Origin of the sequence: Spirosoma sp. 209, assembly GCF_002006735.1 — a bacterium.
In the GTDB taxonomy this organism is placed as follows: Bacteria; Bacteroidota; Bacteroidia; order Cytophagales; family Spirosomataceae; genus Spirosoma; species Spirosoma sordidisoli.
Map to the genome: position 1 here is coordinate 172505 of NZ_MVEC01000011.1, position 57195 is coordinate 229699.

56 protein-coding genes (2 of these 56 only partly in view) are annotated in these 57195 nt (G+C 55.5%); 31 read left to right on the forward strand and 25 right to left on the reverse strand.

What is annotated here, in order from left to right:
* From B1C80_RS18955 to bioB, 7 genes are all read left to right on the forward strand, one after another.
* A protein-coding gene (locus B1C80_RS18955; RefSeq protein ID WP_077922779.1) for a tRNA1(Val) (adenine(37)-N6)-methyltransferase crosses the window boundary here: on the forward strand, nt 1-433 show its 3' portion. The gene continues 272 nt to the left of window position 1, outside the view; 433 of the gene's 705 nt are visible here — the last part of the coding sequence; its start codon lies off the left edge, out of view; it ends in the stop codon at nt 431-433.
* Nucleotides 434-485: 52 nt separating this feature from the next.
* Nucleotides 486-1466, forward strand: a complete 981-nt coding sequence (locus B1C80_RS18960; RefSeq protein WP_077922780.1) for a glycosyltransferase family 2 protein — start codon at nt 486-488, stop codon at nt 1464-1466.
* Between the two features lie 258 nt (nt 1467-1724).
* Complete coding sequence (locus B1C80_RS18965; RefSeq protein ID WP_077922781.1) at nt 1725-2336, forward strand: inorganic pyrophosphatase; 612 nt, start codon at nt 1725-1727, stop codon at nt 2334-2336.
* Nucleotides 2337-2530: 194 nt separating this feature from the next.
* Nucleotides 2531-4297 (forward strand): signal peptide peptidase SppA, encoded by a 1767-nt coding sequence (sppA, locus tag B1C80_RS18970; RefSeq protein ID WP_077922782.1) that lies wholly within the window; start codon nt 2531-2533, stop codon nt 4295-4297.
* A 90-nt stretch (nt 4298-4387) separates the two neighbouring features.
* Nucleotides 4388-5566 (forward strand): helix-turn-helix transcriptional regulator, encoded by a 1179-nt coding sequence (locus B1C80_RS18975; RefSeq protein WP_077922783.1) that lies wholly within the window; start codon nt 4388-4390, stop codon nt 5564-5566.
* 109 nt (nt 5567-5675) lie between these two features.
* Nucleotides 5676-6869: an acyltransferase gene (locus tag B1C80_RS18980; RefSeq protein WP_077922784.1), complete on the forward strand. Its 1194-nt coding sequence runs from the start codon at nt 5676-5678 to the stop codon at nt 6867-6869.
* Nucleotides 6870-6927: 58 nt separating this feature from the next.
* Entirely contained in the window at nt 6928-7929 is a 1002-nt protein-coding gene (gene bioB, locus B1C80_RS18985) for a biotin synthase BioB (RefSeq protein ID WP_077922785.1), read from the forward strand.
* Between the two features lie 71 nt (nt 7930-8000).
* Here the strand turns inward: bioB and B1C80_RS18990 are convergent, their stop codons facing one another.
* Nucleotides 8001-8801 (reverse strand): hypothetical protein, encoded by an 801-nt coding sequence (locus B1C80_RS18990; RefSeq protein WP_077922786.1) that lies wholly within the window; start codon nt 8799-8801, stop codon nt 8001-8003.
* Between the two features lie 154 nt (nt 8802-8955).
* Between B1C80_RS18990 and B1C80_RS18995 the strand changes: the two genes are divergently transcribed.
* The gene (locus B1C80_RS18995) at nt 8956-9732 is read left to right on the forward strand and encodes a UDP-2,3-diacylglucosamine diphosphatase (RefSeq protein ID WP_077922787.1); all 777 of its coding nucleotides are present in this window, start codon (nt 8956-8958) and stop codon (nt 9730-9732) included.
* 10 nt (nt 9733-9742) lie between these two features.
* On the opposite strand, the gene B1C80_RS19000 is transcribed toward B1C80_RS18995, so the two are convergent.
* The 4 genes from B1C80_RS19000 to B1C80_RS19015 all read right to left on the reverse strand — a co-directional run bounded on the left by B1C80_RS19000 (nt 9743) and on the right by B1C80_RS19015 (nt 12577).
* Nucleotides 9743-10465, reverse strand: a complete 723-nt coding sequence (locus B1C80_RS19000; RefSeq protein ID WP_077922872.1) for a carboxypeptidase-like regulatory domain-containing protein — start codon at nt 10463-10465, stop codon at nt 9743-9745.
* Between the two features lie 85 nt (nt 10466-10550).
* Nucleotides 10551-11384: a phosphatidate cytidylyltransferase gene (locus tag B1C80_RS19005; RefSeq protein ID WP_077922788.1), complete on the reverse strand. Its 834-nt coding sequence runs from the start codon at nt 11382-11384 to the stop codon at nt 10551-10553.
* Nucleotides 11365-11583: a putative signal transducing protein gene (locus tag B1C80_RS19010; RefSeq protein WP_077922789.1), complete on the reverse strand. Its 219-nt coding sequence runs from the start codon at nt 11581-11583 to the stop codon at nt 11365-11367. Before B1C80_RS19010 ends, B1C80_RS19005 begins: the two co-directional genes overlap by 20 nt.
* A 37-nt stretch (nt 11584-11620) precedes the next feature.
* A complete protein-coding gene (locus tag B1C80_RS19015) occupies nt 11621-12577 on the reverse strand; it encodes a lysostaphin resistance A-like protein (RefSeq protein WP_369822713.1) in 957 nt (318 codons plus the stop codon).
* Between the two features lie 139 nt (nt 12578-12716).
* Here B1C80_RS19015 and dusB point away from each other — a divergent pair, with 139 nt between their 5' ends.
* The 5 genes from dusB to frr all read left to right on the forward strand — a co-directional run bounded on the left by dusB (nt 12717) and on the right by frr (nt 16776).
* Nucleotides 12717-13706: a tRNA dihydrouridine synthase DusB gene (gene dusB / locus B1C80_RS19020; protein ID WP_077922791.1), complete on the forward strand. Its 990-nt coding sequence runs from the start codon at nt 12717-12719 to the stop codon at nt 13704-13706.
* A gap of 73 nt (nt 13707-13779) precedes the next feature.
* Entirely contained in the window at nt 13780-14688 is a 909-nt protein-coding gene (locus tag B1C80_RS19025) for a DMT family transporter (protein ID WP_077922792.1), read from the forward strand.
* Between the two features lie 57 nt (nt 14689-14745).
* The gene (locus B1C80_RS19030) at nt 14746-15243 is read left to right on the forward strand and encodes an acetyl-CoA carboxylase biotin carboxyl carrier protein subunit (protein ID WP_077922793.1); all 498 of its coding nucleotides are present in this window, start codon (nt 14746-14748) and stop codon (nt 15241-15243) included.
* Nucleotides 15244-15368: 125 nt separating this feature from the next.
* On the forward strand, nt 15369-16091 hold the full coding sequence (gene pyrH / locus B1C80_RS19035; protein WP_077922794.1) for a UMP kinase: 723 nt from the start codon (nt 15369-15371) through the stop codon (nt 16089-16091).
* A gap of 124 nt (nt 16092-16215) precedes the next feature.
* Nucleotides 16216-16776, forward strand: a complete 561-nt coding sequence (gene frr, locus B1C80_RS19040; RefSeq protein WP_077922795.1) for a ribosome recycling factor — start codon at nt 16216-16218, stop codon at nt 16774-16776.
* Nucleotides 16777-16887: 111 nt separating this feature from the next.
* On the opposite strand, the gene B1C80_RS19045 is transcribed toward frr, so the two are convergent.
* A complete protein-coding gene (locus B1C80_RS19045) occupies nt 16888-17142 on the reverse strand; it encodes a hypothetical protein (RefSeq protein WP_077922796.1) in 255 nt (84 codons plus the stop codon).
* A 163-nt stretch (nt 17143-17305) separates the two neighbouring features.
* On the opposite strand from B1C80_RS19045, the gene B1C80_RS19050 reads away from it, so the two are divergent.
* Nucleotides 17306-19867, forward strand: coding sequence for a hypothetical protein (locus B1C80_RS19050; RefSeq protein WP_369822714.1), 2562 nt, complete (start codon nt 17306-17308; stop codon nt 19865-19867).
* Nucleotides 19868-19960: 93 nt separating this feature from the next.
* On the opposite strand, the gene B1C80_RS19055 is transcribed toward B1C80_RS19050, so the two are convergent.
* Nucleotides 19961-20083 carry a 30S ribosomal protein THX gene (locus tag B1C80_RS19055; protein ID WP_077922798.1) on the reverse strand — a complete coding sequence of 41 codons (123 nt, stop codon included), beginning with the start codon at nt 20081-20083 and terminating at the stop codon, nt 19961-19963.
* 114 nt (nt 20084-20197) lie between these two features.
* Here B1C80_RS19055 and B1C80_RS19060 point away from each other — a divergent pair, with 114 nt between their 5' ends.
* Entirely contained in the window at nt 20198-21571 is a 1374-nt protein-coding gene (locus tag B1C80_RS19060) for an ethanolamine ammonia-lyase subunit EutB (protein ID WP_077922799.1), read from the forward strand.
* A gap of 7 nt (nt 21572-21578) precedes the next feature.
* Here B1C80_RS19060 and B1C80_RS19065 read toward each other — a convergent pair whose 3' ends face one another.
* Nucleotides 21579-22553 (reverse strand): glycoside hydrolase family 43 protein, encoded by a 975-nt coding sequence (locus tag B1C80_RS19065; RefSeq protein WP_077922800.1) that lies wholly within the window; start codon nt 22551-22553, stop codon nt 21579-21581.
* A 271-nt stretch (nt 22554-22824) separates the two neighbouring features.
* Here B1C80_RS19065 and eutC point away from each other — a divergent pair, with 271 nt between their 5' ends.
* Complete coding sequence (gene eutC / locus B1C80_RS19070) at nt 22825-23631, forward strand: ethanolamine ammonia-lyase subunit EutC (protein ID WP_077922801.1); 807 nt, start codon at nt 22825-22827, stop codon at nt 23629-23631.
* Here eutC and dprA read toward each other — a convergent pair.
* On the reverse strand, nt 23564-24676 hold the full coding sequence (gene dprA / locus B1C80_RS19075; RefSeq protein WP_077922802.1) for a DNA-processing protein DprA: 1113 nt from the start codon (nt 24674-24676) through the stop codon (nt 23564-23566). The genes eutC and dprA overlap by 68 nt on opposite strands.
* Nucleotides 24677-24941: 265 nt before the next feature.
* Between dprA and B1C80_RS19080 the strand changes: the two genes are divergently transcribed.
* Together B1C80_RS19080 and B1C80_RS19085 are read left to right on the forward strand one after the other, a co-directional pair.
* Nucleotides 24942-26369: a hypothetical protein gene (locus B1C80_RS19080; protein ID WP_236648836.1), complete on the forward strand. Its 1428-nt coding sequence runs from the start codon at nt 24942-24944 to the stop codon at nt 26367-26369.
* A gap of 87 nt (nt 26370-26456) precedes the next feature.
* Complete coding sequence (locus B1C80_RS19085; RefSeq protein ID WP_077922804.1) at nt 26457-28295, forward strand: cytochrome c peroxidase; 1839 nt, start codon at nt 26457-26459, stop codon at nt 28293-28295.
* Between the two features lie 242 nt (nt 28296-28537).
* Here the strand turns inward: B1C80_RS19085 and B1C80_RS19090 are convergent, their stop codons facing one another.
* Nucleotides 28538-28900 carry a MerR family transcriptional regulator gene (locus tag B1C80_RS19090; RefSeq protein WP_077922805.1) on the reverse strand — a complete coding sequence of 121 codons (363 nt, stop codon included), beginning with the start codon at nt 28898-28900 and terminating at the stop codon, nt 28538-28540.
* 135 nt (nt 28901-29035) lie between these two features.
* On the opposite strand from B1C80_RS19090, the gene alaS reads away from it, so the two are divergent.
* The 4 genes from alaS to B1C80_RS19115 all read left to right on the forward strand — a co-directional run bounded on the left by alaS (nt 29036) and on the right by B1C80_RS19115 (nt 34794).
* Nucleotides 29036-31870, forward strand: coding sequence for an alanine--tRNA ligase (gene alaS / locus B1C80_RS28740; protein ID WP_236648837.1), 2835 nt, complete (start codon nt 29036-29038; stop codon nt 31868-31870).
* 120 nt (nt 31871-31990) lie between these two features.
* Nucleotides 31991-32389: a Dabb family protein gene (locus B1C80_RS19105; protein WP_077922806.1), complete on the forward strand. Its 399-nt coding sequence runs from the start codon at nt 31991-31993 to the stop codon at nt 32387-32389.
* Nucleotides 32390-32403: 14 nt separating this feature from the next.
* Nucleotides 32404-33222, forward strand: a complete 819-nt coding sequence (gene murI, locus B1C80_RS19110) for a glutamate racemase (RefSeq protein WP_077922807.1) — start codon at nt 32404-32406, stop codon at nt 33220-33222.
* 39 nt (nt 33223-33261) lie between these two features.
* Nucleotides 33262-34794, forward strand: a complete 1533-nt coding sequence (locus B1C80_RS19115) for a S10 family peptidase (RefSeq protein WP_077922808.1) — start codon at nt 33262-33264, stop codon at nt 34792-34794.
* 10 nt (nt 34795-34804) lie between these two features.
* Here the strand turns inward: B1C80_RS19115 and B1C80_RS19120 are convergent, their stop codons facing one another.
* A complete protein-coding gene (locus B1C80_RS19120; RefSeq protein ID WP_077922809.1) occupies nt 34805-35470 on the reverse strand; it encodes a DUF2461 domain-containing protein in 666 nt (221 codons plus the stop codon).
* Between the two features lie 204 nt (nt 35471-35674).
* On the opposite strand from B1C80_RS19120, the gene B1C80_RS19125 reads away from it, so the two are divergent.
* Both B1C80_RS19125 and B1C80_RS19130 read left to right on the forward strand, forming a co-directional pair.
* Nucleotides 35675-37306, forward strand: a complete 1632-nt coding sequence (locus B1C80_RS19125) for an ABC-F family ATP-binding cassette domain-containing protein (RefSeq protein WP_077922810.1) — start codon at nt 35675-35677, stop codon at nt 37304-37306.
* 458 nt (nt 37307-37764) lie between these two features.
* Nucleotides 37765-38253, forward strand: a complete 489-nt coding sequence (locus tag B1C80_RS19130; protein ID WP_077922811.1) for a response regulator — start codon at nt 37765-37767, stop codon at nt 38251-38253.
* Between the two features lie 31 nt (nt 38254-38284).
* Here the strand turns inward: B1C80_RS19130 and B1C80_RS19135 are convergent, their stop codons facing one another.
* The 4 genes from B1C80_RS19135 to pyrE all read right to left on the reverse strand — a co-directional run bounded on the left by B1C80_RS19135 (nt 38285) and on the right by pyrE (nt 40743).
* Nucleotides 38285-39094 (reverse strand): response regulator transcription factor, encoded by an 810-nt coding sequence (locus tag B1C80_RS19135; protein ID WP_077922812.1) that lies wholly within the window; start codon nt 39092-39094, stop codon nt 38285-38287.
* Between the two features lie 94 nt (nt 39095-39188).
* Nucleotides 39189-39623 carry a (4Fe-4S)-binding protein gene (locus B1C80_RS19140; RefSeq protein WP_077922813.1) on the reverse strand — a complete coding sequence of 145 codons (435 nt, stop codon included), beginning with the start codon at nt 39621-39623 and terminating at the stop codon, nt 39189-39191.
* Between the two features lie 79 nt (nt 39624-39702).
* Nucleotides 39703-40101: an OsmC family protein gene (locus B1C80_RS19145; protein WP_077922814.1), complete on the reverse strand. Its 399-nt coding sequence runs from the start codon at nt 40099-40101 to the stop codon at nt 39703-39705.
* A 3-nt stretch (nt 40102-40104) separates the two neighbouring features.
* Nucleotides 40105-40743, reverse strand: coding sequence for an orotate phosphoribosyltransferase (pyrE, locus tag B1C80_RS19150; protein WP_077922873.1), 639 nt, complete (start codon nt 40741-40743; stop codon nt 40105-40107).
* Between the two features lie 187 nt (nt 40744-40930).
* On the opposite strand from pyrE, the gene B1C80_RS19155 reads away from it, so the two are divergent.
* On the forward strand, nt 40931-42865 hold the full coding sequence (locus B1C80_RS19155) for an ATP-binding protein (protein ID WP_077922815.1): 1935 nt from the start codon (nt 40931-40933) through the stop codon (nt 42863-42865).
* A 5-nt stretch (nt 42866-42870) separates the two neighbouring features.
* On the opposite strand, the gene B1C80_RS19160 is transcribed toward B1C80_RS19155, so the two are convergent.
* From B1C80_RS19160 to B1C80_RS19190, 7 genes are all read right to left on the reverse strand, one after another.
* Complete coding sequence (locus B1C80_RS19160; protein ID WP_077922816.1) at nt 42871-44148, reverse strand: hemolysin family protein; 1278 nt, start codon at nt 44146-44148, stop codon at nt 42871-42873.
* A 65-nt stretch (nt 44149-44213) separates the two neighbouring features.
* On the reverse strand, nt 44214-44447 hold the full coding sequence (locus B1C80_RS19165) for a hypothetical protein (RefSeq protein WP_077922817.1): 234 nt from the start codon (nt 44445-44447) through the stop codon (nt 44214-44216).
* A gap of 1 nt (nt 44448) precedes the next feature.
* Nucleotides 44449-47112, reverse strand: a complete 2664-nt coding sequence (ccsA, locus tag B1C80_RS19170; RefSeq protein WP_077922818.1) for a cytochrome c biogenesis protein CcsA — start codon at nt 47110-47112, stop codon at nt 44449-44451.
* A gap of 65 nt (nt 47113-47177) precedes the next feature.
* Nucleotides 47178-47615: a cytochrome c maturation protein CcmE gene (locus B1C80_RS19175; protein ID WP_077922819.1), complete on the reverse strand. Its 438-nt coding sequence runs from the start codon at nt 47613-47615 to the stop codon at nt 47178-47180.
* A gap of 53 nt (nt 47616-47668) precedes the next feature.
* Nucleotides 47669-47935 (reverse strand): CcmD family protein, encoded by a 267-nt coding sequence (locus B1C80_RS19180; protein ID WP_077922820.1) that lies wholly within the window; start codon nt 47933-47935, stop codon nt 47669-47671.
* A gap of 68 nt (nt 47936-48003) precedes the next feature.
* Nucleotides 48004-48663: a cytochrome c biogenesis protein CcsA gene (gene ccsA, locus B1C80_RS19185; RefSeq protein ID WP_077922821.1), complete on the reverse strand. Its 660-nt coding sequence runs from the start codon at nt 48661-48663 to the stop codon at nt 48004-48006.
* A gap of 86 nt (nt 48664-48749) precedes the next feature.
* A complete protein-coding gene (locus B1C80_RS19190) occupies nt 48750-49424 on the reverse strand; it encodes a heme exporter protein CcmB (RefSeq protein WP_077922822.1) in 675 nt (224 codons plus the stop codon).
* 121 nt (nt 49425-49545) lie between these two features.
* Between B1C80_RS19190 and B1C80_RS19195 the strand changes: the two genes are divergently transcribed.
* The 3 genes from B1C80_RS19195 to feoB all read left to right on the forward strand — a co-directional run bounded on the left by B1C80_RS19195 (nt 49546) and on the right by feoB (nt 52820).
* Nucleotides 49546-50319 carry a TSUP family transporter gene (locus B1C80_RS19195; RefSeq protein ID WP_236648839.1) on the forward strand — a complete coding sequence of 258 codons (774 nt, stop codon included), beginning with the start codon at nt 49546-49548 and terminating at the stop codon, nt 50317-50319.
* Nucleotides 50320-50397: 78 nt separating this feature from the next.
* A complete protein-coding gene (locus tag B1C80_RS19200) occupies nt 50398-50625 on the forward strand; it encodes a FeoA family protein (protein ID WP_077922823.1) in 228 nt (75 codons plus the stop codon).
* 77 nt (nt 50626-50702) lie between these two features.
* Nucleotides 50703-52820 carry a ferrous iron transport protein B gene (gene feoB, locus B1C80_RS19205; protein WP_077922824.1) on the forward strand — a complete coding sequence of 706 codons (2118 nt, stop codon included), beginning with the start codon at nt 50703-50705 and terminating at the stop codon, nt 52818-52820.
* Nucleotides 52821-52891: 71 nt separating this feature from the next.
* Here the strand turns inward: feoB and B1C80_RS28535 are convergent, their stop codons facing one another.
* Together B1C80_RS28535 and B1C80_RS19210 are read right to left on the reverse strand one after the other, a co-directional pair.
* Complete coding sequence (locus tag B1C80_RS28535; protein ID WP_165358875.1) at nt 52892-53056, reverse strand: hypothetical protein; 165 nt, start codon at nt 53054-53056, stop codon at nt 52892-52894.
* Between the two features lie 239 nt (nt 53057-53295).
* Entirely contained in the window at nt 53296-54798 is a 1503-nt protein-coding gene (locus B1C80_RS19210; RefSeq protein ID WP_077922825.1) for an NAD(P)H-hydrate dehydratase, read from the reverse strand.
* Nucleotides 54799-54914: 116 nt separating this feature from the next.
* Here B1C80_RS19210 and rplS point away from each other — a divergent pair, with 116 nt between their 5' ends.
* A complete protein-coding gene (gene rplS, locus B1C80_RS19215) occupies nt 54915-55289 on the forward strand; it encodes a 50S ribosomal protein L19 (RefSeq protein WP_077922826.1) in 375 nt (124 codons plus the stop codon).
* Nucleotides 55290-55358: 69 nt separating this feature from the next.
* Nucleotides 55359-56132, forward strand: a complete 774-nt coding sequence (gene dapF / locus B1C80_RS19220; RefSeq protein ID WP_077922827.1) for a diaminopimelate epimerase — start codon at nt 55359-55361, stop codon at nt 56130-56132.
* 4 nt (nt 56133-56136) lie between these two features.
* Here the strand turns inward: dapF and B1C80_RS19225 are convergent, their stop codons facing one another.
* Nucleotides 56137-56445 (reverse strand): rhodanese-like domain-containing protein, encoded by a 309-nt coding sequence (locus tag B1C80_RS19225; RefSeq protein ID WP_077922828.1) that lies wholly within the window; start codon nt 56443-56445, stop codon nt 56137-56139.
* Nucleotides 56446-56692: 247 nt separating this feature from the next.
* Between B1C80_RS19225 and htpG the strand changes: the two genes are divergently transcribed.
* Nucleotides 56693-57195: the 5' end (the start) of a molecular chaperone HtpG gene (gene htpG, locus B1C80_RS19230; protein ID WP_077922829.1), read on the forward strand. The gene runs 1327 nt beyond the window's last position; only the first 503 of its 1830 coding nucleotides appear in the window; it begins with the start codon at nt 56693-56695; its stop codon lies beyond the right edge, outside the window.

The following is a 57195-nucleotide window of genomic DNA, read 5'->3' on the forward strand; positions in this document are numbered from 1 at the left end:
TGACCCCATCCAGCACTTTTCACCACCGTCGGGACCGTATGACCGTATCCTGACCAACCCGCCCTTTTACACCAATCACCTACGGTCGCCCGATGCGGCTGTGAACCGGGCCCTGCATACCGACGACCTGCCCTTCCAGGAACTGGTGACGGCTGTTGTCCGATTGCTGAAACCTGCCGGGCAGTGGTGGGTGCTGCTGCCTCCGTGTGAGATGAGTTTGATCCGTACTGTAGCGCAGGAAGCAGGGCTGGGGGTTTTCCGGCAGCTTCGGCTCCGGCATCGGGCCGACAAACCCGTTTTTCGGCTGATCAGCGGTTTTTCGTTTGGTGCAACGAACCCTGATGAGGAGTTGTTAACGATATATGAGCCGGACAACCGGACCTACACCCCCGCGTTCCGGACGTTGCTCCGCGATTTTTATCTGATATTTTGAAAACTCTGCGACCTTTGCACCGTCGCTGCGCGCCTGGCGTTTAGATACCCCCATGACTGAATTGCTTCAACTGACCGTTCTGATTCCACTCTATAATGAAGAAGAGTCGCTGCCCGAACTGCACGACTGGATTGTGCGGGTCGTCAACGAACACGCTTACTCGTACGAAATCCTGTTTGTCGATGATGGAAGCACCGATGAGTCGTGGCCGGTGATAGAACGGCTCTCGGCGCAGAATCCGGCCGTACGTGGCATTCGATTCAACCGAAACTACGGCAAAACGATGGCACTCCAGACGGGCTTTCAGGCCACGCGGGGCCAGGTTGTCATTACCATGGATGCCGATTTGCAGGACAGTCCTGACGAAATACCGGAACTGTATCGAATGATTGTTGAGGATCGGTATGATCTGGTATCGGGCTGGAAACAGAAGCGGTACGATCCCCTTACCAAAACGTTGCCCACCAAACTCTTCAACGCCGTCTCGCGCTGGATCTCGGGGGTTCAGCTGCACGATTTTAACTGTGGCCTGAAAGCCTACCGGCAGAAGGTAGTCAAAACCATTGCACCGGCCCTCTACGGCGACATGCACCGGAACCTGCCCATCGTGGCCAACTGGAACGGATTTTCGAAGATAGGCGAGAAAGTGGTTCAGCACCGGGCGCGTAAATACGGTACGACCAAATTTGGGCTCGAGCGGTTCGTCAACGGCTTCCTCGATGTGCTGGTCATCGGGTTTGTACACCGGTTCAGCAAACGGCCTATGCACTTCTTCGGCACGCTGGGTACTTTATCGTTCTTCATTGGTAGTGTACTGGCAGTCTGGATCATAGCCGAAAAGCTGATCAATATAGCACAGGGCGTCAAGTTCCGTAATGCTACGGATAACCCGCTTTTTTACTTTGGTCTGGTTGCCATCATTCTCGGGGTACAGCTCTTTCTGGCTGGCTTTCTGGGGGAGATGCTGGTGAGGCAGAGCCTGAATAAAAGCGGTGAACTGCTCGTTGCCGAACGGGTTGGGTTTGAGAGCTAAACAAAACAAGACGTTTGCACCCCCCAGCTGCGCCCTGACTTCTTGTTGTATTCCAGGCCCGTTCGCACAGAAAATCACGACAATTAGGTTTTTAGACGTATTTTTGCCTCTATAGACATCATTCCGCCCGCTGCTGGTCAGGCTTTGCCACCAATAGCGGGCGGAATGTTTGTTTGGGCCAATTGACGAACTCGATTTATTCTTATTTTTTCTCGAAATTGTATGCAAGCTTTTCTAGAGCCGACACAACTTGATCCAATGGCAAAAACCCCTTCCAAAGCACACCCCTGGCATGGCATCTCGCCGGGCGAAAATGCCCCCCACGTCATTACGGCCTTCATTGAGATAGTACCCACCGATACCGTGAAGTATGAGATCGATAAAGAGTCTGGCTATCTGAAAATTGACCGGCCGCAGCAGTATTCCAACATCATTCCGGCGCTGTACGGGTTCGTTCCCAGAACGTTCTGCGGAGAGCGGATCGCCAAACTGGCTTCAGAGCGGTCGGGCCATATCATCAGCGAAGGCGATGGCGACCCGCTGGACATCTGCGTACTGACCGAACGCGAAATTACCCACGGTGACATTCTGTTGCAGGCTATCCCGATCGGGGGCTTCCGGCTGATCGACAAAGGAGAAGCTGACGATAAAATAATTGCTGTTCTGAAAGGCGATGCAATGTACGGTCAGTACAAAGACCTGAGCGAACTGCCCGAAGCCGTGGTGAAACGCCTGCGTCACTACTTTCTAACCTATAAGAACCTGCCAGGTGAGCCTGCTGTCATGGAACTGGCCAATATTTACGGCCGCGATGAAGCGCTGGAGGTCATCCAGACGTCTATGGACGACTATGCTGAGATGCCTTCGTAAGCAGCAGCACACGTAGATTTTACATCCAGAGGAGCCGGGGGAAATGAAATCCCTTTGGTTCCTTTTTTTGTTTAAAGCCCGGCATAACCATTTATCCGATAATTGTCGCACTTGACATTTTTTCGGGTTTAGTCGCCGAATGTGTCATTATTTTTGTTCAATAGGTAAGTATAACTCAATTCGTAAACTGATTCATGCTCCAGTTTTTTAAATACGTGCTCGCCACGATAGTCGGCCTGCTTCTGTTTTCGATCGTCGGATTTATTCTGCTGGTCGGCATCGGAGCTGCACTCTCGTCTTCGGCCGATACAAAAGTCAGTGTAAAGGAGAATACAGTCCTGAAATTAGACCTGGATAAACCTATTGAAGAGCGCAGTGTCGAGAATCCCTTCAGCGGGTTCGGAGCAGGCGGCACCAGCGATGCCATTGGCCTCATTGAGCTGAAAGAAGCGCTGGCCAAGGCTAAGAACGATGACAACATTGAAGGCATCTATCTGCAAAGCGAGAATCCGCAGGCAGGCTGGGCTTCGCTCGAAGAAGTACGCAACGCCTTGATCGATTTCAAAAAATCGAAGAAGTTCGTGTACGCTTATGCCGAGACGATGAGCGAAAAAGGCTACTACCTGGCCTCCGTAGCGGACAAAATTTACCTCAATCCGGCGGGCGAACTGGAATGGAACGGCCTCAATGCCGAACTGTCTTTCTTCAAAGGCACGCTGGACAAACTGGGCCTGAAACCCGAAATTTTCCGCGTGGGCGAATTCAAGAGCGCCATTGAGCCGTTCACCCGCGAGAACATGAGCGAGCCGAACAAGCTGCAGGTTACGTCGTTCCTGAATTCGGTCAATGATCACATGCTGGTTAAGATTGCCGGCAGCCGTGGCGTGCGGGTCGACTCGCTCAAGCGTTATGCCGATCAGTTGACCATCCGCGAGCCGGGCGACGCCCTGCGCACGAAACTGATTACCAACGTCGGGTATCAGGACGAACTCGAAAGCCTGATCAAAAAACAGCTTAAGATCGAGGACAAGAAAAAAATCGATTACGTCAGCCTCAGCAAGTACGAAGATGCCGAAGCCGCCGACTCGGACGAAGGATCCAGCAAAAACCGGATTGCGGTCATTATTGCCTCGGGCGATATCAACTCGGGCAAAAGCAACCAGAATAGTATCGGTTCAGAAACGATCGTCGAAGAGCTGCGTAAAGCCCGGCTCGATGATAAAGTAAAAGCCATTGTGCTGCGGGTCAACTCGGGTGGCGGTAGTGCGCTGGCGTCGGATGTCATGTACCGCGAGGTTGAACTGGCCAAACGCACCAAACCGGTAATCGGGTCAATGTCTGACTATGCCGCTTCGGGAGGCTATTACATGCTGATGGGATGCAACCAGATTGTTGCCCAGCCTAACACTATTACGGGGTCGATTGGGGTGTTTTCGCTGTTATTCAACACCGAATCATTCTTCAAAGACAAGCTTGGCGTGACGTATGACCGGGTTAAGACCAACGAGAACGCTGACTTTCCCGCCATTACCCATGAGATGAGCCCGTTTCAGAAGCAGGCCCTGCAACGCAGCACCGAACGGATTTACAATGACTTCACATCGAAGGCCGCCCGGGGACGTAAATTAACCGTCGACAGTCTGCGGGCTATTGCGGGCGGGCGCGTCTGGACCGGCACCCAGGGTAAAGCGATCGGACTGGTCGATCAGCTCGGTGGTCTCGACGACGCTATCAAGCTGGCGGCCCGCTCGGCCAAGCTTAAGGAAGGCGATTACCGGCTCAAGTACCAGCCGCGTAAGAAAGATTTCTTCGAGCAGCTTATGTTTTCGTTCAGCAATGATGAAGAAGCCCGCATCAGCGCCCAGCTCGGTGAATTAGCTCCTTACGTAAAATACCTTCAGAAGCTGAAAACGATGGAAGGCATACAAATGCGCATGCCGTTCGAGCTGGAGATTCGATAAAAATTAAGTTGGTTTGCAGTAGTTAGACCTAAACGATACACTGGAATCGTTTAGGTCTTTTTATGTAACAGCCCTCTACCCGAAACGACTATGCAGACACTACCGGTACACCTCGACCTGTTTGCGCTGATCATCCTGCTGGGTGTAGCCCAGGGCCTGTTTCTGGGGGTTTTCTTCCTGACGGGTGAGCGGGCCAAACAGGTAGCGAACCGTTGTCTGGGCTGGTTTACCCTGGCCCTGTCGGGCGTGAGTGGCGAAATATTTCTGAACTATACCAATTATACGTTTCAGCTATTGTGGGCGGTCGACTTTGCCGAACCGTTGAATTTTGTGCTGGGGCCACTGTTTTTCTTTTATGTATTTAGCCGGCTTCATCAACGACTGCCCCGGCGCTGGGGCTGGCATCTGCTGCCGTTCGGGATATGGCTGCTGAATTCAGCAACCTGGTTCTACCAGCCTGTCGAGTTCAAATACAATTCGTACGTGAACTCGCTGCATCCGGAGCTGCCGTACATACCGGCTCAACCCTACTGGAATGAGGACTTCACGGGACTGCGGGATTGGATTAACGAAATGACGCTGATAAGCTGTCTGGTCTACGCGTTTTTGTCGCTCATGATCATTCGGTCGGTAAGCCAGCAGCGCCCCGCAATCTGGGCAGCGGCCCAGTTGAACTCGCTCCGTTTCCTGAGCTGGCTGGTTGCGCTGGTACCTTTGCTGATCGTGCTCGTCAAGCCCCGGTTCTATCATGATGTGGGCGATTATCTGCTGGCTACCTACATGGCGGCTACGATCTACAGCATCAGCTTTCTGGTCATGCGCGGGTCCAGTTTTTTCGGCGAAGTGCCTGCCGAACCTGATCCGCCTGTTGAACTGAAAAAAAAGTACGAAAAGTCGACCCTGTCAGAAGAAGTCGAGGATGCCGTCCTTACCCGACTGACCCGCCTGCTCGAAACCGACAAGCCGTATCTGAACAGTGGGCTGTCGCTGTCCAGACTGGCCGAGCAACTGGATACCAGTCCCCATCACCTGTCTCAGCTCCTGAACGACCGCCTGGGACTGACGTTCTTCGACTGGCTGGCTACCTATCGAACGGCCGAAGCCCGGCAGCTGCTGAGTAACCCAGCGCTGGCACACCTTAAGATTGATGAGGTTGCTGAGCGGGTGGGCTACAATTCCACCTCCGCCTTTCATACGGCCTTTAAGCGGCTGACGAATCAGACACCGGCCCAGTATCGCGCCAATAGGCTTGGCACGCAGGTAGAATAACGCGCCGGGTTTGTTCGTCCCGATCGGCGCGAACTTCATCATTACCGGGACATAGTGCGTTTGGAGCCGTTGGCGCCACTTTTGGGCTGTCAACCAAACACCGATTATCATGCAACCAACTGACCCGGCCGCTCCTCCGATGGACACTTTGCCCACGCTCACTACCCGTCGATACGACCTCGACTGGCTTCGCATTATTGCTATTCTGACGTTGCTGTTCTATCATACCGGTATGATGTATGTCTCCTGGGGCTGGCATATTCAGAGTACGGAAACCAGCCGACCCTTCGAGGAGGTGATGCGGTGGCTGCACCGCTGGCGTATGCCGCTGCTGTTCTTCATTTCAGGGGCAGGTACCTATTTCGCCCTGCGCACGCGAACGGTCGGGAGTTACGCGGGAGAGCGGGTCCGGCGGTTATTTCTGCCGCTTGTCTTCGGTATGTTCGTCATCGTGCCGCCCCAGATTTACGCCGAATGGCTGTTTAGAGGTCGATTTAGCGGGAGTTATGCCGAGTTTTACCCGTATGTGTTCGAGTTTCAGCCGTACAGAGATGGTGGGTCCGGCGGAGCGTTCAGCTGGCACCACCTGTGGTTTATTGCCTATCTGTTTCTCTATGCGCTGATCAGCATTCCCGTGTTTCGGTGGCTGAAGAGCCCGGTCGGCCAGCGGTTTACGGATCGGTTCGGGCGGCTGATTAATCGGCCTGGCGGAGCTTTGTGGCTGATGGTGGGGGTTATTGCGGTTAGTCAGTACATGACCCGCCCGTTCTACCCCGATGAGACCCACGCGCTGATCGACGACTGGGCTTATTTTGTCGAGAACCTGCTGTTGTTCTGGTTTGGCTATCTGCTCATCAGCCGTCGGGAGTTCTGGTCAGTATTGACCAACCAGCGCCGAATTTTTCTGGTAGCTACCCTCGTGTTTACCGCCGTGCTGTACGGTATGCGGATGGTATTCACGAACGAGGAGATTGACACGATTTTCTGGATTGACTTCTGGTACTTTACCAACGGCATGGCCCTGATGGTAGCGTCTGTACTGGCCACGATTGCGTATGGCTACCGGTACCTAAACGTCAATAAGCCGATACTCCCCCGACTGAACGAAGCCGTTTATCCATTTTATATTCTCCACCAGACCGTAATAGTAGGAATTGGTTATTATGTGCTGACAGAAACTACACTCGGCTTGTACGATGGATTTTTGGCAATAAGTCTCTCATCATTAGTAGTTTGTCTGGTTGTATATGGGCTGCTCATTCGACCGTTCAGGCTGACCCGACTGTTGTTTGGCGTTAAATAAATTGCCCTGAACGCCCCCATCTACTACTTTTGACTACGACATAACGATTACTACCTGTATGAATGACTTCCGTACTGACTGGACACGCGCCGAAATAGCCGATATATACAATTCACCCGTGCTGGATCTGATTTACCGGGCCGCCACCGTGCATCGGCAGCATCACGATCCGCAGGAAGTACAGGTTTGCACGCTGCTGTCCGTCAAGACGGGTGGCTGCCCTGAAGATTGTGCGTATTGCCCACAGGCCGCCCGCTATCACACGAACGTGAAGGTACACAAGCTGATGGAGGTCGACGAGGTGCTGACGGCGGCTCAGCGGGCCAAAGATACGGGCAGTACCCGCTTCTGCATGGGGGCTGCCTGGCGCGAAGTACGCGACAACCGCGACTTCGATAAAGTGCTGGAAATGGTACAGGGCGTCAACCAGATGGGGTTGGAAGTATGCTGCACGCTGGGTATGCTAACCGAAACCCAGGCCCAGAAGCTGAAAGATGCCGGTCTTTACGCCTATAACCATAACCTCGATACCAGCGAAGAATTTTACGGCGACATTATCAGCACCCGTACCTACGACGATCGGCTCGATACGCTCGGTCATGCCCGTAAAGCCGGTATTTCGGTTTGTTCCGGTGGGATCATCGGCATGGGTGAGTCGCACACGGACCGGATCGGTATGCTGCATACGCTGGCCACCCTGCCCCAGCACCCCGAGTCCGTTCCGGTCAACGCGCTGGTGCCCGTAGAAGGCACACCCCTGGAAGACCAGCCCCGCGTGTCGGTTTGGGAAATGGTGCGGATGATTGCTACCGCCCGGATCATCATGCCAAAAGCCATGGTTCGTCTGTCGGCCGGCCGGGTTCGCATGACTACCGAAGAGCAGGCGCTGTGCTTCCTGGCAGGGGCCAACTCGATCTTTGCCGGCGATAAGCTGCTCACTACTCCCAACCCGGACGAAGATGCCGATCAGCAACTGTTTCAGACGCTGAACATCCGCCCGCGCAAAGCCTTCAAGGACGCATCGCAGCCGGCGGTTGTGTTCGAGCAGATTCCCGTATAAGTTAAACGGCCTATCAACAAAAAGCCCGCTACGAACTAGCGGGCTTTTTGTTGATAGGCCGTCGGCAACGGTTAGTTCGAGGAGGCTTCGACGAAGTGACTCAACACGACTTCTGCCAGTGAGGTCGCTTTCTGCTGCGAGGTAGCGGCATTGGCTTTAGTCTGCACCGTTACATTGACGATATGATTGTTGTACAGCACATGCATTGCTTTCCTGGCAGGGTCCCAAACGGCTTTGTCGCCCACACCAGGCACGGCTACGAACCGCCCCGTGCTCACGGCTGGTTTCGTGAACTGAGCGGCTACCGAAGTCACCCCCGATGTCGAGTTTGAGGAGTCGTTGCTGGCTGTCGAATCGTCGTCCATGTCGGCTTCCGCACCGCCCGCTGGCTCAGTGGCTGGCCGTTCGGCTCCCGTGCCCCGGGTTTCAGGGCCGCTGATCGGTTCCTTTTCGGCCGCCATGCCCATTTGCCCCGATACCTGGCCTGCGCCACCCTGATACATTTTGTCGAAGATGTATTCGGCATGGTACATGGATGGATACGGCTTCGGCCCGCCAAAGGCGACGCTAACCGTTCCGTCTTTCCACTTGAACTGACAGCCGTTCGGATAATCGAGGGTAGTCATTTCTTCGGTAAGCCCAATGTCAAACATGCCTTCGATCAGGCCCTGGTCCAGCATATTGCAGGGTTCGTCGTACCCGAACCGCTGATCGGTACTAAGCTGCCATACGCCCACTACTTCTTTAGCCAGGTTGGGGCTGCCGGTTCCGGCGGCATCATTGGCACCATCTGTATTGGATGCGTTGTCACCCTGGAAACAGGACGTCAGCAGCAAGGCCGGTAGAGACAGCCATAATAATTTCGTGCTCATAAAACGTGAGTGTAGGTTTGTTGTAAGACTAAAATTGGCTGTCCGTTGTTTACCGGTTCAAACAATTTCATGGAATCAAGCCATTGGCTCATCGGCAGCGGGTCGGTGCCGAAATGCGCCGAGTTGCGTACTTTTGTTGCCGAATTACGCCACCATGACTGACGTCGAAACGATTTTGTTGCCCCCAAACCGCTCGGTTTTTTTTGCCTCGGATTTTCACCTCGGTACCCCATCGCCCGAAAAAAGCCGGGATCGTGAACGGGCCGTCGTAACCTGGCTCGACACCATCCGCCCCCATGCCGACGTGATTTTTCTGGTAGGCGACATCTTTGATTTCTGGTTCGAGTACAAGCGCAGCATTCCGAAAGGATTTATCCGGTTGCAGGGAAAACTGGCCGAACTGACCGATGCCGGTACCCGTATCATCCTGTTTACCGGCAACCATGACATGTGGATGCAGGATTATTTTACCCAGGAAATGGGTATCCCGGTTTATCGGCAGCCGCGCCGGTACGACATCGGCGACAAACGCTTCCTGATCGGCCACGGCGACGGCCTCGGCCCCGGCGACTATACCTACAAACGACTGAAGGTGCTTTTCGAGAGCGGACTGGCCCGGCGGCTATTCCGGTACCTGCATCCCGATGTGGGCATTGGTCTGGCCCAGGCCTGGTCGCGCCGGAGCCGCATCAGCAACCAGGAGAAAGGAGAGGAGTTTATGGGCGAAGATCGCGAATGGCTGATGCACTACTGCCGCGAGGTAGAAGCGGTGCATCACCACGACTACTACATTTTTGGTCATCGGCACATACCCATGAACCTGGCCGTCAATGACCGGAGCCGCTACGTGAATCTGGGCGAATGGGTATCGGCGCGCACCTACGCCGAATTTGACGGAAACGACCTGCAACTGAAGACCTGGGCAAGCTAACAGAGGACAGTTAGTTGCCTTCCAGCAGGTCTTTCCGGGTCATGTTTTCGCGCGGAGCTTTGTTGAGCTCACTGCGCCACTCCTTGTTCTTCAGGTCTCCCCGTTTGACCGACCGGATAAAATTGGCCCAGGCAAAGGGGTTGGTAAACGAGAAGGTCGTCATGTTGTTACGTCCGTAGACCGACTCTCGCCCAAAAAATTGCTGGTTCACAAAGTTCTGGTGGTTGGCGATGGCACCCATCGGCATCGTAGCCGCCTGCCGCATAATGGCGGCCGGGTCGGTGTTGCGGGCCAGGTTGTCACGCTCCTGCTGATCGGGCAGCTTCAGGTTGACGAACGCTTCTTTAAACAGCTCTTCGGTAGCGTAGGGGTAGACCTTTACCTCGGCCAGGGTTTTGACGTCTTCCTGCAACGCTACCACCGCCGAATAGGTAAGGTCGGTCAGTCGGCGCGGAATGATGTGGTACTGGGTTTTAAAGCCAACGTAGCTGAAAATGATACTGTCGCCCGGAAAAACCGGCAGCGCAAAATAGCCGTTGGTCGCCGACAATACGCCCCGCCCGGCTTTGGGAATATAGATATAGGCACCCGGCAGCGGCTCATTGGTTTTACCGCCCGTCAGGAAGCCCGTGAATGTCACCTGGCGGTCCTGACCCTGCGCAAAGAGCGTCGTCGACGCGCCTGCAACCAGCAGCATCAGTCCAATCAGCAATACCGTCAATGACTTATTCATAGGCAAATCAGCGAAACTACAAAGTAAACGCCCAAACAGCTGGATTAGGTTTCGGACGGGTATTTTTTAAGAAAGATTAAGTTGATTAGGCAAACAGTTTCAGAAAGCTGATAATGAACGGAGCGGCCAGCAGTAGCCCGTCGAACCGATCCAGAAAGCCGCCATGACCGGGAATACTACTGCCTGAGTCTTTAATGGCAATACTGCGTTTAAACAGCGACTCGACCAGATCGCCGTACGTACCGGTTACGACGATGATGCCACCAACGCAGTACCACTGCCAGGGTTGTAGTTCGGGGGCGTAGATGGCCAGTCCCTGCGCTACCAGAGCCGCAGCGGCAGCTCCGCCAATGGCGCCTTCCCACGATTTCTTGGGCGATACGCGCTCGAACAGTTTGCGCCGACCAAAGTAGGTACCCGCGAAGTAAGCGCCGATGTCAGTGGCCCACAGCAGAAACAGACAGCCCAGAATGATGGCCGGGTGGTAGGCATTACCCCGCAGCGCCAGCACAATCAGCAGGGCGAACGGCATGGCTACATAAATGATACCCAGAAAGGTGAAGCCGATGTTGGTGAACGGCTTCATATCCCGCTTTTTGTAGAGTTTGATCAAAAAGATCATCGACGAAGCCGGGCAGATCAGGAAGTAGCTGTCAGTGCCGAGCATGCCTTTCTCGATGAAATAAGCCAGCACACAGACCAGACAGCCCACTACGGTTCCGTAGGCCGTTAGGGGCTCGAATCCGTCGAGGCCGAGCAATTTATAGAACTCCCGCTGGGTAAGCGCGCTGATCAGCGTAAACAACAGAGCAAACGTCCAGTCGTCGTACCAGATCATGAAAATAATAAACGGTACCGCCACTACAGCCGCAATAACCCGCTGCTGTAGGTTCGTCAACTTAGCTAAACGTTGCTTCATTCTCGATAATTACTTTGGCCAGCGTGGCGTGCTGGAGCGGCACGTGTACTTCACTTTTTCCCCAGCCAATGGATGGATAGGAACTGCTCTGACGATTGACAACGACCGCCGGAATGTCGTGTTCAGTCAGGAGCGCCTTGGCCAGTTCGGCCCGGTGGGGCAGCGGGGTACTGTATATGGATTCCCAGGTTTCGTTCATAAGATGAAGGCAGGCAGACCGCCGTATGCATGAGTAACTAGGTGTTGGGCGAAGGATGTCCCGCATTACTTCGTTTAAAGTAAGCCAATAACCCCGCCGACAGCACCAGCGACAGGATGGCGCCGATGATCGGGACGGACTGGGTACTTTCAATATCGACGGCAACGACCCGGCGCTGGTAAAGGTACACCATCAGCACCGTAAAGCCGTTATTGACAAAATGAGCCAGTATGGGCACCCACAGATTGCCCGACCAGACGTACAGATAGCCAAAGAGGGCGCCCAGCAACATGCGGGGGAAGAATCCCAGAAACTGGACGTGAATGGCGCTGAACAGGGCCGCGGCTACCCAAATGCTCAGGTGTACGTTACCCGTCCAGACGGTGAGGTTGCGCTGTAAGATGCCCCGGAAGAGTGCTTCTTCGCCAATGGCCGGAATCACGCCGATGACCAGCAGGGCAATAGCAAGTTGTAGCGGGGTGTCGAACGTAGTGATGTATTTGGTGACGCCAGCCAGACTTTTCTCCTTGTCACGAATCCACTGTTCGAGCGGGGCCAGGGTTTGCGGCAGGTGCAGATTCTGGTTCCACTCGATGATGAGTCCGTTGCCAGGCATGAAGGCTATGACAATCAGAACGACGATACCCAGCCCCGTAACGGTTGCCAGCGGACGTTGGCTGAACTGGGGCCAGGTCCGGCGCTCGATCACGTACCAGTAGAGCAGGGCAGGTAGTAAAAACGTACCCAGGTGATTGACCGCCTGGAGAGCCATGATCTCGTACCAGCCGTTCGCTACCGAGGTTGGATTACCCGATAGCCGGAGCAGATACGCCTGGGCTTCGGCCGGATCAAGTCCCTTGCCCACCATTAGCACAACGAACAGCAGCAAGGTGCTGATGACGCCCCCCAGCAGCACAAAACCAACGAGCATAATAAGCCCACCAAGGGTTGGCGATCGGGATGACGGATGGTTGGGCGAGACAATAGGTTGCATAATTCCCGTAAATTTACAGACAGAACACGGATTTACGAGGTGTCAGCTGCTATTTACCCAGGAACCAAACAAGGCTGCAAATCGTAATTCTAACCAGAAAAGGGTATCTATAGCCTTGTGGCTGAAATCAATACGTACTGTGGTTAAGATTGGTAATATAGAACTTCCGGACTTCCCGTTGCTGCTGGCCCCGATGGAAGATGTGAGCGATCCGCCGTTTCGGGCGGTATGTAAGGCCAACGGCGCCGACCTGATGTATACCGAGTTCATCTCCTCGGAAGGGCTCATTCGGGATGCGGCCAAGAGCGTGCAGAAACTGGATATTTTCGAATACGAACGGCCCATTGGTATCCAGCTGTTCGGCTCCGACATCGAAACGATGGGCGAGTGTGCCCGCATTGCTACCCGCGCCAACCCCGATCTGATCGACATCAACTACGGGTGCCCGGTCAAGAATGTTGCCTGCCGGGGCGCCGGGGCTGCGCTGCTTCAGGATATTCCGAAAATGGTGAAAATGACCGAAGCTGTTGTCAAAGCTACTCACCTGCCCGTAACGGTGAAAACCCGGCTCGGCTGGGACGATAACACCCGCAATGTAGAGGAAGTAGCCGAACGATTGCAGGATATCGGCATCCAGGCGCTGACCATTCACGGGCGTACGCGGGTGCAGATGTACAAAGGAAGCGCCGACTGGACGCTCATCGGCCGCATCAAAGATAACGACCGTATCAAAATTCCGATCTTCGGCAATGGCGATATCGACACCCCCGAAAAAGCGCTCGAGTATAAGAATCGGTACGGAGTTGACGGGGTTATGATTGGGCGGGCCAGCATCGGATACCCCTGGATATTCGACGAAATCAAGCACTTTGTCCGGACCGGAGAACACCGTACCCCACCCACCATTGCGGATCGGGTAGCGGTATGTCGTCAGCACCTCGACTTCTCGATCCGCTGGAAAGGCGAGATTACGGGCCTGTTCGAGATGCGCCGGCACTACACCAATTATTTCAAGGGGCTTCCTGATTTCAAGCCTTACCGGCAGCGGCTCGTTACGACCAATACCTATCTAGAAACCCGGGCCGTACTCGACGAAGTAGCCGATCGCTACGCCGAAGCCTATGTATAACCCTCAGCGCCAGCGGGTAACCAGCCGACAAGGCTGATGCCCGCTGGCGCTGAGGCTCCTTTCCCTTACGTTCATGCCCACCGAAGAGTCTATTGTAGTAAACCAGAAACGCCCGGTTATGGCGTGGGTGTTGCTTTGTACCCTGGCGCTGGTGTGGGGCAGCTCGTTTATCCTCATCAAACGGAGTCTGGGTGCGTTTTCGCCCACGCAGGTTGCGGCTGGCCGACTGCTGTTTGCCCTGCTTTTTTTTGTGCCCTTCCTGGCCCGGCAGGCCCAGCAACCGGCCGTCAGGGCAGCTGTTCGGCCCCGGTGGTGGGCGCTGCTGGTGGCGGGAATAGTGGGGTTCGTTATTCCCGCTTTTCTGTTTGCCGAAGCGGGCGCGCATCTGAACAGTTCGCTGTCGGGCGCGCTCAACTCGCTGAGTCCGCTGTTTACACTTATTCTGGGTGCTCTTTTCTTTGGGCAGGCGCTTCAAGTCAGGCAGGTAACCGGTATTCTGCTGGGGCTGGCCGGGTCGCTGTTGCTGGTCTTTTTCAGCGCCACTGGCTCCTTTCAGATCAACGGTTACGCGCTCATGGTCATGCTGGCAACGGTCTGCTACGGCTTTAACACCAACTTTATCGGGTGTTACATCAGCCAGTTACCCGCGCTGGTCTCTACGGCCTGGCTGTTTGCGTTCATCGGGCCGATTGCGGTGCTGATCCTGTTGCCGACCGACTTCCTGTCGCGCGCGTTCGATCCCACTCATACCACCTCGCTGGTAGCCCTGATTATTCTCGGGGTGCTCGGGTCGGGCCTGATGTCGGTGTTTTTTAACCGCATCATGCAGCTGGCTTCCCCTTTGTTTGCGGCCTCGGTAACCTACCTGATCCCGATCGTGGCGCTGCTCTGGGGCGTACTCGACGGTGAGCGAATCTATGCCGTACAGTTTGCCGGCATGGGGATCTGCCTGCTCGGAATTTGGTTGGTGAATCGAAACTGAGTTACTTGTGATCGATTTTCGTTCGGGTTATCCAACGCCCTTACCAAACCATAACCCATGTACCAGACAACCCTCGATCAACAACCGGCTACCATCAATTTTTCAGCAACGGGCCCGGTGCTCAACGGCGAGCCTTTCAGCTGGGACCTGGTCCGACTTACGGATCGTACCCTGCATATCCTCTACCAGAACCGTTCTTACAATGCCGAAGTGCTGGAGCTGAACGCGGCAGCTAAAACCGTTGTCCTGAAAATAAACGGGCGTATTCATACCATTCAGCTGAAAGACCGCTTCGACCTCCTGCTCGAAAAAATGGGCATGAGCAGCGCAGCCGCGGCCAAAATCGGCGACCTGAAAGCACCGATGCCGGGCCTGATCGTAGGCATTACGGTAGCGGTGGGGGCCACTGTGCAGAGAGGAGATACGGTGCTGATTCTGGAAGCTATGAAGATGGAAAACACAATAAAAGCGCCCGCCGAGGCCACCGTGAAAGCCATTCGTGTTCAGAAAGGAGACCGCGTCGAAAAAGGACAGGTACTGATCGAGTTCGGTTAGCCAAAGCGGGTTTTCGGCCGGGCTTTTGACGGGTTTACCGACTTTTCGTTTGCTGCTTTCCTCGGCTCCATCCTTCCTGCCTTCTCCTTTTTTCCCTATCTTTGCCCCCGCAAAAATCACCCCGCATGACATCAACGAAGTACAAACGAATTCTGCTCAAATTAAGCGGAGAGGCTTTGGCCGGTCCCAGCGGTTACAACATCGACCCTGCCGTACTGGAGCAATACAGTAAAGAAATCAAACAGGTTGTCGATCTGGGTGTGCAGGTCGCCATAGTCATCGGCGGAGGCAACATCTTCCGGGGCGTATCGGGCGAGCGGTCTGGTATCGACCGGGTGCAGGGCGACTACATGGGTATGCTGGCTACGGTTATCAATGCCATGGCTATCCAGAGCTCCCTCGAAAAACACGGGATGTATACCCGCGTCATGTCGGCGATCAAGATGGAGCAGGTGTGCGAACCCTACGTACGTCGGCGCGCTGTGCGGCATCTCGAAAAAGGGCGGGTTGTGATCTTCGGGGCCGGTACCGGAAGTCCGTACTTCACTACCGATACCACCGCCAGCCTGCGGGCTATCGAGGTAGAGGCAGACGTGGTGCTGAAGGGAACCAAGGTAGACGGTGTCTATACGGCCGACCCGATGAAAGACAAAACGGCTACCCGGTATACCACCATTTCGTTCGAGGACGTTTACGAGAAGAAACTGAACGTCATGGACCTGACCGCTTTCACCCTCTGTCAGGAGAATAACCTGCCCATCATTGTTTTCAACATGAATGAGGCCGGTAGTCTGCTCCGGGTCATCCAGGGCGATAGCGATACGGGCACGCTGGTGACGTCGAACTAAGTAGCCCGGGGTTTGTTTTGCCGGTTCTGGTGAGCCAATGCCTGCCTACATAGCGGCTGCGTTAGCCCTGAGTTATCGCTGCTGGTTAAAACGGTACACTGAATACAGTAAACTGTAAAAAAGAATGGAAGAGATCGAGCTATTTCTCGACGATGCAAAAGACACGATGGAGAAGGCGCTGAAGCACCTGGCCATTGAACTGACAAAAATTCGTGCCGGTAAGGCCAGTGCTCAGATGCTCGACGGTATACAGGTCGAGTACTACGGGATGATGTCGCCCCTGAACCAGGTGGCCTCCGTCAATACGCCCGACGCGCGAACCATCGTGGTGAAGCCGTTCGAGCGGAAACTCATCGGTGAAGTAGAAAAAGCAATCCGGAACTCGAACGTAGGCCTGGCCCCCAACAACGACGGGGAAATGATCCGGCTCAACGTGCCCCCCCTGACCGAAGAACGTCGGCGCGACCTGGTGAAAAAAGTAAAACAGGAGGTGGAAGTGGCCAAGGTGAACGTACGTAACATCCGCAAAGACACCAACGATGACATCCGTAAGCTGGTCAAAGAAGGCGTTTCGGAAGATGCCGTCAAGCAGGGCGAAGAGCGGGTTCAGAAACTCACCGACGCGTTTATCGCCCGCATCGAAGAGGTATTCGCGGCTAAGGAAAAAGACATTCTGATGGTGTAAGCTGCCAGACGATGACCAATTGTAACCCGGTTCTACCCGTTAGAGCCGGGTTTTTTCGTGTCTTGCTTAGCCAATCGGAGGAGAGACCCGACGGGTTTTTATGCGATCGGGTCAGGAAATCCGGCGGATGGCTGATCGGAGGTAGTCGAGCGCGGTGCGGCTGATCAGTTGTTCATCGACATCGGCTACCCGTTCGCCCCGGTGCTGGTAGGGCCATACTTCACCCGTGAGGGCGTCGAAGGTCCCGTAGGGAATCAGCTGGTACTCCTCGTATCCCCAGTATAAAAAATCGGTCGCGTCGGCGTAGGTATCGAAACCGACCGCGTAACCAATTTCCTGTTGAGCGAAAACAACGATGTAGCGCATACCCCCCGTACGCAAAAAAGACCCGTTCGGTTGCGTGTTTGTCGGCGGAGATACCGGTTCCCCGTAACAATCCGGCGGGTGCGCCGTCCGTTTTCTGGTAAACCTGTATCTTTGGGCAGTGTACTGACTGCATTGTATGAAACAACCTACATTTTTCCAACGTTTGCGCCCACACCTGATCGCTGTGGTGGGTCTGCTGGTGCTGGCTATCATTTATTTCTCGCCGGTCATGTCGGGCAAGACCTTAAGCATGAGCGATGTACAGCAGGCGGTTGCCTCAGCCCGCGAAATTCGTGAGATCGGCCAGCAATCGGGCGAGAAACCACTCTGGACCGATGCGGTTTTCAGCGGTATGCCCGCCTATATGATCGACTTTAACTATCCCTACATATTTGTTTACAAAGCCGTTATGGGGGTTGTGGGCCTGTTGCCCAACACAGCCTCGGTTGTCTTTGTGGTCATGTTTTGCGCGTACCTGCTGCTGGTTGTGCTGGGGGCTAATGCGTGGCTGTCGGCGCTGGGGGCTATTGCCTACGGGTTCGGCACCTTCGGCATCGTCAGCCTCGAGGCCGGGCATATTTCCAAACTGTTTGCTATGGGGTTTGGGGCTGGCCTGCTGGCCGGGGTGGTACTGGCGCTTCGCGGACGATACTGGCTCGGGGCCGCCCTGACCGGACTGTTTGGCTGTATGGAGCTGGGGGCCAACCACATTCAGATTACGTACTACCTGTTCATGACCATCGGCCTGTACATACTCGTTGAAGGAATTGCCCTGGTGCAGGCGGGTAAAGGCCGGCAACTGGCTATGGGCCTGGCCACGCTGGCCCTGGCGGGTGTTCTGGCCGGTGGCAGCTTTGGCAAGCGCCTGCTCGTGCTGAATCAATACACGAAGGAAACCATTCGGGGCACGTCGGAGCTGACGGCCAAAACAACCAATCCGGACGGGAAATCGGCCGAAAGCGGAGCCCGAAACGGGCTCGACAAAGAATACGCGTTCAGCTACAGCTACGGCAAGGCCGAAACCCTCACGCTGCTGGTGCCAAATGCCTTCGGGGGCGCGTCGGGGGGCGGTCTCGGTACCGGTTCTGACTTTTACAAGGCACTCGTGAATCGGGGGCTCGACCCCGCCCAGGCGCAGCAGTTTGTGGAGCTGGGTACGCCAACCTACTGGGGCGATCAGCCGATGGTAGGAGGCCCGGCCTATGCGGGGGCGGCACTGCTGTTTCTGTTCGTGCTGGGAATGTTCGTGATCCGCAACCCCATCCGGTGGTGGCTGCTGAGTGCGGCTGGGCTTATGATTGTGCTGGCCTGGGGTAAAAACCTGGCGGCCATCAACTACCTGCTGTTCGACTACCTGCCGTACCTGAACAAATTCCGGGCTATGACCATGGCGCTTTGCCTGGCGCAGCTGTTTATCGGGATTGGAGCGGCCATGGCCCTGCAGAGCCTCGTAAGCCAGAAATGGACGTTTGCGCAACTCCGACAGCCGCTGCTGATCAGCTTTGGCCTGACCGGTGGCCTGGCGTTGATCCTGGCGCTGCTGGGCGGTACCCTGTTCAGCTTTCAGACGCCGACCGATGCCGACATGATGGCGCGCTATTTCGGCGAAGCGGGCAAAGAGTTTCTGCCCGCCCTCATCAGCGACCGGCAGGGGCTGCTCCGGAGCGATGCCTTCCGGTCGTTCATCCTGATCCTGCTGACGGCGGGTGCTGTCTGGGCGCTGATCACCGATAAAATCAAGCCCATTGTCTTTTATCCGGTGCTGCTGGCGCTGGTGATATTCGACCTGTTCGGTGTCGATAAACGCTACCTGAACAATGCCGATTTTGTCACGAAAGCACAGGCCAGTCAGGTGTTTGAACCAACACCCGCCGACGAGCAGATTTTGCAGGATAAGACGCCCGGCTTCCGGGTGTTCGACCAGACTTCCGATTTTATGAACAGCAACCGCGCGTCCTACTTCCACCGGTCCATTGGTGGGTATCACGCGGCTAAACTTCGGCGGTATCAGGAGTTGATTACGTATGCTTTCCAGCCCAATACGCTCAACATACTGAATATGCTGAACGTCAAGTACGTCATTCGGCAGGGCGAGCAGGACCCCAATAACCCGCAACAGGCGCCGACGGGGCCGGTTGTATTACCTAATCCGGAGGTGCTCGGAGCCGCCTGGTTCGTCAAAACAGTACAGACGGTAGAAGGCGCCGATGCGGAGATTGCGGCCATGAAGACCCTGAATCCACGCGATACGGCCGTGGTCGATAAGCGATTCGCTGCGCAGCTGTCGGGCCTGCCTGCCACCCTCGACCCGACCGGCAGTACAATCCGGCTTTCGAACTACCGGCCCGACAAGATGATCTACGAGGTCAATGCCGCCCGCGACGGGGTAGCCGTCTTCTCGGAAATCTACTACCGGGGTAACGAAGACTGGCAGACACTGATCGACGGGAAACCCGTTCAGCAGCTACGGGCCAACTATGTGCTGCGGGCGCTGCGCATACCGGCGGGTAAACATACGGTCGAGTTTCGGTTCGATCCGCCCGCTGCCAAAACCGGCGATACCATCGATCTCATTGCCAACGTGCTGCTGATTGCGCTGATTGGGTTTGTCATCTTCCGGGAAGGTCGCAACCGGCAGTCTGCACCGATGTCTGAACCTGAGCCAGTTGGCCCTCCGACCCCGGAGCCCGCAGCGACAAAGCCAACGAAGGCAAAAACCCGGTAGCTGCCGGACATACCCGGCCGGTAAGGTATTAAAACGATGGGTTCCGACTGTCACTACAGCGCGTAGTAACAGTCGGAACCCATTTTTCGCGTGTTAATCGACCGGTTTGGGAGCCGGTTTAGGGGCGGTCCACTTTTTGGGATGCTGCGGACGAGTGTTGCCATACGACCCCATCGAAATTTTGCCTTTCCGTGACTTCTTGTCGCCTTTTCCCATAATAATTAATTGATTTAATGTATATTACTAGTGTATGAAGCCTGGAGAAAGGTAATCCTACCCGCTGCTAATTTTGTCATCTTTACGTCCTTCGTTTTCAACCGCTGATTGCCCATGCCGTACCGACATACAGTTCGTCAGACCAGGTATGTATTCGATGATTTGCGGACGCTGCTGGCCCGCGCCACCCCCCGGCGGTCGGGCGATGAACTGGCGGGTGTAGCGGCCCGGTCGGCAGAAGAACGGGTGGCGGCTCAGATGGCCCTGGCCGACCTGCCGCTCACCACCTTTCTGGCCGAAGCTGTCGTGCCCTACGAGCAGGACGAAGTGACCCGGCTCATCATCGACTCGCACGATGCCGGGGCGTTTCAGCCGATCCGGCATCTGACCGTGGGCGGCCTGCGCGATTACCTGTTGAGCCTGACCACCGATACCGATACGCTTCGCCAGCTGCAACCGGGGTTAACCCCCGAAATGGTAGCGGCCGTCTCGAAACTGATGCGGAACCAGGATCTGATTACAGTGGCGGCCAAATGTGAGGTCATCACCCGGTTTCGGAATACCATCGGCCTGAACGGTCGACTCAGCACCCGGCTCCAGCCCAATCACCCCACCGATAATGTGCGGGGCATTGCGGCCAGCCTGGTCGATGGGCTGCTCTACGGAGCCGGAGATGCCGTAATCGGTATCAACCCCGCTACGGATCATGTGCAGACAACCATCCGGCTGCTGGATATGCTCGACAGCGTTCGGGAGCGGTTTTCTATTCCGGCGCAGACCTGTGTGCTGAGCCACCTGACCACGACCCTGCAGGCGGTGGAGCAGGGCGCTCCCGTCGATCTGGCGTTTCAGAGTATTGGCGGCACCGAAGGCGTGAACGCATCCTTCGGGGTGAACCTCGGCTTATTACAGGAAGGGCTGGAGGCAACCCGTTCGCTGAAGCGCGGTACGCTCGGGCAGCATGTTATGTATTTTGAAACAGGGCAGGGGAGTGCGCTATCGGCCAACGCCCACTGTGGTCTGGATCAGCAAACCGCCGAAGTCCGGGCCTATGCCGTAGCGAGGGCGTTTGAGCCGCTGCTGGTCAACTCAGTCGTTGGGTTCATTGGGCCTGAATACCTGTATGACGGCAAACAGATTATTCGCGCCGGGCTGGAGGATCATTGCTGCGGCAAACTGCTGGGCTTGCCGATGGGTGTCGATATCTGCTATACCAACCACGCGGAGGCCGACCAGGACGATATGGACACCCTGCTCACGGTACTCGGCACCGCCGGGGTAACGTTCATCATGGGCATTCCGGGCGCCGATGATGTGATGCTGCACTACCAGAGTACGAGTTTCCACGATGCGCTGTACATCCGAAAGCTGCTCAACCGCCGACCGGCGCCCGAGTTTGAACACTGGCTTATGAGCATGGGCCTGCTGAACGACCAGGGTCAACTACTACCCGCCGGCACGGGGCATCGGCTGCTGAGCGGTATGTAGCGGGGTTCTACAAACGCCGGGCTTCAACCCCTTCTTTGGTGATCCGAACCGGTTTAATGGCGCCTTTCTCGTCGAAATACAGTTTGTCGATGCAGGTTTCGCGGTGGTTGCCATCGGTTTCGGTAAGCGGACGGCGGTGGTAGATGATGTACCAGTCGTCGGTGCCGGGTACGTTGATGACCGAATGATGGCCAGCGCCGGTCGCTACGGTCGGGTCCTGCTGCAACACTTTGCCAACGCGCTCGAATGGGCCGAACGGAGAGGACCCCACCGCATACGCTACCGAATAGTTGGGACCCGTCCAGCCGCCCTCCGACCACATAAAATAGTAGCGTCCGTTTCGTACGAACATGATTGGCCCTTCTACGTAATCTTTGGGGGTAATCTCGCGGAACGTGGTGCCGTCGGCGAAGGGAATGAACCCCTTATAATCGCCTGTCAGCTGGGCAATGTTGCAATGGCCCCAGCCGCCGTAGATGAGATACTCTTTACCGTCGGTATCGCGGAAAACAAACTGATCGATGGGCTGGGCACCGTTATGAACTTCACCGACCAGCGGTTTGCCGAGGTAATCGCGGAAAGGGCCGGCGGGGTTGTTGGCTACGGCAACCCCAATACCTCCTACTTCGCCGGGGTGGACATCGTTAGCGCCGAAAAAGAGGAAATACTGGCGCCCTTTCTGCACGATAGCGGGCGCCCACATCGCTTTTTTGGCCCACTTCACCGCCGACGAGTCGAGAATACGCGGGTGCTTGGTCCAGGTGACGAGATCGGGCGATGAGAAGGCATCAAAATGAACCTGCTTCTCATACTTGTCGGAGTACGTAGGGTAGATCCAGTACCGATTGCCAAAAATGGCTCCTTCCGGATCCGCATACCAGCCCGGAAATACCGGATTGCCCGAGCGTTTGGCCGACTGGGCGGTAGCAGACAGTGTGCCGAGTAGTAAAAAGAACAGAGAAAGGCGTGTGAGACTAGTCATTCGGAAACGTGTTGAGGTGTTGTCAGGCGCCGGCTGTAAACGCCAGCTGGGTTTTGCTCCGCCTTGGTTCGGCGGCATTGACGGGCAATATAGGCCGAACGGTGTTTCCGTGTATGTAGCCCAGCCGAAAATTGCCGTACGCACTGGACCGGGGTACGCCGGCTGTGAGCAAGCGAATAGATCGAGAATGGACCAACAGTGACTACAGGCCTGTACCCGGTCGCCTGTCGCACCGCTTGTGTACCAGCTGTTGTTTTCGTAGGTTGCCTGTATGAACGCAGATCCGTGGTCTTTTCTACAGGCACATACCCGAGCGCGCATTGCACAGGGGCGGGTAGGCAACAGTCTGCCGACCCGGGCGTTGCTGGATTTTCAACTTGACCACGCCCGGGCCCGCGATGCCGTTTATTCGGTACTCGATGACGAGCAGCTGTTGAGCGACATTCGGGCGCTGGGTGCCGAAGCCCGCTCGTTCCAAAGTCAGGCTGCCGATCGCGCCACGTATCTAAAACGGCCTGATCTGGGTCGCAGACTGCACGAAACATCGGTCGCCAACCTGGCCCGTTTAGCCCGCGATAACGAAGGGGCGAACGGCATCGAACTGGCTATCGTCATCGTCGACGGCTTGTCGGCTACGGCGGTCAATACACATGCGGTACCCGTTGTGTCGGCCTTGCTTCGGTTGATACGCAGCCTGAACTGGTCGGTGGCGCCGATCTGTCTGGTGCAGCAGGGGCGAGTAGCTATCGGCGACGAGATTGCACACGCGCTGGGGGCCAGTATGGTACTGGTTCTGATTGGCGAACGGCCGGGCCTGTCATCGCCCGATAGTCTGGGCGCTTACCTCACCTACAAACCCCGCCCGGGTCTGACCGACGAGTCGCGCAATTGCGTGTCCAACATCCGACCCGAAGGATTGCCGTACGAGCCTGCCGCCCAGAAACTTGCGTACCTGCTGACCGAAATGAAAACGCGGCAGCTATCGGGCGTGGGGCTGAAAGACGAAATGCCTACACATACACTACCGAATACTTCTTACCCGGTAGGGATCGAACAAACCCCCGAAACTCCAGATTGAGCAGGAGCGAAGCCAGGCGGCCCATCGGAATCTGCGACTGCCAGCTTAGCTCGTCGATGTGCAGGTCGGTCGATTGCCGCAACAGGGCCAGGACTTGACTTTCTTCATCGGTTACGTCTACGGGCAGGACCGGGGCTGTATTGCCGCGCGGATGCTGACCCACTGGCTGATCCCAGTTGAGGGCTTCGATCAGATCCGCCGGGCTGGTATAAATCTGCGCTTTGTTTTCCCGGATGAGTTTGTTACAACCCGCCGAAAAGGTCTGGTTCAGCTGGCCCGGCACCGCAAAAACGTCGCGGTGGTAGTTGTTGGCGTACTCGGCCGTAATGAGGGCGCCCCCTTTGGCGGCTGCTTCTACCACAACAATGGCATCGCTCAGACCGGCAATGATCCGGTTGCGGGCCGGAAACAGATGGGCGTCGGGTTTGGTACCCGGAATACTCTCGGTCAACAGGCCGCCCTGGGACAGCATCTCCTGCGCTGTTCGCCGATGGACCGATGGGTAAACCACGTCTAGTCCGCTGGCCATGACGCCTATGGTTGGCAGTCCGTTGGTCAGGCTGGCCCGGTGGGCGGCAATGTCGATGCCATAGGCGAGGCCGCTGATGACGGTGACATGGTAGGGCGCTAGTGCATCGATTATATCGGTAGTGATTCGCCGGCCATAGTCAGTGGCCTGCCGGGTGCCAACCAGCCCAATCGTGCGGGGGGCGTTCAGGTCACCAGCGCCCTGCCAGTACAACAGGGCCGGGGCGTCGTAGAAGGTTTTCAGTCGGGCCGGGTAGGCTTTGTCGGTGTAGAAAAGGGGCGTAGCGCCGAGGGTTTCGAGTCGTTTCAGTACCCGCTCGGCAGCCGTCAGCGCGTCGGAAGTACGAATGGCCCGGGCGGTTATGTCGCCAATGCCGGGTACTTTCAGCAGGCGGGCCAGGGGCGACCGGAAGACCTCCGGGGCCGATCCGCAGTAGCTGATCAGTTGTCGAATCAGAATACTGCCCAGGCCCGGAACGAGGGTGAGGGCAACTTGAGAATGAGCGTCGGTAGACACGTTTGGATAAAGCAAAGAAGTTACGGAAATGAGAGGGCTGGCGAGCAGCCTCTGCAAGCTTACTGCTTTTCAGGCGTAAACCCAACAGAAGTGGCTTGTCAAAGAATGGTATGTAAACTATGTATTAAATTGGTTAGTAAAAAGGTAGCGGTGAGATAATTACCGAAGCACTGTTCGAAAAAATCGCGGGAGTATTTTTGTGAAAAGTTTCCTGTACAAAAAACACTAGCCAATGCTTTCTAACAGACTTTTACTATCCTCTACTGTGCTGCTTTCATTGTTCGTGGCTGTGGCCTGCAGTAATGAAGAAAACCCAAGCACACAGTCAGCTAACGAGGTAGTACTGAAAAACCAATCCGTTACGCCTGCTCTGGCCAAAGCCATGACCGGTGTCAACAACGTCGAGATTTTCTCACTTGTCGGCAGCGACGATAAACTGGATCAGTCACCTAACTTTGTTTTTGGGGGTTCGGCCGATGGAGCAGGCATGCTGAAAAATGCGGACGGCACCTTTACGCTGCTCGTAAACCACGAAGACAACTTCGCCGTATCGCGCATTACCCTCGACAAAACCTTTAAGCCGGTCAAGGGAGAATATATCCTGAACTCCGATGGGGGCGTATGGCGCCTTTGTTCGGCCACGATGGCCACGGCCGAAGAACACGGATTTGGGCCCTTGTATCTGACCTGTGGCGAAAGTGGCCAGGAGTCGCGCACGCACGGGGTGAACCCCTTTGGCGACGTAGGAACCGCGAGCGTATCTAAAGAAATCGCCGGGCTGGGCCGCTGGAGTGCCGAGAACGCAGTGCCGCTGCCCAAGCAGGCCTATGCCGGTAAAACAGCCATCCTGATCGGCGACGACGATTCGGACGTGAACGGGGGGCAGCTGGCCCTATATCTCTCCAATACCGTGGGAGACCTGGATAACGGCTCGCTCTACATGCTGAAACGCACCGACGGCAACCAGCGCGAAATGGATATGAAAGTGGGGGCCAAGTTCCCGGTCGAGTTCGTCAGGATCGACAACCACAAAACCCTGACGGGCGCGCAGATCAACGCCAAAGTAAACGACCTCAAGGCCATCAAATTTGGGCGGGTCGAAGACATCGACTACCGCAAGAAAAGCACGGGCCGCGAAGTCTACTTCAACGTTACGGGCCAGGCGACATCGGGACCCAACGCCGATTATTCGCGCTCAAAATACGGTCGGGTATACCGCCTGACGATGGATGCCGCCGATCCACTCAAAGCAACACTCGAAGTAGTGCTGGATGGCGACGACCGCGCGGGTAATGCCAAAACGTTTCAGAATGTGGATAATATCGTAGTGACGGAGAATTACCTCTACACCCAGGAAGACCCGAATAGCTATGGCGACGAAACCCACGATTCGTACATCTACCAGCTGAACCTGAAAACGAACGAGTTTAAGCCGGTTATCGAACTGGATCACCGCCGGACGGCTTCCGATGCCGCAAAATACAATGTAGGGGGTGCATCGCGGTTCGGCGCCTGGGAGTATGGTGCAATGATCGACGTATCGGATCAGGTCGGATTTGCCGATACCTTCATCATTGCCGTTCAGCCGCACACCTGGCGAGGGGATAAGTACAAGGCTGTTGACGGGGGAACCAAACGACCCGACGAAAACCAGGCCAGTCAGCTTATCGTCGTAAAAGGGCTGCCCCGCTAGATCGACAGACGTATAGTACGTGCCTGACCAACCCCGGGTTGGTCAGGCTTTTTACTTCTCATAAAGCTGATTTTGCCGTTTGTAAAAATGGTTACCCAACAAACTACGTCGACAGTAGCGCGTCAACAGCCCCGATACGCATTCCGGATAGGTATTGTCCTGATTGCCTGTCTGGCGTTTTTGAGCCTGTATAGGGTATGGACGTCCCGGCAAACGCCACTACAACAGGTTAAGAGTAAATACCTGCATGATATTGCGCAGCTTGACTCAGCCGTGCGGCACCTGAATCGAGCCGTTGATGCGCAGTGGTCGGAGATCCGGATTCAGGCTGCATTTGATTCAGCTCGTCTGGCTTACAAACAGGTTGAGTTTCTGGTCGAGCTGTACAATCCCGAAACGGCCAAAAGCCTGAATGGGCCTGCCTTGCCCGAGGTGGAAGAAGATGATGGGTTACAGCGGGAAATCAAGCCGGAGGGCTTTCAGGTAATCGAAGAACTAGTATTTCCTTACGACCCGGCCAACCGGGGCGAATTGCGCGGGCAGCTGGCGCTGTTACAGGCCAATGTGGGGCGGTTGACCCGGGTCGCCACGGATAACGAGATGACCGACAGCCACGTCTTTGATGCCATACGGCTCGAAGTGTTTCGGCTCGTTTCGCTCGGCATCACCGGGTTCGACTCGCCCGTTGCCAATCATTCGCTGCCGGAAGCTGTAGCCTCGTTGCAAAGTTTACACCAACACCTCCGCTTCTACGACCTGGCTGACCAGCAACCCGACCTGGCCGAGCGGCTCGACGGGGCCTTTGCCGGTGCTATCGGCGCTTTACAAAAAGAGCAGAGTTTTACCGAGTTCGACCGGTTTGGCTACATCACCCAACACGCCAATGTGCTGAGTGGCTTACTGCTCGACGCGCAACAGGCCCTTGGCATTCCAGTGTTTCAGGAAAGTCGTCTCCTGTCCGCTTCGGCCCGGACGCTCAATGATCGGGACGCCTTCGACCCAAACTATTTTGTGAACAGTCGTGACGATCGGGCCACGCCCAGCCGGATTGCGCTGGGGAAAATGCTGTTTTACGACCCCATTCTGTCGGGTGATGCCAACCGCAGCTGTGCCACCTGCCACCAACCCGATAAAGCGTTTACGGATGGCGAGCCGAAAAGTCTGGCCGTCGGTTTCGGTGGTCGGCGTATTGCCCGTAATGCGCCCACATTGGTAAACGCGGCTTTACAGGCCGCTCAGTTTGCCGATTCGAGGGTAACCTTCCTCGAAGACCAGGCCAGCGACGTGATCGAAAACGCCGATGAGATGCACGGCTCACTACCCGACGCGGTAAAGGCACTCCGGGCCAGCCAAGTGTATCAGACTACATTTAGCAAGACCTACCGCGACGGGGTGACCGAACAAAATCTGAAGAACGCCATTGCGAGTTATGTCCGGTCGCTGACCAGCCTGAACTCGCGGGTAGATAGGGCGTTACGGAACGAAAAGCAGGCTGCGCTATCGGCTGAAGAGAAGCATGGCTTCAATCTGTTCATGGGTAAAGCAAAATGTGCCACCTGCCACTTTTACCCCTTATTCAACGGCACGGTGCCGCCCGCTTATCAGAAAACCGAAAGTGAGGTGCTGGGTACACCCGCTACAGCCGACAATAACCAGCTTGATCCGGATCTGGGTAAATTTCGGACCACCGGGATTACCCTTCAGAAACACGCGTTCAAAACGCCGACCGTTCGCAACGTAGCCCAAACCGCTCCCTACATGCACAATGGCGTGTATCAAACGCTCGATCAGGTTATCGATTTTTATAACAAAGGCGGAGGCAACGGCCTGGGCCTTCGTGTCGACAACCAGACGTTACCTGCAGATAAACTGAATCTGACGCCCGGCGAAAAGCAGGCTCTAATCGCTTTTCTGAACGCGCTGTAATTTGGTGCACCGGCCTGAAGGCCGACGCTATTCATGGGTCGTACCGAGCTGGATTCTACAAGGCGGAAGAACATGACTAGCACCGGTTTTTAAACCGGTGTATCAGGTGCCGGTCAATTCAATGCACCGGCCTAAAGGCCAGTGCTAGTCATGGGTCGTACCGAGCTGGATTCTACAAGGCGGAAGAACATGACTAGCACCGGTTTTTAAACCGGTGTACCGGGGTCGTACGACCCTGATTTTCAAACCGGCGAATCATCGATAGCATTGTCGACCGGCGTGTTCAGGTCGTCGCGAATTTTTTCCAGGAAGGATTTGATCTCACGGAGTTTGGCGATGTAGCGGGCATTCTGCTGGCGGTTGACATCCCGACTTTTCAGGAATTCGCGGGCACCGGCCAGGGTATAGCCTTTAGCCTGCGTCAGGTCCAGAATGTCGCGGAGCAGGTCGAGGTCAGCCTGCGTATAAACCCGATCGCCGGAGCGATTTTTTCGGGGCTGGAGCATGGGGAACTCCTTTTCATAGAACCGTAACTTCGACGCGTTGATCCCGAATAACTCGGCTACTTCCTTGATGCCGTAATACAGTTTGCCCTCGCTTTCCATCTGACAAACCTGCCACGCAGACCCGAAAAACGCAAGTTTTCGTGTAAATTTGCCGACGCCCCGCCTGGTGGATCGACCGGTAGCCCTGGTGGATCCCGAAATAAATGATTGAGCGGGCAACTGATTGATTCTATTATGACTTCCCACGAAATACGTCGACATTTTCTCGACTTCTTCCGCTCCAAACAACACCTGATTGTGCCCTCAGCCCCGCTGGTCGCCAAGAACGACCCTACGCTGATGTTCAATAACTCCGGGATGGCGCAGTTCAAGGATTTCTTTCTCGGCAATGGCACGCCACCGTCGCCCCGCGTGGCCGATACGCAGAAGTGCCTGCGGGTGTCCGGTAAGCACAACGACCTCGAAGACGTTGGTTTCGATACCTATCACCACACCATGTTCGAGATGCTCGGCAACTGGTCGTTTGGCGATTATTTCAAGAAAGAAGCACTGGCCTGGTCGTGGGAACTGCTGACCGAAGTATACAAACTTCCCAAAGACCGGATCTACGTGTCGGTTTTCAAAGGAGATGAGCGGGATAACGTACCCTTCGATCAGGAGTCGTGGGACATCTGGAGAGAAATCCTCGGTCGCGACGGCGAACCGGACGAGTCGCGGATCATTCTGGGTAATAAAAAAGACAACTTCTGGGAAATGGGGGATACGGGGCCATGCGGTCCCTGTTCGGAGATTCACATCGACCTGCGCTCCCCCGACGAGGTGGCAGCTACGCCGGGTAAAGAGCTGGTGAACGCCGACCATCCGCAGGTTGTCGAAATCTGGAACAACGTATTTATGCAGTTCAACCGCAAAGCCGACGGCTCGCTGGAAGAACTGCCCGCCCGCCATGTCGATACGGGTATGGGCTTTGAACGCCTGTGCATGGCTATCCAGGGCAAACAATCGAACTACGATACCGATGTTTTCTCGGGCACCATTCAGGTGATCGAAGAACTGTCGGGCCGGAAATACGAGGCCGGCAAAGGCATGGCTGACGTAGCGATGCGCGTCATTGCCGACCACATCCGGGCCGTGTCGTTCGCCATTGCCGACGGGCTGGTACCGAGCAACGCCAAAGCGGGCTACGTCATTCGGCGGATTCTGCGCCGGGCCATTCGGTACGGCTACTCGTACCTGAATCTGACCGAGCCGTTCATGACCAAACTCGTACCGACGCTGGCCATGCAGTTTGCCGATGTGTTCCCTGAATTGAACGCCCAGCGCGATTTTGTGGCTACCGTCATTCGCGAAGAAGAAATTGCCTTCCTGCGAACGCTCGGAACCGGACTGGGACGTCTGGACCAGATCATTGGTCAGTTAGCGAGCGAAGGAAAGTCGGAGATACCCGGCGAAACGGTCTTCGAACTGAACGATACCTTCGGTTTTCCGGCCGACCTGACGGCGCTGATTGCCCGCGAAAAAGGGCTTAGCATCGATGAAGCGGGTTTCCAGAAAGCCCTACAGGAGCAGAAAGCTCGTTCGCGCAAGGACGCTACCTCCTCAGCCGGCGACTGGATTGAACTGACTGAATCTGGAATGGGTTCGCGGTTTGTAGGCTACGATCAGCTCGAAACAACAACTACGATTGTTAAATATCGTAAAGTCCAGAACAAACAGGGTGCTCAATACCAGATCGTATTGGCCGAAACGCCTTTCTATGCTGAATCGGGCGGACAAATTGGCGATATCGGCAGCTTACGCCTGAGCAAAGCAGGTACGTTGTTTTGTTCGCTGGACGTGGTGGATACGAAAAAGGAAAACGATCTGACCATTCATATCGTCAATCCCGCTTCAGCAACAGGCGTTAACAGCGTTCCTTATCAGGAAACGGAAACCAACTGGCAGGTTTTCCCGCCTAACGCTACTTTGTCTACATTAGATGACGGCAGTAAGGTGGTTACCTGGCCTGACCTCGCAAATCGCATTGATATTGACGAGTTGGACGAGTTTCTAGCCCTGGCCGATGGTGTAAAGGCTATCGTGAACGCTGATCGCCGGATGCTGACCTCCAGCAACCACTCGGCTACTCACCTGCTCCATGCGGCTCTGCGCGATGTGCTGGGTACGCATGTGGCCCAGAAAGGCTCGTACGTAGGCCCGGATGCCCTTCGATTCGACTTCTCCCACTTCAGCAAGGTTACCGACGAGCAACTGGCCGACGTGGAGCGGATCGTGAACGAGAAAATCAGAGAGGACATCCAACTCGACGAAAAGCGTAACGTACCCATCGATCAGGCGAAAAATATGGGCGCCACTGCCCTGTTCGGCGAGAAATACGGTGACTTCGTGCGGGTTATCACGTTCGATCCCAACTACTCGGTCGAGCTCTGCGGAGGTACGCACGTACCGGCTACCGGGCATATTGGTTTATTTAAATTTACCGGCGAAGGCTCTGTATCGACGGGCATTCGGCGCGTAGAGGCTAAGACGTCGGTTGGCGCCGAAGAACTTGTCAACGAACAGATGGGGGTTGTCAGCGAGTTGAAAGAACTGCTCAAAGCCCCGAAAGATGTCGTAAAGGCGGTACAGGCGCTGCTCGATGAGCGGGCGGCATTGCAAAAGCAGGTCGAAGCGCTGCAGAATGAAAAAGTTCAACAGCTGAAGAACCAGCTGCTCGATAAAATTGAAAACCTTACCGGCAGCGACGGAGCTGGCCATGCGCGGCTGGTAGAACGTGTTGACGTGCCCTCGGCCGACGCGCTGAAGCAACTCGCCTATGACCTAAAAGCGAAAGTCGACAATCTGGCGCTGGTATTGGGGGCCGACATCAACGGAAAGCCCCAACTGGCCGTCATGCTACCCGATTCGCTCATTCAGGGAAGAAATCTGAATGCCGGTCAGGTGGTAAAAGAGCTGGCTAAAAACATCCGAGGGGGCGGGGGCGGCCAGCCATTCTTTGCTACGGCGGGTGGGTCAGACGCATCGGGTCTGGATGCGGCTCTGGCACAGGGCAAAGCGTTGCTGGCGTAAACCGAAATCGAGCTTCGGCGCAGGGGCCGAAGCTCGATGCTTATTCCCCAGCCGGGCGCTGGCATCGTTTGTCAACACCCCTTCCCGGCATCTGTACCAAAACCAGTAACCAAAAAGTATATGAGTCATCAATCGCGCAGAGCATTTGTTAAAGGGGGGGTAGCAGCCGGTCTGGGTGTCAGCCTGCCCGAGGTATCGGCTCCCAAAGAGTTGTTTATACACCACGTTATGTTCTACCTGAAAAACCCCGGTAGCGAAGCCGATAAGGCCAAACTACTGGAAGGGCTGAACAAGCTGGCCAAGTGTCCAACCATTAAAATGGTGCATATCGGTACCCCGGCGGCTACTAACCGCGCCGTGATTGAGCGGACCTACACCTATTCGTGGCTGTGCTTTTTCGACAGCCCCGCCGACGAAGAAGCGTACCAGAAGCACCCCATCCACGACGAGTTCCGCAACAACTACGCATCGCTCTGGGAGAAGGTGGTTATCTACGATGCTGTAGGCCCGAAGCGATAGTTGTTAGCGTGTTAATGAATCAACCCATTGGTGTATTTGACTCGGGCTACGGTGGCCTGACCGTCTTGCGGGAAATTGTCCGGACGTTACCCCAGTACGACTATGTCTATCTGGGCGATAACGCCCGGACACCCTACGGTACCCGCTCCTTCGACACCGTTTATCAATATACCCTCGAGTGTGTGCGGCACCTGTTCGACCGGGGGTGCCGGCTCGTGATCCTGGCCTGTAATACCGCATCGGCCAAAGCACTGCGAAACATTCAGCAACTCGACCTGCCCCGGCTGGCGCCTGACCGGCGGGTATTGGGTGTGATTCGACCGACCACCGAAGTGATCGGCACGTATTCGCAAACCGGAGAGGTCGGAATATTGGCTACCCGCGGAACGGTAACCTCCGAGTCGTACGTGGTCGAGATCGAAAAGTTTTTCCCAGAATTACGCGTCTTTCAGGAAGCCTGTCCCATGTGGGTGCCGCTGGTCGAAAACGGCGAGTACAACAGCCCAGGGGCCGACTATTTCGTGAAGCAGCATATTGACCGGGTGATGGCGCATTCGTCCCGGATCGATACGCTGCTGCTGGCCTGCACGCATTACCCACTGCTTCTCGAAAAAATTCGCCAGTTTGTGCCGCCCGGCATGACCGTACTGAGCCAGGGCCATATCGTAGCCGACAGCCTGGTCAATTACCTGCAGCGGCATCCGGAATTGGAAGCCCAGTGCAGCCGGGGCGGGCAGCGCACCTTCCTGACGACCGACTCGACCGCTGATTTCGACCGGCAGGCTACTGTCTTCTATGGCGAGTCGGTCCAATCGGCTCATCTGGCGTTGTAAAGGGGCTTTTGCTACATTTGTTTCTTACCACCGAAACAAATGAAAATAAGTCTACTGACGCTCTCCCTCTGCTTACTTCTCGTCTATACAGGCATCGCCCAAAAGGCCGATCCGTCGGTTACCCTGGCTACCCGAACCAGTTCTTTCCCAGACCCGGAATTATCCGTTACCAAACATAGCATCACCCTAACCGGTGCGGGTGGAGTGGTGCAGAAGATTAACTACACAGCTACGGCCGGCTACCTGCCGCAACGCGACGAGAGCGGTAAAATCCGGGCTAACATTTTCTTTGTTGCTTATACCCGGGATGGCGTGACGAACCCGGGCAGTCGTCCCATTACGTATACGTACAACGGTGGACCGGGTTCGGCATCGGTCTGGCTGCATATGGGTGCGCTCGGCCCTAAACGGATTCTGATGGGCGACGATGGCGCCATGCTGGCCCCGCCCTATACGGTGTCCGATAACGAGTTTACCTGGCTGGCGTTTACGGATCTTGTCTTTATTGACCCCGTCATGACCGGCTATAGTCGCCCGGCCGAGGGGGTCGATAAAAAAGAGTTTACGGGCTACGTAGAAGATCTGCAGTCTGTTGGTGATTTTATCCGGTTGTATACTACCCGTTACGATCGCTGGGGATCGCCCAAGTTTCTGGCCGGCGAGAGCTACGGTACTACCCGGTCGGCTGGCCTGTCGGGGTACCTGCAGGATCGGCACGGCCTGTTCCTGAACGGGATCGTGCTGATCTCGGCCGTACTCGACTTCACGACCATTCAATTTGCCATCGGCGGCAACGAATTACCCTACAGCCTGTTTCTGCCGACCTATGCCGCCATGGCCTGGTACCACAAGCAGGTGCCGGCCTATAAAGAGCTGAAAACCCTCCTGAAGGAGGTTGAAGCCTACGCAGCCGGCGATTACACCCTGGCGCTGATGAAAGGGGATAAGCTGACGCCGGCCGAGCGGCAGACCATAGCTGCGCAGCTAAACAAGTTTACCGGCCTTTCGGTAGATTACCTGCTGGGCAGCAACCTACGCATCCGCGATAGTCGATTCACCAAAGAACTGCTCCGCAAACAGGGCCGTACCGTAGGGCGGCTCGACGGTCGGTTTACGGCCTCCGACTATGACCGCGCGGGTGAGTCTACCGAGTTTGACCCCAGTTACAACGCCACCATCTACGGCCCGTTTACCACGGCCGTCAACGACCACCTGCATCGGGTACTGAACGTCAAAAACGACCTGCCCTATGAGATCCTGACCGGGCGCGTACGGCCCTGGAACTACAGTAACGTGCAGAACCAGTTTCTGAACACCGCCGAAACGCTACGCAATGCCATGACCAAGAACCCCTACCTGAAGGTTCATGTCTGCAACGGTTATTACGACATGGCAACGCCCTATTTCGCTACCGAGTATACCTTCAGCCACATGATGCTCGACCCCGCGCTGAAGAGCAATGTAACCATGTCGTATTACGAAGCGGGCCATATGATGTACATCGACCGGCCGGCGCTGATCGATATGACCCGCCACGTCGCCGACTTTTACAAAATGGCCCTGCCTAAATAGACGCCGATGCTCAGGAAACGGCGCGGTTCAGGTAATGCACGAGTGGCTGCAGGGCAGCAAACGCATCCAGAACCCGTTTCGTGAGTGTCGGTTTGGTCAGGTCGGTATCGGATAAGGGGTGCGAAACGGTGAAACTCTTCAGCTTCAGGTACTCGACCGCCGGGTTGTCGGCGGTGTAGCCTTTGGGCGGGCGTTGCAGCGCATCGCTGCGGTCGAGGCCCTTGAAATGCCGGGCAAATGCAGGCTGGTTAAGCAGTCCCTCAAATTCGTCGAGGCTGTAGTCGATTTCCTGACGAACGGCGGATAGCGCGGCCGGATCGGGCATATACAGTCCACCCGCCACGAAGCTGCCGCCCGGCTGCACGTTCAGGTAATAGCCTGCCGACTCCGATTTTTTACCACCGGGGTTCAGCCAGGCGCCGAAGTTGGTTTTGTAGGGTGATTTGTTGGGTGAAAACCGAATGTCGCGGTTGATTCTGAATAGGCAGTTCTTGGCCTGTAAACCGGATTCGGCGATAGCGGGGTCGATTGTGGAAAGGCCGTCGATGAGTGCCGTCACGAGCTGGATAAAATCGCCTTTGGCGGCTTCGTAGGTTGCCCGGTTGGCATCGAGCCAGGGTTTGTTATTGTTTTCTTTCAGATCGCTCAGAAACGTGAGCGTAGACGGATGCAGCATAATCAGACTAATCAAAAGTTGCGCAAGTCTACTACCGGCGCACCAATTGCCCAAACCGTTGGGGCCCTACTTAGTAAGCTGCTGCCGGCCCGGGCCGGATTCCGGGAAGCGACAAGTCCCATTGGTCAGCTCGCCTGAGGGAGACGCCCGTTTCCCGCCAGAATTTCGTATCTTTGCCCGGTATTTCAAGCACGAATCAACCTCATGATCACGGTACAAAACGTCTCACTCCGCTACGGGAAGCGGGTCCTGTTCGACGACGTCAACATAAAATTTACTTCGGGCAACTGTTACGGTGTCATTGGCGCCAACGGGGCCGGGAAGTCGACGTTCCTTAAAATTTTATCCGGCGAAATCGAACCACAAACCGGCAATGTCAGTATCTCGCCCGGCGAGCGGATGTCGGTGCTGAATCAGAACCAGTCGGCCTACGATGAGTATCCGGTCCTGCAAACGGTCATCATGGGTAACAAACGCCTGTATGATATTTCGCAGGAAAAAGATGCCCTGTACGCCAAGACCGATTTTACCGACGCCGATGGGGAACGGGCGGCTGAACTGGAGTCCGAATTTGCCGAGATGAACGGCTGGGATGCCGAATCCGATGCGGCTGCGCTGTTGTCGGGACTGGGCATCAAAGAAGATCAGCATTACGCGCAGATGAGCGACCTGAACGGCTCCGAAAAAGTGCGGGTGCTGCTGGCCCAGGCGCTATTCGGTAACCCCGATATTCTGCTCCTCGACGAGCCGACCAACAACCTTGATGTCGAGTCGAGCCTGTGGCTGGAGAACTTCCTGGCCAACTTCAACAACACAGTCATCGTTGTCTCGCACGACCGCCACTTCCTGGATCAGGTATGCACTCAGATCGTAGACGTTGATTTTGCCAAGGTGAAGCTTTTTGCGGGGAACTACTCGTTCTGGTACGAATCGAGCCAGCTTGCACTGCGGCAGCGTCAGGACCAGAACAAGAAGACCGAAGACAAACGGAAAGAACTGGAAGAGTTTATCCGGCGGTTCTCGGCCAACGCGTCGAAATCGAAGCAGGCTACCAGCCGGGCCAAACTGCTCGAGAAACTTACGATCGAAGATATTCAGCCATCGTCGCGAAAATATCCCTACGTTAACTTCAAACCCGAGCGCGAACCCGGTGATCAGATCCTGACCGTCGAGAACCTGACCTATACGGCGGAGGACGGCCAGAAGCTGTTCGAAAATATGTCGTTTACGGTAAACCGGCAGGATAAACTGTTCCTCTTTAGCCGCGACGGACTGGCCGTATCGGCCCTGATGGATATTCTGGCCGGCGAACGCAAAGCCGATTCGGGTACGTTCCGGTGGGGCGTTACGATTACCATGTCGTATTTCCCGACCGACGCCGAGAAAGATAAATTCTTCCAGACCGACCTGAACCTGGTCGACTGGCTGCGGCAGTACTCGGTCGAGAAAGACGAGAGCTTTATCCGTGGGTTCCTGGGCCGGATGCTCTTCTCCGGCGAGGAGTCGCTCAAGAAAGCCACGGTTTTGAGCGGGGGCGAGAAAGTACGCTGTATGCTGTCGAAGATGATGCTCTCCGGCGCCAACGTACTCATGCTGGACGAACCCACCAACCACCTCGACCTCGAATCGATCGAGTCGTTGAACAACGGGCTGATCGACTTCAAAGGCCCGGTTCTGTTTACCAGCCACGACCACCAGTTCGCGCAGACGGTCGCCAACCGGATCATTGAAATAACCCCGGCGGGTATCCTCGACAAGCTAATGACCTACGACGAGTACATCTCCGATGCCCGCGTAAAGCAGCAGCGTGAAGAACTCTACGAAGCCGTAGCTTAACCGGGTAAACCTGGATGAAAAGCGTCTGGCAAATTGCTGTCAGGCGCTTTTTTCATGGAGTCGCTCCAGCAGGTCGAACAGGCAGAGAGCTTCCAAACGCCCCTGATCGACAATGGATCTTTTTGAGATTGGCTGACCAAAAAGCCAGTGTGTCTACGTCAGGAGGGCCGTTGCCTCATTAATCAGGTGTACTTACCACTATACTAATGGTAAAATAAGTTTACATGCCACTGACGAAGGGATGAGACAGGCAACTAAGCGGGTACATGGCGCCCTGGTGGCGACCATGCCGGCTGAAGAATTTTCTTTTTTAACCCTAAACGCGTCCCGGCGGCTTCAATCGTGAGGTCGCCGGGACTTTGTTTATAAGGGAGTTGTTCGATAGTTAAACGCTGATTTATAATATAGATATAAACTATAGACTTTATATTTGTAAACAAACCATCCTACAGAAACGTATGGGCACACGTCAGCCTGGAGATACTATTGTACAAAAGAATTATAAGAACGCGAAGCTATTGATTATAGAAGATAACCCGGACCATGGGATGATTATCAACCGGGTTGTCGGGCAATGTCTACCCCAGGTGAAAGCCACGTTAGCGGCCAGCGAAGCCGAAGCCATACAATACCTGGAGCAATGCTGCGAAGCGGAGTGGGAGTTGCCCAAGCTAATCCTGCTCGATTTATACATGCCAGAGCGGCAGAGCGGCTGGCGGCTCCTGGACAAGATCAAATCCATGCCTGCTGGTATGGCAAAAGTTCCGGTTGTTCTGCTGAGTCACTCAAACAGTCCGGCCGATGTGGCGGAAGCCTACCAGCGGGGTTGTGCGTCGTATCTGATCAAGCCGGCCACCGCTGAAGAGTGGTCCCGTTATTTTAATCAGTTACGCCTGTTCTGGTGGGAGACGGCTACGCTGCCCAGAACCGAAATATCTCTGCTTTAACCAAAATCCTGGTAATTTTTCCACTCAGGCGCTACTGGCTCAGGACGGCAACCGACGGTGGGAGCTGTACGATCATGAGCCAGTACTGGCACACCTGCTCGATGGCCCGGGTAAACGAAGCGTCGTCGTCGGAGACAACAATCACCGAGTTGGCGTCCAGCTCGTAAGCCTGGGTTGTATCGGCATCGCGGGCGGCCAGCCAGATGACGGGTATGGCCCGCAGGCGCTTATGTCGCTTCAGGCCGCTTAGCGTGAGCACCCGGTCAGCTTTGTTGGCTCGGGCATCGAGGATAATCAGCGTGGGTTGCTCATCGGGCGGGGCCAGCTGCAGGGCCGATGCCAGTTCTGCGCCACGTTCCAGATGGTGGAGCGCACAGGTCAGCCCCAGACCGTCCATACACTGACGAATAACCGACAGGCCATCGGCAGACGTAATCGCCAGCACCATACAGGCGGCAGAAACAGCCGGTGTGGTCGCGTTTGTCTCTATCTGTCCCTTGGTTTCATCGGCCGCGGCTGTTGAAGACCGGATCGGATGGAGTTCCAGCAAAACCTGTTCCCACCGTCGGCGGCTTACGGGTAGTTTAATGCCGTCTTCCATCAGTACCGCACCCGCCATCTTGGCGCGCAGGGGCGGAAATACCTGACTTACGTACATCGGATTGATCAGGGCCGTTTTGTGGATACGCACGAAGCCCGGTAGCCGTTGCTCAAAGTAGGTCAACGGCTTGGCCAGCAGCTGCCGGTCGCCGTTACGTAGTTGAAGCCAGGTATAATTGCTGGCTCCCGAGAAGTAAGCAATCTGCGATGTCTGGCCTATAAGTTGATCAATAAGCTGCACGTATTCGTTGGTTTGGGTCCTTAGGGGACCGGGCTATGCTCTGCTAACCGGCAGGCAAATCCCGGCATTTACTTTGTCGTTACTACCTGTCTGATTACCCGACGAAACCGGCCTTAACGTGCGAACCGTCGCAGTACGGTTTGTTGCTGCTGGCACCACAGCGGCAGAAGGCGGTCACTTTATTCTTCTGGGTTTCGTGTCCGCTGGCATCTTTGACGCGCAGATTACCGTACACCAGTAAGGGGCCATTCGGGAGTGGTTCTACAACGCTTTCGGCCTGGATCTGGTCAGGCTGGATGGCCTCCTCGTTTCTGAAGTAGCTAAGCGCCTTTGACGGGCACCGGTCTACCTGTTCGGCAATACGGGCTGTAGGGGCTCCGTCCATCGTTACCCAGGGGCGGGCGCGTGGGTTAAAAACCTCGATCAACTGGGTCCAGCACAGCTTCGAGTGAATACAAACACTCGGCTTCCAGACGATGGTAATATCGCCGTTGGTGTAGGTCTTGGTAATGTCGGGCGCGTCGTTCATGGTAGCAACCAGAAGGGGTTGTCAAATATAAACAGTTTGCCGGAAACGCTGTTGCCCCGTACCTCATTCCTATCGTAGGCTAGGGCTCGACCAGAGTGGTGTCAAAATCGACCGGGTTGTCGAGGGTTCGGTGAATGGGGCAGCGGTCTGCCATTTCCAGAAGCCGGGCCCGCTGGCTGTCATCCAGGTTACCGGTTAAGACCAGTTTTGTGGCAAATAACGAACGGCTCGTTTCGGGGTCGAAGGTATAGGTCACGTGAGCCACGATGGTATCGAGGGGCCAGCCTTTCCGATCCGCATACATCCGTAGCGTAATGACGGTGCAGGAGGCCAGCGAACCGGCCAGTAGTTCGCCCGGCCGCATACCCCGGTCTTGCCCGCCCACATCGGCAGGCTCATCAACAATAATAACCTGCGACCCGGTCGACAGGTGCGTCTCGTAGGGGGTTCGCTCAATGCGGGCGGTGATCGTTGCCATAGCTTACAGGCCCCACTCGGCCGGATTTTGGCGCCAGGCTGCCAGGGAGGTCATGGCATCGGCTGTGATGTAGTTCATCGCCTGGGCTTCGGCAAGAAGCGCATCGTAGGTACTCAGGCACACCAACGACACGTTCCGATCCTGGAAGTTCTGATCGGCTACGGGAAATCCGTAGGTAAAGATGGCTGCCATCCCCAGCACGTCGGCCCCGTTTGCCCGGAGGGCATCAACCACCTTGAGTGAGCTGCCTCCGGTAGAGATCAAATCTTCGATGACAACGACCCGCTGACCGGCCTCCAGCCGTCCTTCGATCTGTTTTCCCATCCCGTGGGCTTTAGGTTCGGGCCGAACGTAGCAATAGGGAAGGTCGAGCGCATCGGCTACCAGGGCGCCCTGTGGGATGCCCGCCGTGGCCACACCCGCAATGACTTCAGCGGTGGGGAAGTGCTGACGGATGGCCTCGGCCAGGGCCTGCTTGAGGTAGGTTCGAACTTCGGGATACGCCAGGGTAACCCGATTGTCGCAGTAAATAGGTGATAACCAGCCCGAACTCCATCGAAACGGGGCATCGGGCTGCAACCGAACGGCCTGTACGGTGAGTAACTGACGGGCAACGGTTTGAGAAATGGTTGTTGTTGTCACAGGATTGCAGAAAAATAACTCGGTCAAAAGTAAGAAATGACCCGTGTTCTTCTTTCATTTTTTCGACGGCCTGGCCGATAAATAAAATTATTTGTAACTGATGAATTAGTACTTCCAAAAACAGGGTAGCCATCAGACTATCTTGTTACCTTAAGCGGCTCTTTTGCCTTCCTCTCTTCAATCAGCTATGACGAACGTGGCCCCCAACCTACCACCCGATCCGCTACTGGAACGCGTGATGGAGACGTCGCTCGACGCTATCGTGCTGTGTCAGGCCATTCGGAACCAGGCTGGCTTGATCACCGACTTTCAGGTTATCAGATGTAACGACCGGGCGTCTGTAATGACCGGCATTCCGCGGGCCACGATGCTTTCGGTATCCATGGTTACCCTCGACCCCGATTGCTTTCGGAGTGGTATTTTCGACACTTACAGGCAGGTTGTTGACACCGGATTGCCGGCCTATGTTATTCATCATTTTGCGGGTCCCGATATCTGGATGGCTCAATCGCTGGCCCGTTTCGATGATGGCGTGCTGGGCTCCTGGTCTGACATCACGGCGCTCAAAGAGGCCGAACAGGCCCGGCAACAGGAAACCGAACTGTTGCAGGCCATTCTGGACCACACCCAAACCGGGATTGCCGTCATGCAGTCGGTGCGGAATGAGTGCGGCCAGGTTATTGATTTCCGGTTTACTCACCTCAATCCAGACGCGGAACGAATTACCCAGCGTCGTCGCGGAGACCTGATCGGGCAGCGGTATTCAGTAGCCTGGCCCGAAGCGCGTACCAACGGCGTACTGGGCTGGCATATCCGGGTCGCCCAAACGGGTGAACCCGCTAAAATCAACGGCGTCCCCATAACGGTCGGGCCCTATACCGGCTGGTACAACATCCGCATCCGCCCTTTTAACGACGGAGTCATTGCCACCTTTGTCGACGTTACAGCCCTGAAGAAAGCCGAACTGGCTACGCAGCAGCAGACCGATCTGCTGCGTTCGGTGCTCGACAGTTCATCGAACGCGATCATTGCCTTCAGCGCGGTTCGGGACGTTATGAGCGGGGCGGTTATCGATTTTCGGTACGTGGCGCATAACGAAGCCAACCGCCGGAACACGAACCGGTCGGACGAAGACATTCTTGGGCATACGATGCTGGAGTTTTTCCCTGATATGCGGCAGATGGGTCTCTTCGACCGATTTGTTGAGGTGGTCATGTCGGGCGAAGGCGTACAGTTCGAGCAGGAGTTTAGGGCGGGTGGCTGGCAGGGCTGGTATGAACTTTCGGCCCGCAAGTGGGGAGATGGTATCGTGCTGACGCTGGTCGATATTACCGGTAGTAAAGGGAATCTGCAAAAAATGGAGCAGACAAATCGCGACCTGCGTCATGCCAACGACAACCTCCGGCAGTTTGCCCACGTGGCCAGTCACGATCTGCAGGAGCCTTTGCGTAAAATTCTGGCTTTCAGCGATATGCTTCAGCTTAAATTTGGCGAGGCCCTGACCGAAGAAGGTCATGAAATGATTGGCCGGATGCAGTCGGCGGCCCGTCGGATGTCGATCCTGATCAAAGACGTGCTGGCCTATTCCCGCATCAGCACCCACCGGGAAGTATTTCAGCCAGTGTCGCTGACTGAGGTGATGGCTGATCTCGGGCAGGAGTTACAGCAGCAGCTGGTCCGGCACAATGCCCGTTTGCAGATAGACAGCCTCCCTACGGTATGGGGTGACCGCTCGCAGCTTCGGCAGCTGTTCGACAACCTGTTGACCAACGCGTTGAAATTCAGGTCGGCCGATCGGCAGCTGGTAGTGCACATGAACCATCAAACCGTTTCGGGGCCGCAGCTACCGGAGGGCCTCGATCCGGAGGTGACTTACTATGAGATCAGCTTCAGCGATAACGGCATCGGTTTCGAGGAGCGATATGCCGACCGTATTTTTCAGGTGTTCCAGCGACTGCATGCCCGACAGTCGTATGAGGGTACGGGCGTCGGCTTAGCCATCTGCAAGCGGGTAGTCGAAAACCACCGGGGGGCCATCACGGCGCTTGGCAAGCCGGGCGAAGGAGCCACGTTCCGGATTTATCTGCCTCAGCAGCAACAGCCGCCATCGCCCCAGGGGTGACGGCCTTACTCGTCGTTCAACTGCACTTTTACCGTATCGATCCGGGTGCCGTCCATCGAGATAATGGTGAAGGAAAAGGGCGCGTACCGGATGACATCGCCAACGTGGGGCAAGTCCTCGTTAGTGGCCAGAATCAGGCCGCCGAGGGTGTCGTAATCGCCTTCCGGAATGGACCAGCCGTACTTCTCGTTCAGGTCGTCAATCTCATGGCGGGCACTCAGCAGCCAGGTGGTTTCGTCGAGTTGCCGTTCTGTCCAGTCTTCGTTGGTATCATATTCATCCTGGATCTCGCCGAAGATCTGCTCCACCATATCTTCTACACTGACGATACCGGCTGTGCCACCAAATTCATCAACGACCAGCGCCAGGCTTTTCCGCTCCGACAAAAACCGCAACAGCAGATCCTGAGCCGGCATGGTTTCTGGTACGGTAATGATCGGGGTAATAATTTCTTCGACCGTAGCTGGCTTACGGAACAGCGCCAGCGCATGGCAGTAGCCAATTACATCGTCGATAGTATCGCGATAAACTACAATTTTGGAGTGGCCACTTTCCTGAAACGCCTGCCGGAGATCATCGACCGAGTCATCGACTGCCACAGCGGTGATCTCGGTTCGGGGCACGAGGCAGTCGCGAACGCGCACGTCCCGAAATTCAATGGCGTTGTTGAAGATCCGGGTGTCGACTTCCACATCTTCGGGGGTATCCGCTTTCTGGTTCAGCTGTTGCAGATAATGGTTCAGGTCCGTCAGTCCGAAGACCGGGCGAATTTCGGGATTCCGTTTGCGGAAGACGTACCGGATAAAGAAACGCGCCAGGCCGACCAGCACGCGAACAACCGGCGCGATTGCCTGATAGATGATCCAGAGCGGCACCGCCAGCCACTCCAGAAAGCGGTCCGGATGAATGAGGGCCAGGCTCTTGGGCAGGTAATCGGCAAGGGGTAAAAAGACGATCGTCAGCAGCAGCGTTTCGAGCGCAATGAGCAGAAACGCATTGTCGTAGGCGTCGGGAAGCAACGCCATCAGCAGGGGATTCAGAAACGTAACCCCTAGTACTGCGTAGAGCACCAGAAACAGCGTGTTACCCGTCAGGGTGGTGCCGACGAAAAGAATAGGATTTTTAAGAAAGCCCGATACCAGTTTCTCGCCGAGTGGTCCCTGCTTGCTGTGCAGCTCGAAGTAGAGCCGGTTTACGGATACATAGGCCATTTCGACGGCCGAAAAAAAGCCAGCCAGCACAAGCGCCAGCAAGGCGCCAAAAAGCAGTGCGTACGATTCCATAGTAATCTGTTCTCTGTGCGTCGTAATAGGTTGGGCAGGGGCGCCCAAACACAACAAACAGAAGGCTATTTCTTCTTCTTTTTTCGGGTTTCTACCATCTGTTTGATGGTAGGGGAGACCGCTTTCTCCCGGTCGAGCCGGCGGTTCTTGGTAAACTGAAAGGCAAGCAGACAGCCCAGAAAGAGCATCAGCAACCAGTAGCTTTCGGCAAACGAGGTGCGCATGTACTCGGCAATCCAGATAATGAGGAAGCCGGCTCCGGCTGCTAAAATAAGAATCTCAGAGAGTTTAAGCTTCATATCAGGCCACCTTACGCTGCATTTTGCCAGCCTCCCGGTAACGCCGAACCGTAGAGATCAGGAAACCTAGTACCACGACCAGCGTACCGATCCAGAGTACGTTGATCAGCGGTTTTTCGAAGGCTTTCATCACAATATAATCGCGCTGGGTGCGATTGACGGCGAAGGTAAACTTACCCGTCCGCGGATCGATCTCGTTCAGCTGAATCCGTACGCCCAGCTCGTCGCTGGTTTCGGCCCGACGGCCAACCATGCGATCTTTGATAATGAATGCGGGGCTCAGGATCTGCTCTCCGTTTTTGCTCAGCACCCGCACCCGTGCCCGTACAGCCGCGTCGTTGGGACCGATATCCATTCCTTCTACGTCGGTCGTCCGGACAACGTCGTCCAGTATAGCCACGTAGTCATTCAGAAAGAACGTGTCTTTGATCGCTACGCTGTAGGTTTCTGTTTTCTCCCACTTGTTGTCGGCCGTTGGGTCCGGTACCGAGTTTACGTAGGTATAGATATCGCGGTCGGCTTCGTGGCGGGTGTCCGGCGAGGCCAGCAGTCCCATCCGTTCGTTCACCTGCGCGCGCGGGTACAGGCTGAATACCTTGCCGTTTGGCTCCCGGTATTCAACCTGGTAATACGTGTTCTCGGGGTAGAGGGCCAGCGTGTCACCCCGCTTGTAATACACTTTCCCGTTCTGCTCGATGTCGCGCTGGGCAATACCCCGGAAGTCGCCTTCGATGACCGTCACATCCCGGCGCGGGATATAGCCGGGCACGTCGCGGGCCTCGATGTACTGGCCGCGGTAGGTTAGCTGGTAGGGACCCATGCGCTCGGGCTGATTGAGCCAGAGCAGCGTATTTTCCTTGTTTTCTTTGTTATCGTTCTTAGTGAACACATCCTGTTTCGAGATCAGCAGCCCCGAGGTGTTCAGCGAAATCACCTTTGAGAAGCCAGCCGAGTACAGAATCCCGATCAGCATAAGCGCCATACCGATGTGCGCTATGGCACCACCCGACAGCCGGTAATTGCCCCGGATTACACCCAGCAATACGGTACCATTGGTCATCAGGGCAAAGACCGAGGCTACCAGCAGCGCCATATACACCGGATTCTTGATCGAGCCAAACGCGATCAGGCCAGCGCTGATGAGCAGCGTCAGGATAGCAGGGGTCATCAGCGCATCCCATTTCTTATTTTCTACTTTACGCCACCAGAGGTATTGACCAACCCCCGTCAGCAGCGCAATCACGACGAAAAACCAGACCTGGAATTTGTTGTAGTGCGCAATCTGATCGGCAGGCAGGGCCAGGTTCGATACTTTACCGAACGACTCCATAATCTTGTTATAAACAGGAATCGACGTGGTCGCGATCACCTGAAAGGCCGACAGGCAAAGCACCGTAGCGCCGATGAAGAGCCAGAATTCTTTGGTATACACCGAGGCTTCTTTCTCGTCGCTCGGGATGTGTTTCCACTTCACCACCGCCAGTACGATAGCTAACACTACGAACGCCATCAGATACAGCAGCAGTTGCCCCGACAGGCCCAGATCCGTAAACGAGTGCACCGACGCATTGCCCAGTATACCGCTCCGGGTCAGGAACGTAGAATACAGGATGAGCAGAAAGGTCGTTATCGAGAGAATGATAGCTGTCTTGAGTCCGGTCGAGGAGCGCTTGGCGATCAGCATGGCGTGCAGGGCCGCTACCATCACCAGCCAGGGTACATAGACGGCGTTTTCGACGGGGTCCCAGTTCCAGTAGCCACCGAAGTTCAGGGTTTCGTAGGCCCAGTAGCCACCCATCATGATGCCAATACCCAGGATACCCGCTCCCAGCAGCGTCCAGGGCTGAGCGGGCCGAATCCAGTTGTAGGGTTCGTTACGCCACAAGCCCGCAATGCAGTAGGCAAAAGGAATCAGCGTAAAAGCAAAGCCAAGGAAGAGGGTCGGCGGGTGAATCACCATCCAGTAGTTCTGAAGCAGGGGATTCAGGCCGTTACCGTCTTTGGGTACAAAGGTGGGGTCGGCCGTAAAAATCGGCGCGTCGGGCATAGCCTCGCTCAGCAGCAGAAAGGGCGATGAACCGATTTTAAACGTATCGCCAAAAACAACGCCGAGGATCATCGAAGCCAGGAACGCCTGTACCAGCGCGAAGATGGTCATCACCGGCGCTTCCCAGGTTTTGCCGCTGGTTCGGATCAGCATAGCCCCCAGCAGGGCATTCCAAAACAGCCAGAGCAGGAACGACCCTTCCTGACCTTCCCAGAAACAGGAGATCACGTACTGGAGGGGCAGCGCCCGCGACGAGTGACTCCAGGCGTAATGGTACTCGAAATAGTGATTGTTGATAATCCAGTACAGACAAACGCCCACTCCCGTTACGGCCAGGCCATGGATGTAAAACGCCCACCGGGCCAGTCTCCGCCAGTCGTCGCGTGGGGCGGCTTCCGGGCTTGCGGTGGCCTTGTTCGATACGGCTCGTCGGCTGGTTTTGCCACCAAACGAGGCACCGCCCGCATAGGCTAGCTGGGGTTCTTCAACAACGACGGGCTGTGCCACCGCACGACGGCCCAGCGCCGATATGAAATAAGCCACCGTTGCTACCAGTGCCGTTACGAACGACAGGATAACAAAAAAATGGCCAAGTTGTCCGACTGTGGTATGTATCATGGATAATGGGCGAATGGCGCAGGCTTGGCTGAGAACAGCTTTTCTCAGTCAAGCCTGCGCTTACATTATAATTTGGCTGTGGCTTCGTGTTCGGTGGTCTCCAGTTTACCGTCCTGGTATTTGGAGGGGCACTTGAGTAAAATCTTGTTACACTGAAAATGATTGCCCTGCATGGCGCCAATCACCACGATCTGCTCTGAGCGATCGAAGTCCTGTGGTTTAGGACTGTTATAGACTACTTTCTGAGCCTGGTTATCGTTGTCGACCAGCGTGAACTCGAAGTGGTTGGGGTCAATGGCCGGATCGTACAGCATATCGACAATCTTTCCCTGCTCATTCTTCTTTACTTTACCGACTACGTGAATCAGCTTGTCGTCGCCATCCTGAGCGAGTTCAGTGGCTTGCTTGAAGGTGACGTATGAACTGGCATCGCCGGCGGTGGCAACGATAATGCCGATGGCCAGCGCAATGACTATAATACCGAAAATGTGAGAGAGTTTCATGGTCTACTGTGTGAATTCGTGTTGTACGGCTACGGATAATCTGGTGTACCTGTTCAGGACAGCGGAACGTCCGATTTTTTCAGGGCGGCTCCCCTGACGTCTTTTTCAAGCTGGCTCACCTGCCGGTCGAGCCGAATCAGGTACACGACGATGCCGGCAAATACAGCCGCAATAACGGCTACGACAACCCATATTTTGCCGTCGGCCCGGAGTTGGTCGGCCATATCAACCCCGTCTGTGCCAGGTTGTTGGGCCATACTGAGTTGACTGAGTAAGAGCAGGGCTGCCAGCGGAAGTTTGGACAGAGTCAGTAATCGCATAGAATTTGTCGACAGATGTAAAATTAACGCAAAAATACACCAAATCATTCGGGTGTGAGCGTCAGGATTTATTCCTCCAGCACCGCTTTAACCCGACGCAGGCGAACGCGCAGTTCCGTAATCCAGACACCCAGCAGGGTGAACCCGATTACCGCCGGGTAAAACACCATCCGCATCTGGCTGTCCATATCGTATTTACCGAAAGCCGGGTTACCGCCGTTGCCGGGGTGCAGCGAATCGGTCAGGCGGGGCACAACGAAAATCAGCGGCACGAACACGGCAAAGGCGAAGATGTTATAGACGGCCGAGATGCGCGCCCGGCGCTGCTCATCGTCGAACGAGCCGCGCAGAATCAGGTAGGCCAGGTACATCAGCATACCGACGGCTACGCTGTTCAGTTTGGGATCATTGGGCCAGGGTTCGCCCCAGGTAAAATTGGCCCAGAGCGCGCCGGTCAGGCAGCCCAGGAAACCGAACAGAATAGCGGTGTTGGCAAACTCGACCGCCACGCCATCATCGTCGAAACGCCCATTACGCAGGTAGCGAATCGAATAAACGGCCGACGTCAGCAGCATGATAATCATGCCGAACCAGAGCGGTACGTGGAAGTAAACGTTCCGGATACTTTCGTTCAGGATCGGCTGTCGGGGCACCCCGCCGACCAGGCCCTGCAGAATAACATAGGTCAGAATCAGGACAGCAAGGCCTTTCCACCAATTTTTTTTCATAGTTTTTTCGTTTTCAGTCAAGGGCTTTCTGGATACGGCTTTGGTCTGTTCAGGCCAAAGCCGGGATCTGAAAACCAGAGACGGCACTAGCTACGCCACAGAAACGGAAACAGCAGCCAGGAGAGCGTCAGCACGATGGCATCAATGGCCAGAATAGTACCAACTTCGCTCCAGCTCACACTGCGGTCGAGTCCGTCCATGGCGTTTTTCGAGACTTTCAGCAGCAACAGGAGTAAAGGCAAAATAATTGGGAAACTGAGCACCGCCATCAGGGTAGCCGGATTCTCGGCTTTGCTGGCAATGCCCGACACCAGCGTCAGCGAAGCCGAAAACCCAACCGCCCCCAGAGCCAGCGTGAGCAGGTACAGGGGAATGTCGGCAATGGGGCTACCCAGCACAAACGCATACGTACAAAAGCCTAACACCGCCAGCACACCCATCAGTGCCGTATTGTACCCGATTTTTGCCAGAATTATCTGTTGCGGGCTGGCCAGGGTGTAGTAGTAGAGCTGCCGCCCGGCCCGTTCCTGAACAAAGCTTTTGGCAATGGCATTAATGGCCGTAAACAACTGAATAATCCAGAACAGCGTGTTCCAGACAATCGGCGTGAGCTGACCGCGCCGGGCGTTAAAACTCAGGTAGCAGACAAAAACGGCCCCGACGATGTAGAGCAACATGCCATTGAGCGCATACCGTTGCCGCCATTCGAGGAGGAACTCTTTACGCATCAAAGCGCCCAACTGCCGTACCGACTCTGTCATACCTGCTCAATCAATTCGGCAAATTTACGGTGCAAACCTGAATTGTTTCCGTTTTAGCCGATTGGTTTTGACAAGACAACTTTCTGCCCCAATTTGCCTGTCTTATGCTTTTGCTGATTGCGTGAATCCCGAACAACTGTACACGATTGCAACGCTCTGTGCGTTTTCGTTTCTGGCTGGTTTTGTCGATGCCATCATCGGAGGAGGGGGCCTCATCCAGACACCCGCCCTGTTAGTTACGCTGCCGCAATACCCCGTTCCGGTGCTGATCGGAACAACCAAGCTGCCGTCGCTGGCGGGTAGTTTGATGGGCGCCTTTCAATACAGCCGCCGGGTTGCCGTGGCCGGGCGGTTCATTGGACCCATGATGGCCATTGCGTTCGGGGCGTCCTGGCTTGGCTCCTGGACACTGACCCGTATGCCTAACCAGTTCATGAAGCCGGTGGCACTGGTTATCCTGATCGCCGTCTTCCTGTACACGCTGCTCAAAAAAGAGTTTGGCCAGATGTCCCAGCGAACCATATCGGCCCAGCAGCAGCGCATTCGGATGTGGGCGATGGGCGCCGTTATCGGCTTCTACGATGGTTTCTTCGGACCCGGCACGGGTAGTTTTCTGGTACTGGGCTTTATAGCGCTGATCGGATTTGATTTTTTGCGGGCCAGTGCCCACGCCAAGCTGGTCAATGCGGCTACTAATCTGGCCAGTGTGAGTCTGTTTGTTCAGAAAGGCGGCATACTGTATGCCGTAGCGTTGCCTATGGCTGTAGCTAATTTATCCGGCGCTTTTCTGGGCGCCCGGCTGGCTATATTGAAAGGAAATCAGTTCATTCGTCTCTTTTTTTTACTCATCATTGCGGTCATGATTATTCGATTCGGCTGGGATTTGCGCTCCTGAATTTGCAACAACAAACTTTAGGTTGTAATCTTGCGTTAATTAAACTGAATCTAAATAAAGAGTAACGGCACTGACACCATGAGCAAGCGAAGCGTAGCCGATCTGAAAATAGGCGAACGGGCCACCATCCAGTCGTTCAACGATGCGGTGATGTCGCTGAAACTGCTCGAAATGGGCTGCCTGCCGGGCGCTGAAGTATGCCTTCATTGCAAGGCTCCCCTGGGCGACCCGATCTGTCTGAACGTATCGGGCTACTGCCTGTCGATGCGTCGGTCAGAGGCCGCCACTATATTGATTGAAAATTAACGGTTTACGGTTGGTACGGTTGTCTGTCTGTTAAGCGGGCGGGCCCGTAAACGATAAACCGTAAACCGTACTGTACATTGGATGCCTCCCTTACAATTGCCCTTATTGGCAACCCGAATGCGGGTAAATCATCGCTCTTCAACCAACTGACCGGCCTTCGTCAGAAGACCGGAAATTTCCCCGGTGTAACGGTCGATAAGAAGTCCGGCACCTGGCCCATCGATACCCAGACTACGGCTACCGTAGTTGACCTGCCGGGTGTCTATTCCATATATCCCAAATCGCTGGACGAGCAGCTTGTCACGGACATTCTGGCCAATCCGGCTCATCCTGATTATCCGGATGTGGCGGTTGTGGTGGTCGATGCATCGAACCTGCACCGGAACCTGCTGCTGTTTACCCAGGTTGCCGATCTGGGTGTGCCGACGGTGCTGGCGCTGAATATGCTCGACGTAGCCAAGAGCCAGGGCAAGGAAGTGAACAGCGTACGGCTGGCCATGCGCCTGGGTGTACCCGTCGTGCGGATCAACGCCCGTACCGGAGAAGGGGTCGATCAGATCAAAAAGGCGGTGCTGGGGCAGCTGGAGAACCCGACCCTGCCGGGTAAACTGTTTTTCGATCCGGCCGACGAAGCGGCCGACCTCATTGCCGATACCCGAACCCAATACGCGCTTCAGAATAATTACCTCGCGCTGCAGTACATCATTCAGCATGATGGGTTTTCGTTTCTGAATCGGGTACAGCAGCTGGCGCTGGATGCCATCATTGACCGGTACGAGTTCAACGAAACGGCTTTCCAGGCAAACGAGACCATTACCCGCTACAAGCGCATCGCAACCGTCGTTGCCGAATCGGTAACCGATCACCGGCCAATTGGCGAACCGACCTGGAGTCAGAAGCTGGATCGGGTATTGCTGCACCCGGTTTGGGGCTACGCCATCTTTGCGTTTATACTGCTGCTTATCTTTCAGGCCATCTTTGCCTGGGCACAACCGTTCATGGATGCCATCGACTCGGGGGTGGCCTGGCTCAACGGTCAGCTCAAGGAGGGCCTGCCGGCGGGCCCGCTCACCGATCTGCTCACCGATGGAATCCTGGCGGGTATCGGCGGCATCCTGGTGTTCATTCCGCAGATTGCCTTTCTCTTTCTGCTGGTTGCGCTGCTCGAAGAGTCGGGGTATATGTCGAGAGTCATGGTCATCATGGACCGTATCATGCGCAAATTCGGGCTCAACGGCCGGAGCGTCGTTCCCCTTATTTCCGGCGTAGCCTGCGCGGTACCGGCCATTATGGCGACCCGAAGCATTGGTACCCGTCGCGACCGGCTCATCACCATCCTGGTAACTCCCCTGATGAGCTGTTCGGCCCGACTGCCCATTTATACCATTCTGATTGCCCTGGTTGTGCCTAACCAGCGGGTGCTGGGCGTGTTCAACCTACAGGGGCTGGCGCTTATGTTTCTGTACCTGATGGGGCTCGTCAGTGCGTTACTGGCTGCTTACGTGTTAAAACTGGTGCTGCGTACCAAAGAGCGGGGCTTCTTCATTATGGAACTGCCAACGTTTAAATTACCGCGCTGGAACCACGTGGGGCTGTCGGTCTGGGAGAGTGTGCGTGCCTTCGTTTGGGAAGCGGGTCGGGTTATTCTGGCCATCTCGATTGTGCTGTGGGTGCTGGCCAGCTATGGACCCGGTAACGCCATGCAGGAGGCCGAAACCCGGGTTAAGCAGGAACTAGCCAACGCGCCAGCCGATGAGCTGCAGAACAAGCTGGCGTCAGAGCGGCTCGAAGCGTCGTATGCCGGCCATTTTGGGCACCTGATCGAACCCGCCATCCGCCCGCTGGGCTACGACTGGAAAATAGGTATTGCCCTGCTGAGCTCGTTTGCGGCCCGGGAGGTATTTGTGGGTACTATGGCTACCATCTACAGCATTGGCGATGGGGGCGATGAGGCAGGAGTCACCGTTCGGGAACGGCTTCGGCAGGAGCGCAATCCGCTGACGGGTGGGCCTATGTATACACCGGCGCTGGCCTGGTCGCTGCTGGTCTTCTACGTATTCGCTATGATGTGTATGAGTACACTGGCGGCCACTCAGCGCGAAACCAAATCCTGGACCTGGCCAGCCGTACAACTGGCTTATATGATGATTCTGGCCTACGTAGCCGCGTTCGTCACCTATCAGTGTATGGCCTGAAGCCACAAAAAAGCCCGGTAACGAAAACGTACCGGGCAATACTAATCAAGCTATACTGAGTCCGCCAGAGTCTACCAGAGTAGGCCCTTGGAGATGAGCGGATAAATAAAATGATACACAATGTACGTCAGTAAGGCGATGGTGAGTCCGCCTAAAGCCGTTGTCTGATCGACCGATACCCGGGACTTTCGCGAGGGGCGACTCATTCGCCAGTCTCGCTGCGCTGCATGTTTCATGGTATGTGTGCGGTATGAGGCTAAAATACCGGTACAAATTTGAGACCGCTTCCGTCAGGAGAACAGCGCGAAAACCCTTAATTTATAGAATACGTATAAATACTTGATTAACACCAGTCAGGTCTGAGTCAGTATATACGTTTTAGAGAAGTTTGGTGATAAACTAGTGTCGTCTTTGTGGTCTATTGTATAAATAGTGTGGTGTGATTTCTACACTTAAGTTACCATATTTCTACACGTCAGGCCCACCGGAGGGCGTCTACCACATCGGTAGCGGTCATTCCGATCTGACCACGCTGCTCGGCTACCTGATCGCCCGCCAGGCCGTGGGCATATACGCCCAATACAGCGGCTTCTACCGGATCGTATCGTTGAGCCAGCAGGGCGGTTAATACACCGGTCAGTACGTCGCCGGTGCCGCCCGTACTTAAGCCGGGGTTGCCCGTGGCGTTGAAATGAATATCTCCCTCGGGTGTGGCCACGGCGGTATGGGCGCCCTTCAGCACGACAACAACCCGATACTTGCGGGCAAACTCACGGAGTCGATCCAGCTTTTCGTAATCGTTCTGCCAGGGCGCAGTCAGTCGCTCAAACTCTTTTGGGTGGGGAGTCAGAATACTGCCGGCAGGAAGCTGGTCGAGGAGTTCCCGATTTTCGCCCAGCAGGTTGAGCGCATCGGCGTCAATGACCATTGGTTTGGTGAGGGTCGGCAGCAGCGCTTTCAGCATCGCCAGGGTTTCGGAAGCCTTGCCAATGCCAGGACCTATCCCTACGGTTGTGAAGTCGGCCGGGCTGGTCGTCTCGACCTCCGTGGTGCCGCTCAGTACGTGCTCGTGCGTATCCGGGCGACACATAGCCTCTGGTACGGCCGTCTGCAATACCGGATACCCGCAACCAGGCACCTGAACCGTTAAAAGACCTACGCCCGACCGCAGGCAAGCCCGGGCGGACAGCACAGCCGCTCCTATTTTTCCGTAGCTGCCGGCCAGTAGCAGCGCATGCCCGAAGGTACCTTTGTGCGCATAGCGGTCGCGCTTGTGCAGCAACAGACGGGCTTCGTCGGGGCGGGTGTAGTAGTAGGGGGTGGGCGCTTTATCGATGAAGCGTTTGTGCAGCTGGATGTCGACTGTCTGCCAGTCGCCGGTATAGCGGGCGTTGCCGGGTAGCAGGAAGGCCAGTTTGGGCAGCTGAAACGCGACGGTATAGTCGGGCTCAACGATAACGTCTTCGGGCGCATTGGGCTGATCTGCATACAAGCCACTGGCTATGTCGACCGACACGACCGTGGCCGGGCTGCGGTTGATCGCTTCGATGGCGCTTTTTACGATGCCTTCGGCGGGTCGTGAGAGGCCTGACCCCAGGATCGCATCGATAACGACCTCGTTGTGGGGCATGGGCGGAATATCGTGCGAAAGCTCAACGTACCGGATGTTGTCCGTTACCAGTTTGAGCCGTCTGTGATTATGCATGAAATCGTCTGACTCGCGGGGGGCGTAGCGCACGACAAATACCTCGAGCGGATAGTCGCGTTCCAGCAGCAGGCGGGCAATGGCCAGCCCATCGCCCCCGTTATTACCCAGGCCACAAAAGATCTTCAGCGGGGTAGTAGCCGGAAAGCGATCGACAAACCAGTCGACGAAAGCCAGGGCAGCCCGCTCCATGAGATTGATAGGAGCAATGGGTTCGTGTTGGATGGTTGCCTGATCGAGCGCGCGAATCTGGTCGACATTCAGTATTTTCATGAAGCTTGGGGTCAGAAGACGTTGGGTAATTTCGCAAAAGTATTTTCTAACCGCTAAAAGATTACTATCTTTGCGGCTCATTTCGCAAATAGTTATCTGGCGATTTATATACGGTCATGAGCGAGTTAATCAAATTAGTGGAGGCAGACAACGCGCAGCGTCGCGCCGAGTTGCCCACGTTCCGGGCAGGCGATACGGTGAACGTACACGTCAAAATCCGCGAAGGAAATAAGGAGCGTATTCAGGTATTTACGGGAACGGTCATTCAGCGCCGGAACCCAAGCAGCGGTGGCGAAACGTTCACCGTTCGTAAAGTATCAAACGGCGTAGGTGTAGAGCGGATCTTCCCGGTTCTGTCGCCTAACATTGACAAAATCGAGGTGGTCCGCCTGGGCAAAGTGCGTCGTGCACGCTTGTTCTATCTGCGTGGTCGCCAGGGTAAAGCAGCTCGTGTTAAAGAGCGCAAGCCCAAAGCGAAAGTAGCCGCTTAATTTACCGCGCTTCTTACCTACATAAAAGCTGCCTGTACAGGGTGGCTTTTTTCGTATCTTCAAAACGCTATGCAGTTTTATAAATACCAGGGCACCGGTAATGATTTCATCCTGATTGATGACCGGACCGGCACGTTCCCGGCCGCCGATCAGGCCCTCATCGCGCAGTTATGTCACCGGCGGTTCGGCATCGGGGCCGATGGGCTTATTTTGCTGCAAAACGACCCCGAATACGATTTTCGGATGGTGTACTTCAACGCCGATGGAGCCGAAGGCAGCATGTGCGGAAATGGCGGTCGCTGCATTGTCAGGTTTGCGCATGACCTGGGTCTGTTCGAGTCCGAAACACGGTTCATAGCGGTCGACGGGGAACACGTGGCCGTGGTGCGCGAAGACGAGGTGTTTCTGAAGATGATCGATGTGAACGGGCTGGATCAGCAGCCCCAACTGACATTCCTGAATACCGGTTCGCCCCATGTCGTGCGGTTTGTCGACGAGCTGGAGTCATTCGATGTGCTGGCCGAAGGGCGTGCCATTCGGTATGCCGACGCATTTCGGCCGGGCGGAACAAACGCCAACTTCGCCCAGCGCCTTACCGATAATACCCTGTTTGTACGCACCTACGAGCGGGGCGTTGAAGACGAAACCTACTCCTGCGGAACGGGCGTGACGGCGGTAGCGCTGGTAGCCCACCAGCAGCTGCAGATGCCTGGCCCGGTAGCAATTCAGACAATCGGCGGCAATCTGCGGGTGTCGTTCGAAACCCAATCCGACGGGCGCTTCGAGAACATCTATCTGATTGGTCCCGCCAAACGGGTATTTACGGGAGAAATCGACCTGTAACCGCTTAGTCTACGTCGTCAATCAGACCTCCGTGCAGGTGATAGATGACTTTTGTCTGGAAAACGGGTTGCCGCTGTAGATCTTTGGCCGCTATCCGGCTTCGTACGCCGTTGGTACAGACCAGAATCAACGTATCGTAGGCCAGCAGCTCATCCCGACGCGCCCGTATGTCGGCCAGGGGCACGTTTATACCACCCAGGTTGAACTCCTCAAACTCCCACTCATCCCGAACATCGATCACCGCCGTGCGAGGCTGCTGGCGCAAGGTGTCAAGTTCAGATAAGGAGATGTCGATATAGGCCGGGGTTGTCATGCCGACATAACACCAGAATCATACTGGCTGTTCGCCTGGATAATATAAGCCTGATCGGAGGCCGCTTGCTCCGGCGACTGCCGGTGTATGCTTGTCCATTTGTTGACTTCTTTGCTGGACTAATCCGTCAGCAACGCGCCTTGCAGTAAGTTAAAACTGTCAATGTGGCAGGCAACGAGGCTCTGGAACAGGATTTGACACCCGCCCAATCAGCAAGTCAATTCTATCAACAACCCATTAGCTGTCTATGGAAGCCGTACAGAATGAAAAAGGGCAGATCTCGATCCATACCGAGAATATCTTCCCCATCATCAAAAAATTCCTGTATTCCGATCATGAAATTTTTCTGCGCGAACTCGTATCCAACGCGGTCGATGCTACGCAGAAGCTTCGTCAGTTGTCCTCCTTTGGTGAGTTCGGGGGCGAGCTGGGCGAATTAAAGGTAACCGTTGCGCTCAACGAAGAGGCCAAAACGATTACGATCAGTGACAATGGCATCGGTATGACGGCCGATGAAATTAAGAAATACATCAACCAGATTGCATTCTCCGGCGCGTCGGACTTTCTGGAAAAATACAAGGATAAGACGGACGAAAAAGGACAGATTATCGGCCATTTCGGTCTGGGCTTCTACTCGGCCTTCATGGTAGCTGAGAAGGTAGAGATCATTACCCGCTCGTATCGTGATAACGCCGAACCGGCCCGCTGGGTATGTGACGGCTCGACCGAGTTTGAACTGACCCCCGCCGA

Excerpts from the sequence above, each read along its gene's own strand:
- B1C80_RS18960 (WP_077922780.1), top strand. The coding sequence starts at position 486 with ATGACTGAATTGCTTCAACTGACCGTTCTGATTCCACTCTATAATGAA.
- B1C80_RS18965 (WP_077922781.1), top strand. The coding sequence starts at position 1,725 with ATGGCAAAAACCCCTTCCAAAGCACACCCCTGGCATGGCATCTCGCCG.
- sppA (WP_077922782.1), top strand. The coding sequence starts at position 2,531 with ATGCTCCAGTTTTTTAAATACGTGCTCGCCACGATAGTCGGCCTGCTT.
- B1C80_RS18975 (WP_077922783.1), top strand. The coding sequence starts at position 4,388 with ATGCAGACACTACCGGTACACCTCGACCTGTTTGCGCTGATCATCCTG.
- B1C80_RS18980 (WP_077922784.1), top strand. The coding sequence starts at position 5,676 with ATGCAACCAACTGACCCGGCCGCTCCTCCGATGGACACTTTGCCCACG.
- bioB (WP_077922785.1), top strand. The coding sequence starts at position 6,928 with ATGAATGACTTCCGTACTGACTGGACACGCGCCGAAATAGCCGATATA.
- B1C80_RS18990 (WP_077922786.1), bottom strand. The coding sequence starts at position 8,801 with ATGAGCACGAAATTATTATGGCTGTCTCTACCGGCCTTGCTGCTGACG.
- B1C80_RS18995 (WP_077922787.1), top strand. The coding sequence starts at position 8,956 with ATGACTGACGTCGAAACGATTTTGTTGCCCCCAAACCGCTCGGTTTTT.
- B1C80_RS19000 (WP_077922872.1), bottom strand. The coding sequence starts at position 10,465 with ATGAATAAGTCATTGACGGTATTGCTGATTGGACTGATGCTGCTGGTT.
- B1C80_RS19005 (WP_077922788.1), bottom strand. The coding sequence starts at position 11,384 with ATGAAGCAACGTTTAGCTAAGTTGACGAACCTACAGCAGCGGGTTATT.
- B1C80_RS19010 (WP_077922789.1), bottom strand. The coding sequence starts at position 11,583 with ATGAACGAAACCTGGGAATCCATATACAGTACCCCGCTGCCCCACCGG.
- B1C80_RS19015 (WP_369822713.1), bottom strand. The coding sequence starts at position 12,577 with ATGCAACCTATTGTCTCGCCCAACCATCCGTCATCCCGATCGCCAACC.
- B1C80_RS19025 (WP_077922792.1), top strand. The coding sequence starts at position 13,780 with ATGCCCACCGAAGAGTCTATTGTAGTAAACCAGAAACGCCCGGTTATG.
- B1C80_RS19030 (WP_077922793.1), top strand. The coding sequence starts at position 14,746 with ATGTACCAGACAACCCTCGATCAACAACCGGCTACCATCAATTTTTCA.
- pyrH (WP_077922794.1), top strand. The coding sequence starts at position 15,369 with ATGACATCAACGAAGTACAAACGAATTCTGCTCAAATTAAGCGGAGAG.
- frr (WP_077922795.1), top strand. The coding sequence starts at position 16,216 with ATGGAAGAGATCGAGCTATTTCTCGACGATGCAAAAGACACGATGGAG.
- B1C80_RS19045 (WP_077922796.1), bottom strand. The coding sequence starts at position 17,142 with ATGCGCTACATCGTTGTTTTCGCTCAACAGGAAATTGGTTACGCGGTC.
- B1C80_RS19055 (WP_077922798.1), bottom strand. The coding sequence starts at position 20,083 with ATGGGAAAAGGCGACAAGAAGTCACGGAAAGGCAAAATTTCGATGGGG.
- B1C80_RS19060 (WP_077922799.1), top strand. The coding sequence starts at position 20,198 with ATGCCGTACCGACATACAGTTCGTCAGACCAGGTATGTATTCGATGAT.
- B1C80_RS19065 (WP_077922800.1), bottom strand. The coding sequence starts at position 22,553 with ATGACTAGTCTCACACGCCTTTCTCTGTTCTTTTTACTACTCGGCACA.
- eutC (WP_077922801.1), top strand. The coding sequence starts at position 22,825 with ATGAACGCAGATCCGTGGTCTTTTCTACAGGCACATACCCGAGCGCGC.
- B1C80_RS19085 (WP_077922804.1), top strand. The coding sequence starts at position 26,457 with ATGGTTACCCAACAAACTACGTCGACAGTAGCGCGTCAACAGCCCCGA.
- B1C80_RS19090 (WP_077922805.1), bottom strand. The coding sequence starts at position 28,900 with ATGGAAAGCGAGGGCAAACTGTATTACGGCATCAAGGAAGTAGCCGAG.
- alaS (WP_236648837.1), top strand. The coding sequence starts at position 29,036 with ATGACTTCCCACGAAATACGTCGACATTTTCTCGACTTCTTCCGCTCC.
- B1C80_RS19105 (WP_077922806.1), top strand. The coding sequence starts at position 31,991 with ATGAGTCATCAATCGCGCAGAGCATTTGTTAAAGGGGGGGTAGCAGCC.
- murI (WP_077922807.1), top strand. The coding sequence starts at position 32,404 with ATGAATCAACCCATTGGTGTATTTGACTCGGGCTACGGTGGCCTGACC.
- B1C80_RS19115 (WP_077922808.1), top strand. The coding sequence starts at position 33,262 with ATGAAAATAAGTCTACTGACGCTCTCCCTCTGCTTACTTCTCGTCTAT.
- B1C80_RS19120 (WP_077922809.1), bottom strand. The coding sequence starts at position 35,470 with ATGCTGCATCCGTCTACGCTCACGTTTCTGAGCGATCTGAAAGAAAAC.
- B1C80_RS19125 (WP_077922810.1), top strand. The coding sequence starts at position 35,675 with ATGATCACGGTACAAAACGTCTCACTCCGCTACGGGAAGCGGGTCCTG.
- B1C80_RS19130 (WP_077922811.1), top strand. The coding sequence starts at position 37,765 with ATGGGCACACGTCAGCCTGGAGATACTATTGTACAAAAGAATTATAAG.
- B1C80_RS19140 (WP_077922813.1), bottom strand. The coding sequence starts at position 39,623 with ATGAACGACGCGCCCGACATTACCAAGACCTACACCAACGGCGATATT.
- B1C80_RS19145 (WP_077922814.1), bottom strand. The coding sequence starts at position 40,101 with ATGGCAACGATCACCGCCCGCATTGAGCGAACCCCCTACGAGACGCAC.
- B1C80_RS19155 (WP_077922815.1), top strand. The coding sequence starts at position 40,931 with ATGACGAACGTGGCCCCCAACCTACCACCCGATCCGCTACTGGAACGC.
- B1C80_RS19160 (WP_077922816.1), bottom strand. The coding sequence starts at position 44,148 with ATGGAATCGTACGCACTGCTTTTTGGCGCCTTGCTGGCGCTTGTGCTG.
- B1C80_RS19165 (WP_077922817.1), bottom strand. The coding sequence starts at position 44,447 with ATGAAGCTTAAACTCTCTGAGATTCTTATTTTAGCAGCCGGAGCCGGC.
- ccsA (WP_077922818.1), bottom strand. The coding sequence starts at position 47,112 with ATGATACATACCACAGTCGGACAACTTGGCCATTTTTTTGTTATCCTG.
- B1C80_RS19175 (WP_077922819.1), bottom strand. The coding sequence starts at position 47,615 with ATGAAACTCTCTCACATTTTCGGTATTATAGTCATTGCGCTGGCCATC.
- B1C80_RS19180 (WP_077922820.1), bottom strand. The coding sequence starts at position 47,935 with ATGCGATTACTGACTCTGTCCAAACTTCCGCTGGCAGCCCTGCTCTTA.
- ccsA (WP_077922821.1), bottom strand. The coding sequence starts at position 48,663 with ATGAAAAAAAATTGGTGGAAAGGCCTTGCTGTCCTGATTCTGACCTAT.
- B1C80_RS19190 (WP_077922822.1), bottom strand. The coding sequence starts at position 49,424 with ATGACAGAGTCGGTACGGCAGTTGGGCGCTTTGATGCGTAAAGAGTTC.
- B1C80_RS19200 (WP_077922823.1), top strand. The coding sequence starts at position 50,398 with ATGAGCAAGCGAAGCGTAGCCGATCTGAAAATAGGCGAACGGGCCACC.
- B1C80_RS28535 (WP_165358875.1), bottom strand. The coding sequence starts at position 53,056 with ATGAAACATGCAGCGCAGCGAGACTGGCGAATGAGTCGCCCCTCGCGA.
- B1C80_RS19210 (WP_077922825.1), bottom strand. The coding sequence starts at position 54,798 with ATGAAAATACTGAATGTCGACCAGATTCGCGCGCTCGATCAGGCAACC.
- rplS (WP_077922826.1), top strand. The coding sequence starts at position 54,915 with ATGAGCGAGTTAATCAAATTAGTGGAGGCAGACAACGCGCAGCGTCGC.
- dapF (WP_077922827.1), top strand. The coding sequence starts at position 55,359 with ATGCAGTTTTATAAATACCAGGGCACCGGTAATGATTTCATCCTGATT.
- B1C80_RS19225 (WP_077922828.1), bottom strand. The coding sequence starts at position 56,445 with ATGACAACCCCGGCCTATATCGACATCTCCTTATCTGAACTTGACACC.